Origin of the sequence: Rhodoluna sp. (assembly GCF_044232805.1) — a bacterium.
In the GTDB taxonomy this organism is placed as follows: domain Bacteria; phylum Actinomycetota; class Actinomycetes; order Actinomycetales; family Microbacteriaceae; genus Rhodoluna.
The window spans coordinates 1-57,671 of the sequence record NZ_JBIILG010000005.1; the positions used below are offsets into that span (position 1 = coordinate 1).

Here is a 57,671-nt window from a genome sequence, read left to right on the forward strand (position 1 = left end):
CAGCTAGAGCACTCGGAGAGGAAGCCTGAGAGCTCCGCTAGCTGATGCTGGCACCGCAGGATTGTTTGGCTTCACTGAGTCAACAACCCTAAAAGCTTCGCCAAGGTTTGGTCTGGTGTCTTGTTCAGACTTATTTGGCCAGTGCGCCATGGCCCATTCAGCCAAAGCGGTAATTGAAAGTGATGGGTTCACGCCAGGGTTTGCAGACAATGCAGAGCCATCGACGATGTGTAACCCGGGTTGACCAAAGACTCGAAGATAGCCATCCACCACACCAGCGCTAGCATCTTCACCAATCACTGCACCGCCAAGGAAGTGCGCGGTAAGTGGAATACCAAATGGTTCTCCAATAACAGCTCCTGGTGTGCCATTGACATCTTTTGCGATTTCTTTGGCAACGGTGTGACCCATTGGAACCCAGGCAGGATTTGGTTCACCGTGGCCTTGCTTAGAGGTAAGTCTTCTCTTCCAGTAAGTAGTCAGTGAGTTGTCTCTTGATTGCATAACTAGCAAGATGAGAGTTCGCTCGGGCCAAGTACGAAGGTTGTAAAAGTTTGGCAACTTAGGAAGATTCTTGAGGGTTACCCCAATCAGCCTAAAGATGTTTGGTGTTTGACCTTTAGGGCCGCTAGCAATAACAGACTGTAAAAGTCCCATAAAGCCTGAGCCACGTCCGTACCGAACTGGTTCAATGTGAGTATCGGCGTCAGGGAATACAGAAGACGTTATTGCCGATCCCTGGGAAAAATCAACATCTCTATTTTTTGCCACCACTCCAAGCAAAGACTCGCTGTTGGTTCTAGATAGCTCACCGAGTCTTGGACTAATTCCAGAAAGATTCCCCTTGGCTCTGACCTTATGCAACAGCTTCGCTGAACCAAGCGCACCAGCTGCAACCACAACTTCTGGAACCGTGATGGTGCGCTTAGTGGCAAATAACTTATCGCTTTGAATCAAGGTGAGTGTGTAACCGTTTGGTACCTGCTCAATGTTGACAACCTTAGTTAGCGGCATGATCTTGGTGCCAAGTTTCTCGGCCAGGTAAAGATAGTTTTTGACCAGTGTGTTCTTGGCCCCGTGTCTGCAACCGGTCATGCACTCGCCGCAATTGATGCAACCGGTGCGCGATGGACCCCTACCGCCAAAGTATGGGTCTTCTACTGTCTTTCCCTCTTCGCCAAAGTGAATACCAACCGGTGTCATTTGAAAAGTAGAACCGAAACCTAAGCGGTCGCTGACTTTTTTGAGTGCTTCGTCGGCGGGTGAAAAATACTTGTTGACTTCCACCCCGAGCATTCGCTCGGCCTGGTCGTAGTAAGGTTCGAGGAGGTTTTGCCAATCAGCCATGTTAGACCAGCTACCGGTTGAGAAGAATCTGGCCGGTGGGCGATATAAAGTGTTCGCATAAACCAAAGAGCCGCCGCCAACGCCAGCGCCACTCATCACAAGCACGTTTTTTAGTAGATCTATTCGCTGGATACCTTTTAGACCAAGTTTTGGAAAGAAAAGGAACTTCTTTAGATCAAAGGAGCTCTTAGCAAAATCGTTGTCTTCAAATCTGGCACCAGATTCAATCACTAGAACTTTGTAGCCTTTTTCGCTTAGGCGCAGTGCTGCAACAGATCCGCCGAAGCCAGATCCAATTACCGCAACATCAAAGTCCTCTGACAAACTCCACCCAATTCTTATTCTCGTACTGCTCCCAAGAGCTATTTGGCTTAAAGCCCAACTTCTCGTAAAGCCTAAGGGCACCAGACTCGTTTCCGCTATCGACATTAAGTTCGATGAACTCACGCCCCTGATCAACGCTGTGATTGATTCCGTGTTGCAAGAGAATCTGACCTAATCCCTTGCCCTGAAACTTGTGGGCCACACCTAGAACGTCAACATAGCCACCATTTAGGTGATAATTTGCATTAGCCATCTGAACAAAGCCGGCTGGTTCACCCTCGTAGTCCAGTATGAAACATGCCTCTGGGTCCAATGTGCTAGCTGCCTTGGTTTGTTCGATCCAAAGCTCCATCGGCCTCGGGGCAAATCCAAAGTGGTTACTAAATGAGTCCTGATGTAGCTTCCACGAGGTCTGCATGTCTTCATCTCCAGAGACCAATCGAATTGAAACTTCCGGCCTAGAATTGGGCACGCTATCTGTAGCCGCTAAATCTCTTTTCATGTGCCAGTAGGTACGAATAACATGCATACCGAGCGACTCCAGGGCTTCTCGCATCGTGACATCTTTGGTGTTCACGCCAAACCAATGTTCGTAATCTTGAAACTCTGCGGCAGCTGCTTTTAGCGACTCAACTAGCGCTTCCTTGATGAGATTTGAGCCTGGCCTGGCGTAAACGTCGGTGAATAGTCTTTTTCTGTTGGAGTCAGGGTTCACCGAATAAAAAGCACTTGGTTCTTCAACGCCCTCAGAATAAATGAAGGCAGCTATCGCAGGATCAAAGAATCCTGCAATTATTTCTTTGGACTCTTCAACACCTATCGACGTGGAAGTTGGGTCAATTTTGAGCTCATGCTGGTTGATAAGCTCTGCAAGCACGTCTGCTTGGCTAGGTTCGGCCTCAACTATGCGGTAGTTCATCGACGAGCCTTATGGAAGGGCTAGTGGATTTGCTGGCAGTCTTTCCTGCGCAAACCACTTCTGGTGGTATCCGGTTGATGAGGACATCAGTTCCAAAAATGGTGTTGGGGGGAACTGCTCAGGTGCCATAACACCCTTGCCAGACCAAGTACCTTCGGCAATTAGCTCAAGGGCAATTAGTGGGTTGAAGGCGGTTTGCAAAACAACGCACTGAGACTGGTACTCGGACATAGTTTCGGCGTTGTCGGCTACGTGGTAAATGTATGTGGCGCGATCTTTACCGTTCTTATCTTTTCCAGTTATAAGAACTCCGGCACAAGCCTTACCTGTCATTTGAGGACCGAGGGTTGCAGGATCGGGCAAAACCGAAACGACAACATCTCTTGGTGCAACGTCCACTGGGCCTGATGCTGAACGCACCCGAACCGGCTTAGTGGCATCTAGGCCTAGGTTGTGCAGGGTTTTTAGCACCGAGATGAATTCAGCTCCGAGTCCGTACTTGAAAGTTACTTTCTTGACATCCATGGTTCTTGGAAGCATCGGAATCTCTTCGTGCTCTACGTTTACGCACTCAACTGCTCCAATACCCTCTGGGAACTCAAAAATCTCAGGTTCGCTAAATGGCTCGGTTGTGTACCAACCTTTGTCTTTTTCGTAAATCAGAGGCGGGTTTAAGCACTCTTCGATAACCGTCCAGATCGAAAAAGATGGGGCGAAGATTTCTTCACCCTTGTCATTTCTTACAGTCAGGTTCGAGCCATCCTTGATGCTGACTTCGTCAATCTCGCTGAACAGTTCATCGGCAGCGTACTTGGCAAAGATGTTAGATAGCCCTGGCTCAACACCCATTCCAATTAGTGCCAGCTGGCCAGCTTTTTCCCACTGTGAGTTCAGTGCATACTGAGCATCACCAAGCTTGATTCCGGGCTTGTGATAAGGATCGGTTTCGTGTGGCTCTGATAGAGACATCGCCATGTCCATGTATCCAACACCAGCGGTAAACGCTGCTGAGAAAACAGTCGGTACGAACTTTGGCTCTACCGCGTTTAGTAGGAAGGTGATGTTGTGCTCTTTGCAGAGCTCAATAATACTTGACGCCTTCGAGGCATCGATTGTGGCTGGAATAAATTTGGCTGCGACCTCATCGCTGTGGCGCTTTCTAATCCATTCGATAACTTCTTCGGCTCTTTTGACATCAAAGTCGGCAACGACCATGACTTCAAAAAAAGATCTTTCACTTGCAATTTTGGCTATTGCGGCGCCTACGCCGCCCGCGCCGACGAGTAAAATCCTCATCGTGATTTCCACATCCTTTATGGAAGTTGCCACCCCATTAAAGGGCCAATGCGACAACTTGTATGTATTCCTAGGATACCTAACTAGTCCTTGATAAGTGCTGGAACGGACTTAGGTCTAACAACTAGGAAGAAGATAGCTATTGCGGCCAAGTGGCTAAGCGCAATCGCTATCCCCAGACCCTCCGTGGTAGCACTCCCAAGTATTGGGTATAGGGGTGCCGCAAACGCTGCGGTGAGCGAGTTCATAACACCAAGCACAGAAGCGGCTGTCCCAGCCTCCGAACCATGGCCCTGCAGTGCAATCGTCTGTATCGGTGTGATGGTCATTCCAAATGAAATCATGAAAACAGCCATCAGGGGAATCACAGATTCGATGCCTGGATTTTGATTGGCAATAGTAAAAAGCCCAAATCCGGCAGCAACTGCAAGAATCAACGAAGCCAAGATAACCCAGGTGGCTCTAAACATTCGACCCAGCTTCGCTCCGGCTTGAATTCCCAAGAACCAGCAAAAAGCAGTAATCGAGAAAGCAATAGAAAACTCAACTGGTGAAAGCCCGAGGCTGTCTTGATACAGGAACGGAATGATGTTCAGGTAACTAAAGAGCCCAATAGTTTGCACCATTCCAATAAGAACAAGACCTACCAGAATGCGGTCTTTAAATACCGCTAAGAATCTTTTGGTAACACCCTCGAAGCCCTTGGTCCTGCGGTTATCGATGTGATGGCTTTCTACCAGAGCCTTGGAGGCGATCAGCAACACCGCAACACCCAAGATTGTCAAAGCCAGCGGAATCACTCGCCAATCTGGAGCTACCAGCAATAGTTGCGCCGATAAAAATGGGCTCACCATTGGTGCGATTCCAGCAACCAACCAAACCCTGGCCAACATCTTCAACATGGCCTTACCCACAAACAAATCTCTAATAATTGCCTGAGTAACCACCGCAATTGCAGCTCCAGCTAGCCCTTGCAAAAAACGAAAAGCAACAAAGGCTTCGATGCCTGGTGCCACATACAAAGCAGCTGAAGCAAAGGTAAAAAGCGACAAGAAAAATAGAGCTGGTTTTTTCCTGCCTAGTGAGTCACTAAGTGGTCCAGCCGCAAAGAAGCCAATCGCAGCACCTAAAGTAACTGCGGAAAGTGAGTATTGAACGAAAGCGTCCGGGACTTCAAAAAATGCCGCAATTTTTGGGTAAGCCGGTAAAAACATGTCTGTGACCAGAGTTTGAACCATAAACAAAAAACCAAGCACAAAAATGTACACAACTCTTTGGTTTTTGGTGATCTCGGATTTAGATACCGAGCTAGTTTTTGCCATCACTTAGGAAGCTTCAATTCTTTGGGGTCTAGGGCTCTTGGCCCACCTAGAAAAGCTTAGCTGTCTCACCTATTGCAATAAGAAGTGACTCGGTTAAAGAAAAACCCCCAAGCCAATTGCCTGGGGGACTTTTCTTTGAGTGAACCTAATTACTTAAGGGTTACTTTTCCACCAGCTGCTTCTAGAGCTGCCTTTGCCTTCTCGGCGGTTTCCTTGTTTGCACCCTCAAGGATTGTTGATGGAGCACCATCAACTAGAGCCTTTGCTTCACCTAGACCTAGGTTTGTAAGGGCACGTACTTCCTTAATTACTTGGATCTTCTGGTCGCCTGCAGCGTCTAGAACTACGTCAAACGTGTCCTTCTCTTCTGCTGCTTCGCCGCCGCCGCCAGCTGGAGCTGCTGCTGCAACTGCCATCGGTGCTGCTGCTGTTACCTCGAATACTTCTTCAAACTTCTTTACGAAGTCTGAAAGCTCGATCAGAGATAGCTCCTTGAAGCCATCGATTAGCTGTTCGGTTGTCAGCTTTGCCATTTGATTTTCTCCTTATTTTCTTTGTTAAGCGTTTGTCTCTTGCTTGGCACGCAGGGCGTCGATAGTGCGGACGGCCTGAGCCAGCGGAGCTTGGAACATGTAAGCAGCCTTGAACATAGAAGCCTTGAACATTCCTGCGGCCTGCGCCAACATAACTTCACGGCTTTCAAGATCAGCAAGCTTCTTAACCTCATCTTGTGACAATGTGACGCCATCCATGACGCCGCCCTTGACCACTAGAAGAGGATTTGCCTTGGCAAAGTCGCGCATTTGCTTGGCCACGTTGACTGGGTCACCGTGAACAAAAGCCATTGCAGTAGGTCCTGCTAGCTGACCGTCAAATGCGGTCACTCCAGCGTTCTTTGCTGCAATCTTGATTAGCGTGTTCTTCGCCACGGCGTAGGTTGCGTCAGCACTTATGGAACGGCGAAGAGTCTTCATCGCTCCCACAGTGAGTCCGCGGTACTCGGTTAGCAATACGGCACTCGAGCTTTGGAATTTCTCCGTTAGCTCGGCGACGGTAGCTTCCTTGTTCGCCATGGCACTCCTTGATTATCTGTATTTGTCGGCAGCCCTAAGAAACAAAAAATGCTCCTCACGTAAGCGAGGAGCATAAGGACATAGAGCAAAACTCTAGAATCTTTACTTCTTCACCTACGTGGGCAAACACTTTGTGTTTCTTAGTCAAAACAAGCCAAATTCCAAGATTTCTTGGGATTTGTCCTGCCTCAAACCGACGGTCTTTGGCTTCCTACAGTCTAGAGCTTCAGGGGGTTAGCTGTAAAGCTCGCCTAAAAGACTGTTTAGTCAATGGGCTCCACACACCTAGAACTTTGACTTTGAAGGTAAGCGAGTTCGCCTTGGCAGCTTGCCAACCAGCGCTACGAAAATGGCACCAACCGCAATCATTCCCACAGAGGTCCAAGCGATCCACCACGAGGAATATGGTCCAGTTTTGGCAAGCGAGGGAGTCCCCGGAGAAGCCAAGCTAGGTGCTGGCGCTGACGTTCCAGTACTAGGTCGAATGATGAACGTCGGGGCAGAGTAATGAAAGTTACCAGCGTCCAAGTAAATCACTCCGTTTTCCTTTGTCACACTAAGCCTGGCGTCTCTTTGGATAGAGCCATCTTCGTTGACAATTAGGGCCTCTAGACTTTCAGCACCCACAAGAGTGTTGCCCGGCCACTGGCAGTCAGCAAACTCTTCATTCACCCAAAGTCGGAAGAAGCCAGAATTCAATGCACCGGAAGCATCGAAGTGAGGTGCAAAAATGTTGAACTCAAGATACCCCCCCACGTTATTCCATTCGGGTGATCCGGCAGAGTTGGAATTAAATGCTTGGGCTGTAAATCCATGGTCCGAGCAACGAGGGTCCCACCATGAGGTTTCCGGAGTAGCTCCCGCGTGATGTACTGTGAATCCAATTAGATAATAATCCTCATCGGCCTCGGTTGACAAGTGCATAGGGTCTTCCCAGCTTAGGTCTAGTTTCCACTGCTCCGTGTAGGAAGACACTTTCGAGTGAGTTCCACTAAAGGTCCAACGGTTACCACCAGTTATGGACTCTTTCGTGTAACTTGCTTCGTTTGCAATAAATTGTAAGTTTTGAGGCTTCAGCCAACTTGTGCGAACAGTGACTTTTATTGAATACCCAGCAGGAAGTTCATAGACCCACACCCCGAGTACTCCGACAGTAATGTCCTCGTCATTAACAAAAGACGGTGTGAACATTTGACCAGAAACAATAAATGGTGTCGCGCCCGTTGGTGTTGAGGTCCACGTTGGATCCCCTTGATACATAGTGTTTCCATTGCTGTCAGTCTCAATGGTCCAAGTCTGGGTAGCGGACTCAGCATTCACGTACCCTCCGGATAAGCCTTTGACTTTAACAGACTCAATGCAATCAAGTTGATTCGGCAAAGTACAAACACCTAAGCCAAAGTAAGCAGGAACAGAGGGGTCTACTGCCATACCGGCTGGGTTAGTTGTGGTGGAGACGGGGTCTGCAACCGCCACAAGGCTTCCACTTAAGAACAGGCTGGCGAGGATAACAAGTGCGCTGATTTTGAACTTCATTTAGCCCCCAGAATCAAACTGTCTCTTGATTACTGGCTCAATCCTACTTTGAACTAATTGCGATATCAATTGTTGGGTTGAGGTCAGAAATTCCTTCTGGGTAGCGGAGTGAATTACGGCAGTGGCAAGAAATAGGTAACTCACGAATAATTGAATGTGATGCGCAAGGGGCTATGGTCCTAGCTTAAGTAAGCTAAAACTCATGACGACACATGTCGCCAGCTCCAAAACTATGGCCACAAAAAGGACTGTAGGGATGATACAACCCTTCGAACTGCTCGAGCAAGCAGTCACGAGCTCTCCACATTCAATTGGCATGGTCAGTGAATCTCGTGCCCACACATTCTCAGAAATATTGAATTTGTCCCAGGCTCTAGCAGCTAAATTTCGTGCTCAAGGTGTCAGGCCGAATGAAGTTGTTTCAACTTTTCTCCCACCCGAGCTAGATTGGCTTAGCACTCTAGGCGTTTTTCACGAAGCGGCGGTGCCAGTATCCCTTTGGGGAGTGGGGTCTGTAAAGAATCTTAAGGTGTCATGGTTTGTGGGAAACAAGTTCCACGATAGCGTTCCAAGACAGCAGACGATCGTGCTCGATGGTAGTTCGTGGCAAAGCCATGCTGCTGATTTACCTGGGCATCCTCGCACTCTTTTTGCGAGGCCCGACAAGCCAATGCGCTATGTGATGACTAGTGGAACAACAGGCGCTCCTAAGGCCGTCACCTTCACCGGAGGCAATATTCAAGCGCGCCTAGCCCAGCTTGGAACATACTGGGCAGATAGCAGACCAGAGCTTAACTTTATGGGTCTTTCAACAACAGGAGGTTTTTTCACCGCCCTTGCCTCTCTAGAACATGGCTACCCATACATGGCTGAAGTTGCCGTCAACCGATCAGCAATCGAGAGAGCGAAAGAGTATGAAATCAAAGTTATTGCCGGTTCTCCTGCCCAAATTGGTCAAGTATTGAGGCTCATGCGCGAAGATAAGCTCCAGCTGCCGAGCCTTTTAGAAGTTCGGATCGCTGGGAGCTTGCCAACCGAGAGATTGATTTCTGCAATTCACAATTATCTTGGTGTACCAGTAAGAAGCGTTTATGGTTCGACCGAAGGTGGCGGAGTGGCAGTAACAATGCTCATGCCAGGTAGCGACACCTCTGACCTGGGCGAGCTGATTGCTGGTATAGATCTGCAGATTGAAACGGACGACGCTGGATCTGGCCAAATTAAGTATCGTGGCCCAGGAGTTTCTTCTGGATACTTGGATAACTCGGTTGACGATGAAAGTTTTGCTCATGGCTGGTTTTATCCAGGAGACAGAGGACACATCGCAGCTAATGGGCACCTGATTCTTGAAGGGCGAACCGACGAGATCATGAATTTTGGGGGAACCAAGATAATTCCTGAGAAGGTAGAGGAAATGGCCAGAAATTTCGAAGGAGTGACTGATGCGGCAGTTTGTCTTATAGAGCAGCATCCCGGGATCGAGCAAGTTGCTATATCAGTAGTTGGAAATTCTAGTGTGGACTTGCGAGCCTTAGATAAGTTTCTTCGTGCTAGGTTGCCAATTGGGCACCCAACTATCTTCACAACTTCGAAGCAAATACCTCGTAACCGCATGGGCAAGATCATTAGGAACGAACTAAAGATTCAGGTTCTAAATGATCTCAATTTGAGTTCATAACTCTCAGCACAGAGGCCATGAGTCGGTAAGGAGCTGTGCTCGGCTTTAGCTGGTTTGTAGTTCCAACTATCGTGAGCTTGTCAATCGGATCGTAAAACATAAAGTGCCCCGTCGCACCAGAATGCCCAAGATACCTACCTCGGTGTGATGCTCCAGTTGCAAACCGTGGCAGACCAAGTGACATTACTCCTGTGGCATAACGAATTCCAGGAAAAATTGCAAGCCAATTAGCCAACAAGCTTTCTCTGCCAGTTTCAGAGATCAGTTGCCCAGAAAAGAAGCTTTTTAGAAACTTGGTGGTGTCCTTAGTCGAGGAAACTATTGAGCCTTCGGCCCCCAAAGAAGCAATTCGCCTCGCACCAAGATACTTTTGTTTGCCGATAAGTACCTGGGAGGCGTCATGGAATGAACCTAGGTCTTCATGAGTTACAAGGTTAGTTTGACTAAGTTCTAGCGGTTCGAAAATTCGTGTTCTAAAGACTTCGCTCAAGGGTTGATTTGTAACTGCCTCAATGACCCTGCCAACTAACTGATAATTCGTGAAGCTGTAATTGGCTTTTCCCGAGCTGGGGGGGAACTTTGCCGGAAGTGTCCTAGCTAAAGCTATGGCCTCTTCGAAGCTCCAACCGGGGTCTTGGGCAGAGATGAGAGCCAAGTCACCCTTATTTGGCAATCGTTTCAGTTGATAGTAGTCCGGTATACCCGAGGTGTGGCTCAGTAGATCCATAACAGTAATTTGATTACTGCAATCCACCCCGTTTTGCACATTAAGGTTTGCGTAGTCACTAACAGGTAAGTGTTTTGCTAGGGAGTCAGATAGTGATAGTTTTCCTGCTTGGGCGAGTTGCTGAATAACCGTAGCTGCAAACATTTTTGTGCCGCTGGCAATCAAATGCGTTTGTTTTGAGCCAGAATCATGCCAACTGTAGTCGAAATCAGACGAAGCGCTAGAGACTTGAATCTTGAGCTCAGAAACCTGCCTGTTTCTGGCATAGCCCACCATCGCGGCATCAAGCTTCATTGACAGACCCTCTGGAAGTTTAAGTCTCAAAGATTACTTGTGCGTCTTCGAATTCTTGATATCACCACAGCTACCAAAGTTCCAAAAACAATTAAGGTTCCTGATGCCAAGGTAGACCAGAATAGATTTTCGTTTCCAGTCTTCGCCAGCACTGCCGGTGTTGTTGAGGTTGGGGTTGAGGTTGGGATAACAAATCCTTCAAAAGCACCTGCATCCGCAGGGAAAGATCTAGTTGCACCCCTCTGATCGAGGGTGACCAAGTTAAATGGTGCGAGATCAGGAACAGCGTTGAGTGCCGGGCTTCCAGGTCCAAGAGCAATAGTTTGGGTGCCATTCGTGTTTGGCGCATAGGTAGCCAAAGCAGGAGAGTTCGTTCCGAATAGTGATGTCAGGGTTGCTCCAAAAACTGAAGAATTATCCTGCACTATGTCAGTTTCAGTAATACTGGATGTTGAAAAAATATTTCCACCCGCATCTGTGAATTGTGTAGTGGAAGGAACGCCTACCCCCAGTTGCGGAAAAAAGCTATTGCCGGCAAAAATGTTACCCGCCAAAGTGAAAGTTCCCATACCTGATTTGTATATTGCATTTCCTGGGATGTCGCCTGGTTCAGCGGGAGGAGTTGCTGCGACGTTGTTGACAAAGGTGCTGAAATAAACTTCCCCCTCTGAAGCGGATATTGCGCCACCCTCTCCGACAGCAGAATTGCCTTGAAAGGTGCTGTTGGTTATGTGCACGGAATCTCCGGGATCAGATCCAGCAGTAATTGCTCCGCCGTTAACTCCGGACGTGTTGTTAATAAAAGTCGAATTTGAAACCGTAACTGATCCATAAGCATATACAGCTCCTTGGGTGATGCCCGAAAAGGTGCTGTCGATTATAAAAACGTCCTTTGCGAACACCCCATTTACTGAATCCTTGACTGTTAAGTTCTCAATAGTAATGTCCCAAAATGTTCCATTTGCATCCCCGTCGGAAAAAAACACGAAATCAACGGGGTTGGTCTTGACTGAAGTGTTTCCAATTCCATAAAAATGTACGTCTCGTTGAACTGAAATTAAGCTATCAAGTATGAAATCACCAGACAGACAAACTACTCCAGCAGAGGCTAGCATGACGTCGATTGCTAATACGTTGGCAGTAGGATCAACAGGATTAGTGGAAGCTGTGACTGTCCTAGCCGTGCAATCAACGGCACCATTTGCACCCGCAGAAGTAGCTCCCGTAAGGCCAAATCCAAACACGAGGCCAGACGACCCCACAATTGCCACACCTCTTTTGATGAAAGATGCAGAGCTAGTTTTTGAAGACTCTGGCTGGTTTGACTGACGTAGTTTATTCATGGCTTCCTAACCCCTCGTGGGTAGATTAGGTCTCCACCTAAAATAATTAATGTAAGTGAATCAAAGCCTAGCCCTCTTGGCGGAATTGTGGGCGTAAAAGTAAACCCCACCCCCTAGGGGGTGGGGTTTTTTAGCGCTGTCTCGATCGCTTTTACTCCTCGAACTTTTTCTAGTTCGAATACTTTTTAGCCCTTGGGCGCTTCTCGCTTGATGGCTTGTCTGCCCAACGGCCCTTACCAGAACCCTGGTAGTTGCCTTTTTTCTTTGGTCTTGAATCACGATCACGGTCTCTTCCGCGGTGGTTAGAACCGCCACCACGAGAGTCTCCGAAGTCCAGAATGTCTGGGGCTGCTGGAGGAGGTGCAATCGGACCAGCTAGTTCTTCCAGCAATTCAGAGCCTGGACGAACATCAGTGATCTTGGCATCGCGCTCGGCGCGGTGCAGTAGATCTTCAACCTTGCGACGCTTTGAACGTGGGATCAAGGTGATAACAACACCTTCCTTTCCGGCACGGCCGGTACGGCCGGAGCGGTGAAGGTAGGTCTTGTATTCCTCTGGTGGGTCTACCTGGATAACCAGTGCAACATCATCAACGTGAATACCTCTAGCTGCAACGTCGGTAGCAACAAGGACCCTCACGGCACCTTTAACAAATCGCTCCAAGTTGCGAGTTCTTTGGTTCTGGTTTAGATCTCCGTGCAGTCTTGCTGCTGGAACTCCGTTGTTGGTAAGTGACTCGCTTAGACGCTCAGCTGTCATCTTGGTACGGGTAAAGATAAGTGACTTACCTTCTCCTTGAACCAAACGAAGAAGTACCTGGCTGCGATCGTCTGGGTCAACAACAAGCACGCGGTGCTCGATTGTTGAGTTCTCCTGAGTTTCGTTAGGAACTTCGTATACGTAAGGGTTTGGCATGAACTCGCGAACAAGTGCATCAACCTCACGATCCAGTGTTGCCGAGAACAGTAGCTTCTGGCTTTCTCCGGTAGCGCGTAAAACACGCTTTACGCCTTCGATGAATCCAAGATCACACATGTGATCGGCTTCATCAACGACCATGGTCTCAACTTCGCTTAGGTCAATGATTCTTTGCGCCATTAGGTCTTCTAGGCGACCAGGGGTAGCAACAACGATGTCAACACCGCGGCTAAGAGAGATCTCTTGTCTGCGCTGAGGAACACCACCGTAAACACAAGCTGTGTAGAAACCAACCGAGCGAGCTAGAGCTGAAACAGTTCTGTCGATCTGATCGGCAAGTTCACGGGTTGGGGCCAAGATCAATGCGCGAGGCTTGTTTGGCTTTCTTGGCTGAGACCCTGCTGCAACCAGTTTCGAAATAATCGGAACGGCAAAAGCAATTGTCTTGCCAGAACCAGTTTTTCCGCGACCCAAGACATCTCTGCCTTCCAAACCTGCTGGAATGGTTGATTGCTGAATTGGAAATGGAGTTTCAGCTCCAAGGCCACGAAGTGCGGTAACAAGCTTTGGGTGCAGACCCATCTCTTCGAAACTTCCCTGGATGATAATTTCTGAAGCGTCAGCAACAACTAGCTTTTCTAGAACCTTGTCCTCAAAGAATGCTTTGCGGTTTGGGTTCTTGTCGCGAGCGCCAACAAAGCTGGAGTCACGAGACTTGTCTCTTGAGACTCTGTCTTCGCGGTACGGGTTACGGTCGCGGTCATACTCTCTCGAGTTTGAACGTGGCTCGTATGTTCTTCCAGATTCTCTTGAAGAGTCTCTTGACGAGTCTCTGGATGAGTCTCTTGAAGAGCCGCGGAAAGAATCGCTTGTGAAATCACGAGCTGGACGATCGGAGCGGAAGCCGCGATCATTGCGAGCTGGACGCTCAGATGAATCTGAACGGTATCCAGAACCTGATCTTGAACCAAAGCTACGATCAGAGGATCCTGCAGGCTTGCGAGGTCCTCTCGCTTCATAGCCTCTGGATTCAGATGGTCTTGAGTCTCTGGAGTCAGTAGTTTTTCTATCTGAGTAAGAAGGCTTGTCTGACCAGTTCTTTTTAGCTGGACGGTCGGACTGACCCTGGCCGGAGCGTGGCCTATCGGACCACTCACGTCTTGGAGCATCGCTTGATCTTGGAGCGCGATCGTCAAAAGATCTTGGTGCGCGAGTTGCGCGGTCCTCTGCTGTGTGACGAGGCTTACGAGCCGAGTCTGTCTTTGGACCTCTTGGTTCCCAGTTGGAACCGCGGTCTGGTTTGCGGCCGCTCATTTCGCGAGCGTCAGTTGCACCCTTGCGGTGTGATTTTTTCGGTGCAGCAGATGATCCTGCGAAACTTGAAGTTCCGGATCTACGTGGTGCGCCTTTAGCTGCTCCAGTTTTTGGACGTGGAGCTGATTTGCCGAAATTAGGCATAGTTTTAATTGCTTCCTCTTTATGTGGCACGCGCAGGCAAGAAAAAGCACAATTCATGCTTTATTTCGTTGCTGCGTGTGTCTTTGCGGTCTAGTCGAACTGCGCTAGACCCTTAGCATTCCCGGCTAAAGACCGACAGCTATAAGAGGTAAAGACTGATGCACCTAAAGTGCACTGCAAACGACTACTGCTGGGAAGTTCCCAACAACATAAGCCTAGTTGGAAGGTTGCAATAAAGCTAGGAAAAATTTCCTAGGAAATAATGCCTCGAACCTTCAGTTCTGCGCTTAGTTCGGCATCAGATGGCTCAACTAGGTGCTTGCCATCCGCAAAAACGATTACTGGGATGTTAGTTCTTCCAGAAATAGCCTTGGCTTCCTCGGTAAATTCTGGGCTTGATTCGACGTCTTTTTTGTCAAAATCAACACCCAGGGTGTTCAAAAGTGCTTCTGATCTGCGGCAATCGCCACACCACTGTGCTCCATAAAACGTTACTTCTGCCATTTGCTATCTCCTTAGAATTTTCTCTTCTGGTATTACTAACAGCTTTCCATCAAAGCTGATTCCCGCCAAATCTTCAACCACAATGTCAGCATCGGTCTCTAATGCCCTCTTCGACACCCCAACAACAAAGGCCGCTCCTGCTGCCAACCCTGCTTTTACCCCAGCATCCGCATCTTCAAAGACAATGCAATCGCTCGCGCTAAAGCCCAGCTTCTTAGCTCCCAGTAGATATGGATCTGGCGCAGGTTTGCCATGTTCGACATCGTCCCCGCTAACAAACTGCTCAGGTAGAGGTAGCCCGGCCGCTTTGATACGGGCCCTGCCTAGGTTTGAATTCGCCGAGGTACAGATTGTCCAAATACCAGCGGGCAGTGAATGCAAAAGATCTACTGCTCCAGGTAAGGCATGGGTTTGATCAGCGGTGGCTTGTTCTAACTCGTTGATCCGATTGTTAGCCGCTTCAAACCTGGCTTCGCCCACTAGTTCAAGAATCAAATCTTGAGCTCTGGTGCCGTAGTGATTAGAAATCGAGAAACCCTCGAGTCCAAATTCTTCGCCCAAGATTCCCCAAGCAACATTTACTGCGGCGTGCGAATCTACTAAAACCCCATCGTTATCAAAAAGGAGCGCACTGGCTCTAAGAATCATTTGCGCTTTCTTGGAGCAGCAGCCTTGGCTTTGGCCTTAGGTGCAGCTTTCTTGGAAGCTGCTGACTTCGAAGCAGGCTTACTTGCGGTTTTCTTGGTTTTTGAAACCAAAGCCATTTGATTGCGCTCGGTGATAAACAAATAGATTCCAACCGCTGCAATCAAAAGCAATATAAGTGCTGGCACCATCGATTCAAAGAACCAGCTCCACTCAAATGGCGCCATTTCCCAACCCGGATCAAAAACAAACTCTTCACCTTCAGCTGGTTCTATATACTCTGGCCAAATCCTTAGAGACTCAATTGCACTAGCTCCGAAAGTGAAAGACATAATCGAAACGGTGGCTCCAAAAACAATAGAGAGCACAAAGTTCAAATTCGCAGCTCCTGCTGCCAAGGTCTGTCTAACTCTAGGAGGAGCTGCCTTGGCAGCTTTGGCCTTTGAGGAAAATCTAGTTCCAAGCAGAATACCCAACGCGATGATGACCTGAATAACTACCCAAACCCAGACCTGGAGATCGGTTCTGGTGATGTCGTACACAACAAGTCCAAAGATGATTGCAACGGCCGTCAGCAAGATTGGAATCGCATAGCCCAATCCAAGAGCTTTCTCCGACTCGGACATAACCTGCTTCTTGGCTTGCTTGACGGTTTGCTTTCTGTAAACAAAAGCTCGAAGCAAGATGTAAATCACGAGAATTGTTGCCAAGACAATTGGCACATAAACATCAAATAAGCGAACCAGCAGATTTACGTTTTCTTGGCCAAAGCTATTGAAAGCATTTAGGAAATTACCGATGGCATAAATTGAGCCACCGACCAGAGAGATCACCACAGTCAAGTTGGTGAATCTGTGAGCGGCTCGAGGAAGTGGTGCGTCAAGTCCAGCAAGTTCTCTGGCGTGGAGAGACATTTGTTGACCCCGAAGAGCGAGAAGTCCAAACACGACGATTCCAACCAGGTATAGATAGGTGGAAATCTGAACGATCTGGGTTTCCCCAAGATACATTCCCTGGCTGTCGTAAATGGGGAAAACAAACAGATCTGAGTAGATGGCGAACATAAACAATGTCCAGCCCACTACAAGGCCAATAAGAGGGGTAATGATTGCTTGTTTAGCTAGTTTGATTGCCATATCTTAAGACTACGCCCGACCCATAAACTTGAGGGATGATTGTGGTGATTGGCGAAGCTCTTATTGACCTAATTGAGAGTAAAGCGGACTCTGGCAGCTACCAGGCGGTGGTTGGCGGAGCAAATGCCAACGTAGCGATCGCACTAGCCCGAGCAGGAACACCTCAGCAACTTCTTGCAAGAATATCTTCAGATTCTTTCGGTCAGAAAATTAGAACTCGTCTGGAATCAAACGGTGTTGGCCTTGACTACGCAATTGATGCTCCCGAGGCAACCTCTCTTGCAATTGCATCAATTGGTCCTGGCGGTGGAGCCAAGTACTCGTTTTACGTTGAAGGAACCGCTGACTGGAACTTCACCCGCGAAGAATTACCGACCGCAGCCAAGCTTTCTGAAATCGGAGCCAAGGCTTTGCAGTTTGGCTGTTTGACTATGGCGTTAGGTCCTGGAAACATCATTATCGAATCTTGGGCCAGCGAATTTTTCAAAGCGGGCTCAATGACCCTTTCTCACGACATCAATGTTCGCCCAGCCCTCGGTTTTGATGCAGCAGTTGAGCGCGAAAGAGTGGAGCGAATCAATTCCATTTCAAATATTGTTAAAGCCTCCGACGATGACATCAACTGGCTCTACCAGCTTGCGCCTAGATCTAGCGTGGACGAGATTGTTTGGGGCTGGATTGGCAACACCGACCAGGTTGTGTTTGTAACCCGCGGGCCAGACGGCGTAAGCATTTATCGCAAGAACAAGGTCCGAATTGATGTTGCCTCCCGCGCGGTTACGGTTCAAGACACCGTGGGCTCTGGCGATACCTTCTGCGCACACATGCTCAGCGGGCTGTTAGCTATTGATGCCTTGGGTGCGGGACCGGATCAAAAACTAGCTGCGGTATCAAGTGATCAATTGGTTCAGATAACTCGGGTCGCAGCTATAGCTGCCAGCATCACCTGCGAAAGAGTTGGGGCAGAGCCGCCAACTAAAGCGGAACTAGCAGCTGTTATTGCAGCTATCGCTTAAATGGGCAGTGCCTGCACTCCATAGCGCAGCAGCGCTCAAAGTTGGAGAGTTCCTTAGCCGTAAAGACAAAATTCCCATTTACTGGATCTTTATAGCCCGGTTGATCTAATGCCATTGCCAATTCGTGACGACGCAGCATTTCTTCGCGCGCAGGGTCATTCTCAGCCAGTCTCTTCGGGTGAGGAAGGCTGAGTGGTCTGCGGGTAGGAGTTGGTCTAGGCATAGAACCTAGACGCTATCTGGTGCCAGAACCATTTCTGCGTAAGAACGCGTTGTGTCGCCCGATCTTGTCCTCTCCCAGTTCAAGCTCAGCTCATTTAGGACTTTGGTTCCATAGCCCGGGGTAGCACCTTCGACTAGGGCCTTCCCGTTGTCTGTAACCTCCACGCTGAATCTAGTTGGGTCGATTTGATTTATATCGACTTTTACCCAGCGAGCATGACCGTGCTTGATTGAGTTTGTTACCAGTTCCCGAGTCAGCTCAATTGTTGCTTCACAGGTCAAAGGCTCTTTAGTGATTGTTGCCTCTAGTTCAGCTGGAATCTCAATTTCAACTTCAACACTGTCTGACCACAGTTCTTTCACTTGGTTGAGAACCGATAGCAAGGTCTCGGATTCAAGTCGGTTTGGATTGTTTAGCTGCTCAAGAGCGGTCTCGATATCCTTTTGAACCTTAGTTAGATACTCAGGCGTTGGGTTGGTGGTTTGGGCCATGCCCATCGCGGAAGCGTAAAGAGCTGCTTGCACGGGGCCGTGTAATAGCGCGGCCAGTCTTTTGCGGTTTAGCCAAAGTTCCTGAGAGAGTATGGAGGAAATAACTTCTAGCTGTTGGTTTACCTCCCCTAGTCGCTCGGTGGTCTCCCGGCGCTGTAGTTGAACAATTTGAGCAAAGAAAAGAAGCAGCCCTAGGACCCACTCGAAAACAATCACTGTCGAAATTTGAGTGTTGGTTGTCTGCATGTTTATCAATGGCTTCAAAACAAAAAAGGCGGTCAATGGAAAAGCGTAAATTAGCGGAACAATAAACCAGGCTAAGAAAGTGGGAATCTCCAGCGACTTAGTCAGAACCTGCATGATTCGACCAAAGCCCAATATGAGAGAGAAGATTAGAGACAAAACCAATAAGGCAGTGACCGGGGTCTCGAGTAGAACCGCGCTTGAAAAAAGAAGGCCAATTGACATAGTTGCTGCCCATATAGGAATCAAGAATTCCCCAAGAATGATTCTTTTTGGAAGAGCTGACTTAACTCTCACGGCGGCCGGTTCGCTTTCAAAGTTCAAATCGTCTTGCCCCTCGGCAACTTCCCTACTTAGAGGCCTGACAACTTCATCAGCCGCATTTCGTAGGGATATGATCACGGCTGATGAGGAATCTGAAGTGAAAGTTTCTTGAATCTTTCTGATGGCAGGCCTTATCAATGTTTCCACCTTGGACGCGAGTTCTTCTTGCTGCTGTTGGACCCGAGCTAACACTCCAGCAGATCTCACCTGCAATCTCAGGCGTTCGGCCGCTAATAAAACAAGTGCTTCTTTATGCCTTGCGTAGTTCGATGCAACAATCGCATTCAAGACCAAGGCAATCAAGGTAAACAGCGGGCCACCGACTAAGCGATACACCAACTCCCCTTCTTGAAATTGCCCAGACAAAATTGAGAACTCAAGTAGTGTTCCCCCGCGAATCAGTCCCGTCAGAGCGAAAACAACCATCATTAAGGCGGGCCGACTGGGCCTTGGTTTATTGGGCAGAAAAATTCGAGCGATCAACAAGGGAATGATGGTGGCGATGTAACCAATGGTTGCGCTGATGAGTCGATACTCAAAAGTTGAGTCAAATCTTGTTTGATCAAAGATTATCCCAACGCCAAAAGCGGGGATTAGGAAAAGTAAAAGTACCGGGTTAGAGAGTGCGTATCTAGAACCAACCTGTTGAAATAGCCTCTTGGCCGTCGGGCGATGAGGTTTGTACGCTTCGGTCACTGATCAGTCGCTACCGCACCAACAGCGCTGAGGTAGGCCTTTGATGCGGCAATGCGAGCATTGCCAGATCCATTGGCATCAATATCAAGCGCTTGAAAAATCCTTGAAATCATTCCCTCAACTGCACGAACGGTTGTTCCACGAGCTTCAGCAATCTGACTGTTGGACATCCCCTCCGACATCAGCTGAAGAACTAATAGCTGGCGCTTAGACAAGTCAGCAAGAGGTCTACCCTCGGCTTGGTCATGACGAAACTTGGAAACGCCTTCGTCTTTTAGAACTGCACTGACGGCATCAACTAGTTCTTTGGAATCAACCAGTTGTGACTTTCGAAGATAGGCCTGCGATTGCTTTACCGCCTTGGAATCCTTTTTGGCAAATCTTGGATCAGGAAGATTAGTTAGGAAGACAACACCAATGTCCGGTGACTCTCTAGCTAGATACTCAGCAAAATCAAAACCATCAGGTCCAGGGCCTAATTCGATATCCACGATGCAGGCATCTGGATCAACCGCCTTACAAGCACGCTTGGCATCTGATGCGTTGGCAGCTGTTGTTACATGGAAACCAACGGCTTCCAAAGATCTAGCAATTAGATCTCGAAGTAGGGACTCGTTTTCGACCACGACAAGGGTTCTTGATGTTGGCACTGGAACCTCTATTTCTTGATTTGTGGACTGAATCCAATTATGACCGCCCAAAGTTTTTCAAGCAAAAAAACATTGTGATGCCCGAAGATTGACTTCCTAGCAGTCACATAATCTGCAGTCTCAAGGGACTGAGAATCGCAGTGGCTCTCAAGGGTCCGCTAGCCACAAAACTAGCTAGTCAGGGCTATAGGCTCGCCTCCTAGAGGTGTGTGTTGCTAAACCTCTGGAAAGTTAGTCCAAACTCACGATTAACCCCGTACCGCTTACCTTTAGCGGAATCGGGTCACATATCTCACCCACGAACTTTCCATTAACCTCGTTGATAAATCCAAGCATGAACCACTTGCCTTCATGTTTCACCGCTCTAGCTGCGTAAATACTCGGGTGAGGAAACCGTGTTGCTTTGGTCATGTCAAATGGCCCAAGTAGGCTCTCACCAGTTACTGAGAACATTCCACCTTCGCCAAATTTTTGCTTAGATGCTGCGGAGAGCTCGTCGGTTCCACAACACCAAAGGAGCACCGCTTTGCCGTCAATCTCTTCTACCTGGAAAACCTCTAACTGGCCGAATCCAGAAGCCCCTGAAATCAGCGGGGGTTGAACTTTCCAAGATATGAGGTCTGTGCTCACAGCATGTCCAAGTGTTCCCCGATCGCGGGTATCGAGCGAGTCATTGTTTACTCGAGCAGTAATAAACATGTGCCACTTACCATCCTCGTGCTTAAACACCCATGGGTCTCGCCAGGCTTGATCGTGCCATTTTGAGTAGTCCAGCATTTCGTAGTGCTTGGGGTCTGCTTCGACTAATGCTTCTGAGGAAACCTTTACCCAAGAGATTAGATCCTTAGATTTTGCAGCTCCAACTTTCTGAACATCTCCGCCATCCTCACGAGAAGTCCCTGTGTAAAACATCCACCACAGGCCATCATCGCCTTTGATAACACTGCCGGTCCAAGTAGTCCAAGAGTCAAAAGCCGGCGGGTCGGAGATAGCAATAGCGTCTTGGAGCAGAGTCCAGTTCTTTAGGTCCTTAGAAATTGCATGGCCGATGTAAGGCTGGCGGTGCCGTCGATGTGGATCGCCAAGTGCCCGAGATGCTCTTAGGAAAAAGGCGTGATGATTCTCTCCGTCAAATACGTACCAACTATCCCAAACCCATGAATCATTTAGCTTTAGCAACTTTTAACCTTTCACTCCAGAAGAAGCCACCGAGGCAACGAAAGCCCGCTGGAACATGACAAAGACAATAATAATTGGGACGGTAATAAGAGTTGAGTACGCCATAATTTCTCCCCACTGAGTTCCTTCTTCACTCGTAGAAGCCCAGAAATAATCTAAACCGACTTGAACAGTACGAAGAGATTCGGTTTGCACTACCATCACCGGCCAAAGGTATGCATTCCAAATTGCAAGGAAACTCAATATGGCACTAGTTGCAAATGCAGGGCCAGCCAATGGCACAATAATCCTCCAGTAAATCGAGAAGAATCCTGCACCGTCAATTAGTGCGGCCTCATCTAACTCTTTAGGTATGGTCTTGAAATATTGAACGAACAAGAATATTGAGAATCCCCATGCGATAAAAGGCGCAATCTGAACCAGATAAGTGTTTAGCCAACCCGTTGTCAGCTCGACGGTTCCATTTTCAAAACTAATTCTTGGAAGTTCGTTAACAAGCACCAAAAGCGGCATTGCGATGGTTTCGAATGGAATAACCAGCGTTGCAATGAGTGCCACTAGTATCACGTTTTGCCCCTTGAATTTCAAACGGGCAATCGCATAACCGGCCAAACTATTAACGAATAGCCCAAGCAAAACCACGACGCCTGAAATAAAAATTGAGTTGAATAGAAATTGTCCAAGGGGGAGTCTGTCGAAGACTCCAAGATACTGATCAAAGTTGACATCGCCAACCGGGAAGAATGCTCTCCAAGACTTAACGTCTCCAAAGATTGCCTGTGGATCCTTAAAGCTGGAGGAGATCATGAAAAGTAGTGGAAGGCTAAATAGCAACATAAAGAAAATTGCCAAAGCGTATTGAACGGCTAAACCCAGGGAAAATTTAGTCTTCATGGCTAATCCTTATCCCTGGTTAGGCGTTTCTGAATAATCGAAATAGTCACAACGATAATGAAGAAGATAATCGCCAAAGCGGAGGAGTAACCGATATCATTTTTCCGGAAACCTTCTCGGAAGATGTGGAAAACAACCGTTGTAGTTGAATCCAGCGGACCACCCTGCGTCATGACGTTAATTTGGGTGAAAATTCCCATCGCCTGAATTGAAATAATTATCAAGACAAATACAAACGTGGTCTTTAGGCCCGGCCAGGTTACAGCCTTAAACTGCTGCCACTTATTCGCACCATCAACCGTGGCGGCTTCATAGAGTTCGGCGGGTATTGTTTGCAAACCAGCAAGCCAAATAATCATATGGAAACCTACCGCCTGCCAAGCAGACATAAAGATAATTGCTGGCAACGCAAGATCGGTATTGGCCAGGAACGCTACAGGTTCGAAGCCGGGTATCAGAGCGTCCAAGATAACGTTTGCTAGGCCGTCCTTTTGGTAAAAGAAAATGAACAATATCGAAACAACAACCATTGATGTCACAACAGGTATGAAGTAAACCGTTCGGAAAAAGACTTTGCCTTTGATTTTGGAGTTGATCAAAAGTGCAAGTCCCAGTGCAAGGCCTCCTTGTAAGGGAGCAATAACGCCGGCAAAAATTAGGGTGTTTACTAAAGACTTCCAGAACAAGGCATCACCAGCAATGGTGAAGTCCACTTCAGTGCCATCAGCGTTGTAGCTTTCGGTAAGCACTTGCATGCCTGCGTATGGAGTGTTGTTTCCTGGTTTGGTGAAATTGCGAAGGTTATCAAAGGCTACGTTCTCGTCAGTTGGGTCAGCTGGAACAGTTACCTGGCCCAGCGAGAGCATCTCTACGAAGTTATCTACTCCTGTGAACTCGGGCTCATTTGGGCTAGCAAACTTGGCGTTTGTGAAACCTAGCGAGAATGCCAGAATTACGGGCGCAACCAGAAACAGCAGCATCATCGATACAGCTGGGAAAACAAATAAAAAGCCAGCTCTCGCAGATCTGGCCTCGAGGCTGTTGCTAAAGAGCTTTCCTTTGGAAAGATTCAGGGTTGCCATCAACTTTTCCTTTGGTAAGGGTCTTGGGGGTGTGGTGAACCACACCCCCAAGACTTAACTTAGACGACTTACTTGTAGAAGTCGTTGTCCGCTAGATCAGCGTCAATCTCATCGGCTGCAGCGTCCAAGGCTTGCTTGGCGTTTGCTCCGTTGATGATATCAGCAACTGCTTTTTCATAGATCGTGGAGATCTTTAGGTAAGCAGGTGTTGGTGGGCGTAGTACACCGAATTCGTTTGATAGCTCAACGAAGATAGCGAATGGTCCACCTGGTGCATAGTTTGGAACCTCAGCTGCTGCGGTAGCAGTAGCAGGGATCAAACCAATGCGGTTTGCGAATGCAACGATGTACTTGTCCTGAAGGATGAACTCAATGAACTGAGTCGCACCCTCGGCCTGGTCACATGTTGCGGAAACACCGAACTGCCATGAAGCAGCACCGATCTTTGGTCCGTTACCGAAGTCTGGTGGCGGAAGGATCAGTAGGTCATCTCCAAGGGCCTCGGCGGCATCCTTTACAGCCCAGTTACCGTTGTACTGGATTGCAATGGTGCCAGCGATGAACTCAGTCCGGTCACCGGTCTGTGCTGGGTTTGCATAGCCATCTGCGAAGGTTGATCCAAACCAGTCACCAAAGGCAACAGCCTCTGCTGAGTTGATTACGCCATCAGCGCTTTCGAAGGTGTCTCGGTCGACTAGGTCTCCACCGAAGCTCTGCATAAGTGGGCTGTAAGCGTAAGGGAACCACTCACCAGTCCAGCCGTTACCCCAGTCCATTGCGTAGTCGTAGTCGCCGGTAGCGTCCACGTCTGCTAGAAGAGCATCAAACTCTTCCAATGTCCAAGGTTCTGAAACTGTTGGCACTCTCGCACCAACTGCCTCAAGAGTCGACTTGCGAACTAGCATTCCAAGAGCAGCGTCCCAGGCTCCAGCGGAGTAAAGCTCTCCGTTGTAGTAACCCTTGGCTCCAGCAAGCAGTGAATCCTCAAGAGCCGAGTCGATTGCTAGTGGCTGCATGTAACCCGCCCACGCCCAGTTAGGCATGATTGGACCATCGACGTCGATGATGCAAGGTAGAGAGTCCGACGCTGCAGCTGCAGCGATGGAGTCGTTGTAGGACTCCTGTGGGAACTCCTCTAGAACTACCTCATAGGCAGTTTGACTGGCGTTAAAGTCAGTAATAGCTTCCTTTACGGTCGCAATTTCCTGATCATTACCGGCCGCGTGTGACCACATCGAAACCTTGACTGGTTCGCCACTAGCTCCATCTGTTGCCGCACAACCAGTTAGTACAAGCGTGCCAGCCAATGAAGCAGCTAGCAGAACTCTAGTTGTTTTTATCATTTTTCCTCTTCTTGATTGGATTGAGCTGAAGCCCTGAATGATGAGTGGCTGGTTGCTGGGTTTCTTGGAACCGAAACAGAGTCACGCACCACTAGTTCCCCTTGGATTTCAACTACTTTTTTTGGGTTCTCATCTCTGTCTTCGCAGATATCGATGAGTCTTTCCACTGCCTCTCGCCCCATTTGGTAATGGGGTAAGCGGACTGTGGTTAATCCGGGGCGTAAACCTCCGGAAATCAATTCCAAGTCGTCGAAACCGACAACGGAAACTTGCTCAGGGATACTGATTTTCAGCTCTAGCAAGGCTTGGTATGCGCCCATAGCAATGGGATCGTTGTAACAAGCGATTGCCGTGATCTCTGGATCGCGCAACATCATTTCCAGAGTTGCGTGATAGCCATTTACAGATGTTGCGTCAGATACTTTATAGATTCGCTCGTTGGGTTTAACCCACCCAAAGTTTTGAGCTGCATCAAAGAAGGCTCTGGTTCTACCCTTAACAGCCGGCCACTCAAATTCATCAATAATCAATCCAACGTTCTTGTGTCCAGCGATGCCCAGCACCTTTAGCGATTGCATATAGGAGGAATACTCTGCTGGGACATAAGTTGGATAAGCACCTTTGTTAGGAAGGCAGTTTGCAAAAACTAAATTTCTAGGTAACACTGTCGGCAGCTTTATTGGTGAGTGAAAATATGCAGCAATTATGGTTCCAACTACTTGATGCTCTCCCAACAAACCAAAAGCTTCCTCGATTGACTTAGGATTATTTTCGACTTCAACAAACAAAAGCTCATAGTCGTGAGACCTGGCCGTCTTCTGAGCGGCTGATAGAAGCTGGCCCGCGTATGGAGTAGTGGCAACTTCGATGCTCAACATTCCAAGGGTCTTGGTCTGCTGTTCCTTAAGGGATCTAGCTAAACGGTTAGTGCGATAGCCAATATCCTTGGCTACCTTCCTAATCTTTGCCTCTGTGGCAGCTGAGCAGCGCTTTGCAGACTTACCGGAAAGCACTAGAGAAACAAGCGAAACGGACACCCCTGTTGCTTTTGCAACATCTGCGAGCGTTGCTTGGATCAATTACGCCTCCAATTTAGTCAAACGATTGACTAATTTCTCATGAAAGTAGCACAAATCAGTCCATGGCAAGTCGCGTTTTGGGCAGATGTTACTAAGTCGTGATAATCCCTTATAGAACAGCCGTTTCAAGGCGTTTTTGGTGGCCGTCAACCGGCTAGCCCACAGCATGGGGTGACTTGGATTGGTTTTAGCCTCCACACGATCGACCTCATAATTGAGAGATGAAAACGGACGTCGTGGTAGTGGGTGGGGGACATAACGGCCTAACCGCAGCCTGCTATCTGGCAAAAGCAGGGCTAAAAGTCACTGTGCTGGAAAGGCTCTCCACCTTCGGTGGAGCAGCGGTGTCTGAGCAAACCTTTGCTGGGGTAGAGGCCAAGCTTTCAAGATACTCATACCTCGTTTCACTTCTTCCAAAAAAGATCATTGAAGACCTAAAGCTAGATATCCAATTAGCCCCCAGGCGCTACTCCTCTTATACACCGCAACCTGGAACCAATGAAGGCCTCCTAGTGGATAACCAAGACAAGGTAGCTACCGCTTCTTCATTTGAATCAATCGGGACAACCAAAGACGCAGAAGCTTGGCATGAGTTCTATAGAAAGACCACCTTGCTAGCTAAAGCACTATTTCCAACAGTGCTTGACCCACTTCCAACCAGATCTGAAGCCAAGGCAAAGCTAAGAGAGCTTTCAGGTAGTGACCAGATCTGGGAAGAGTTCATAGAGCAACCGGTAGGCCAAGTTATTGAAGAGAGCTTTGAATCGGATCTAGTTAGAGGAGTAGTTCTAACAGATGGATTGATTGGAACCTTTGGTTCCAATCTTGATGCCAATCTAGATGTGAACAAGTGCTTTTTGTATCACGTGATCGGTAATGAAACCGGAGACTGGAACATACCTATCGGCGGCATGGGTCAGGTGACAGACTCGCTCTACAAAGTAGCCAAGCAGCTTGGAGTTACCTTGCTGGCTGATTGCGATGTTAGCTCCATAGGTAAAAACAACACAGTTGTCTACACCCAGCAAGGAAACCAGCAATCGATTCAAGGCAAGTATCTCCTGGCTAATGTTTCCCCGACGGAGTTAGAGAAACTAACCGGAGTAGAAAACATAGTTCCAGCGGCCACCAAGATGGATGGCGCACAGGTGAAAGTAAACCTGTTATTGGAGCGCTTACCAAAACTCAAGGACCAGTCCTTGGATCCGGTAGCCGCCTTTGGGGGAACTTTTCACATCAACGAAAACTACAGCCAGTTACAAAGTGCCTTTGAGCAAGCATCCAACGGTGAGATACCTAATCCTCTGCCCTGCGAGATCTACTGCCACTCACTGACTGACCCAAGCATTTTGTCCAGGCAGCTGCAGGAGCAAGGCGTTCAAACGCTCACAGTTTTTGCCCTGCACACCCCACACGCTCTGCTTGATGGCAAAGACCAAGACGACATGCGAGAAAAACTCAAGCAGGCAGTGCTTGCTTCTTTGAATTCAGTTCTTGCAGAAAACATCGAAGATCTACTGATGACTGACGCAAATGGTGAGCTCTGTATAGAGGTAAAGACAACACAGGATCTTGAAGATGTTCTCAGGCTCCCAGGAGGCAACATCTTCCACGGAGCACTTGCCTGGCCCTTTCTTGAAGACCACGAATCAAAAGCTACCGCTGCCCAAAAATGGGGAGTGGAAACCAAAAGAGAGAACCTCTTGGTTTGTGGTGCAGGCGCAAGACGAGGTGGCGCAGTTAGCGGAATTGCAGGTCACAACGCAGCGATGGCAGTTTTAGAAACTAATGGCTGATTAGCCCTTTTGGTTTGCTTTGTACCACTGATAGGTCGAAGAAATCCCGTCTTCCAAAGAAATCTTTGCCTTCCAGCCCAAAGCGGTAAGCCTAGAGACATCGAGAAGCTTTCTTGGAGTTCCATCTGGCTTCGATGAGTCCCATTCGATGGATCCTTCGAAGCCGATGATTCGTTTAATGGTTTCTGCTAGTTCCTTGATTGAAACGTCTTCGCCAACGCCAACGTTGATGGCGATGTCGTTGTCGTAGTTTTCCAAAAGGAAAATACAAGCGCTGCCTAAATCATCGGCGTGTAAGAACTCTCTTTTAGGGGAACCCGAGCCCCAAAGAGTAACCGAGCTGGCTCCACTGGTTTTAGCGTCGTCGAACTTTCTAATCAGCGCTGGCAGAACGTGCGAGTTCTCCAGATCAAAATTGTCACCTGGGCCATACATGTTGGTGGGCATCGCAGATATCCAACGGTGGCCGTATTGAGTTCTATAGGCCTGAACAAGCTTTAGCCCTGAGATCTTGGCAAGGGCATAGGCCTCGTTGGTCTTCTCAAGCTCTCCAGTTAGTAGGTACTCTTCCCGAATCGGCTGCTGGGCAAACTTTGGATAGACGCATGATGAGCCAAGGAAAAGAACTCTCTCTATTCCTGCAGCATGAGCCCCATCAAGAAGGTTAGTTTCAATCTGCAGGTTTTGAGACAAAAACTCCACAGGATAAGTGTTGTTGGCCTGAATGCCGCCGACTTTGGCAGCAGCAATGATGACCGCGTCTGGCTTTTCTTTGGCTAGGTAAGCAAATACTGCAGCTCTGTCCAACAAGTCGAGCTCAGCTCTGGTTTGACCTATAAAGACGTGCTTGGAGTCTTTTTCAATTTCCCGAACAGTTGCGGAGCCAACTAGGCCGCGGTGACCTGCCACGTAGATTTTCATGTTTTCTTCCGAGGCTTAGCTTTTTTGGCAACAAGCACCTTTTTAGGGGTAGTGGTCTTTCGCTTCTTAGGTGCTGTTGCTGAAGAGGCAACGGATGCGGTTTCTTTAGTCCATTCGTTATATCCCGGAAGACCGAGCTCTGCCCTGAGTTTCCAAAGGGAAACCAAAAACACTGCAAAGGCTACCGACCCAGTAATCCAGACCAAGTTCGGTGAGAACCAGAACAATTCATTACTGGCTGGTCTATCAACCCACCACCACGCAAAGCCATAGTCGAGATTTTCTGCAACTTCACTCATTCCAGTCAGGTAGCGCCCAAGGTTGGTTCTAAGAGCAATGAAGTGAGCAAACATTAACGCGAAACCAATTATCCAAACTTGGGCGCGAGACATTACTAGTCCAGCGCTCACTGAGCTCCTAAACATCGCAGCAGCAACCAACATTCCCAGTAACCCGGTCAAGTAACGAGGCTGGACGAATTGTCCAACAATCAAACCACTGGCAGTAAGAGCCAGCATTGGGACAAGCACCAAGGCTGCAAAAATCAAAGAGACCGAGAGTGCCTGTTGAAGGTTGAAATACATAATTGCGGCAAAAACCAAGCTGAGGAATACTCCCCAACCGACCACCCAGACAATTGGAGACATCGGGGTATCAAGCCAACCAAGACCCCAAACTCCAAAGCCACCAACCCATAGAGTGGGCAGGTTGGTTACGTTTGCGTAAAGCTGTCCACCTGTGAATGTAGTTAGCCCACCTCCAGGAGCACCGGTAAGCGTTGCCGACGTGTTTGCTGAACCAAAAAAGAAAATTGCGCCCAATAACATAAGTGCGGCCACGATCGAAATGTTTATGGGATTTATCATCTTACGCGTGAAGGTAATGACAATTACCGCTGCTACGGCTACCAAAATATAGAGAGCCGAATCGGGTCGACTTCCAGCTGCCATCAGAAGGGTCATCAATGCAATTGGTCCCAAAATCCATCGGGATCTTCGATTCTTAGTTAAGACAAAACCCAGAAAAGCTGAGAAGAAAAGAAAAACAGCGTAAACACCCCAAGCAGAAGGGTTGGTACTTGGAATGATAAACAACCCAAGCGGTACAGCCACGGAAACCGCACTCACCACCGGTACGCGCCGCAAATGTCTAGGGAGGGCAAAAATTACAGCGGCAAAGCCAAGGACGATAAGTATTGAATTGAAGAAACGGATTGAAATGATCGACGCCGTCAAATCATTGCTCGCAAACCAACTCATTACCCAATAGAAAACTCTCGGGTTTTCCCCACCGTTACTTCTTGTTGTTGGTGCAAACGCTTCTGTTTCTTTACACTCGCCGGTTTCATCAGGTTTACCTGCATAGCAGAACGAGTAAGTCATTAAAGTCTCACGGACTACAACTTCACGTGGTTCAGAACCTTCCTCGCAGATGCCGTCCCGGAATCCCTGCCCACACCAAATGCTCACCAGGTGGTAGTCATCATCTGGGGTGGAACCAATTGGAGACGCAAAAGCCCAAGCACCCAAAGTCATGATGGCTGAAACAATCGAGATGCTTGCCCAGCGGACAACTCTCTTTGATAATCCCTTTTTGGAGTCTGCAGCTATAACCGGGGAGCTCTTTGAGCTATCTGTCTCAGCCATTACTGATAACCGCCCCTACTGAATGTCTCGACATAATTCTTCAAATATAGTCTGATTTGACGAAAGTCTAGATCTCCCAGAACGTTGATCCAATCCTGTAGTCATCAACCAAGCTGTCGCTCAGAGTGGACGAGGAGATAACTAGAGCCTGAGAACCTGGCTCTAGCGAAAGAATTCCATTTGCGTAACCCCCGGGAACAAAGAAAGCATCAAGTGAATCTGAGTTAAGCTCTGCGACCTCAGGTACTTCCGATTTGTCTGGCGCGGACCAATCCTTGACTCTTACAGCGCCGAATCTAATTCGGCCTGAAAGAGTAATGAATATCTTCGACTCAAGCTCGTGGCCGTGCCAACCGCGAAAAGGTTGGCTATCTGAATTATTGATTATGTACATTCGTCTGAAGTTCGAAATATTCAACTCATTGTTGAAAAGTAAGGATCCTCTTTCATCCACATGCCTTGCACCAACGATTAGTTTGGGCACTTGATCCATGTTTTGTCCTTCTAGTTCTTCAAGCACTTGCAGTAAGACTCTGGTAGTACCCGGCCGCGATTAAGGATAGTTTGTCTGGGTTATACCTTGAATCAATAACAGCATAGTTCTCAGCCCTTGCGGCTTCAGAATCAAACGTGCCTTCGATTATGTCCAGAACTGCAGAGCGAAGAGCATCTAAATCGTTGGGGGTGAAGATAAAGCCTGTTTTCTTGTCAACTACCCACTCCTGGGCACAAGAAGTGTTTGTTTGGACCGGGATTGCCCCCATGGCCATTGCCTCGACCATAGAAGTTGAAATCCCATCGGAAAGCGAATGCCCCACGTAAATCAAAGAGGATTTGAAAAGATCCATGACCTGGTTGTGAGAAAGAGCGCCCTTTTTATAGGTAGTAATTTTCATTCCAGTGGACTTTGAGAGTTGCTTTGCAGCTCGAAGCACAGGTGCGTTGCAACTGTATAAAACTATCTCAAAGTTCCCTAGCCTGGATCCCAAACCTGAAACAGCCTCTAGGGCAACAATTGCCTTACCCCAATGGTTTTCATACCCCTTGATTGTTATCTTGTTTCGAACACCTTCTGGTCCAGTGAATTTGGCGAGCCCTCCAGCAACTGGCATCAATGGGAGTGCTTGGTAGCCAGATGAAATCTTTGCTGCGAGGTTGTAATCGCGGGTGCACTCTGCGCTGAACCCATCGGCTATGTCAAGTAAAGCCTTTATCTTTGCTCTATGTTTTGGAAATTTCGAGAACCAGACAATTTCGCTTCCATAGTTTGTAACTATAAGTCTTGGTTTTTTCTTTTTCAGAAGCTGAAAAGCTCTTCGGGTTGCGTATCCCGCATTTTGCAGCTCATGGATATGAACAATCTCTGGATTAAACCGCCTAATCCTCCATGCGATGTAGGCGCCACGAACCCAGTCGGATAGAAACCTGTCCATTATCCACATCGGTAGTGAGAAAACTCTAGAAAACCAAGTAATGGATACTCGGTTTGATTTCCGTGCGCGCTCAGATATCCCCTTTTGAACTCGCCTATGGGGCGACGCAGAGACAACCTCAAAAATCAAATCACTTGAATCAAATTGAGATATCCAGCGTGAAAGATGAATACTGTCTGCCATTCCAACAAGAAGTATTCTCATAAATTCTTTCTCAGTACTATCCGGCTCATGAGCTAATGCGCCTTTTGAACCCTATTGCTGAATTATTACGTTTAGTCTAATTTGAAACCGAGTTGAGATTCAGATGTATTGAGTTTTTCAGACTGATTGGTGTGCAATTTCTCTAGCTTTTTTCCTTGGTTCGATTTCGAAGCCAAGATTGGACCGCGCTTCGAAGAGTTAGGTGTCCAAATCTGCTAACTTTATCTGCATGAAGAAAAAAGCGCTTATCACTGGTATCACAGGTCAAGATGGTTCTTACTTAGCCGAGTTTCTACTGGCCAAGGGCTACGAGGTCCACGGTTTAGTGCGAAGGGCATCCAACCTCAACACCCAACGGATCGACCACCTTTTTGAGGATGTGCATGAAGAGAATCGCTCTTTGTTTCTTCACTTTGCCGACCTCTCAGATGCTTCCAGGCTTACAACCCTTCTTTTTTCGATTAGACCCGACGAGGTTTACCACCTAGCTGCTCAGTCACACGTTCGTGTTTCATTTGATCAACCAGAATTTACTGGGGACGTCACTGGATTGGCCACCACTCGACTACTCGAGGGTATAAGGCTCGCTTGCCCAGAAACCAAGTTTTATCAGGCTTCAAGCTCAGAAATGTTTGGAGCGACGCCACCCCCTCAGAGCGAAACTACAGAGTTCTACCCAAGGAGCCCATACGGTGCGGCCAAGCTCTACGCATATTGGATGACCCGAAACTACAGAGAGGCTTATGGATTGTTCGCAGTTAACGGGATTCTCTTTAACCACGAGTCTCCTCGAAGAGGTGAGACCTTCGTAACAAGAAAAATCTCCCGTGCGGTTGCCAAAATCAAGCTTGGTATCCAAAAGGATCTTTACCTTGGAAACCTGGACGCAGTGAGGGACTGGGGCTATGCACCCGAGTACGTAAGAGCAATGTGGCTCATGCTCCAATCTGATACCCCTGAGGATTTTGTTATTGCTACAGGAGAATCAGCAACAGTTAGAGATTTTCTGGATTTCGCCTTCCAGGAGGCAGGTTTGGATTGGCAAAACTACGTCAAGTTTGACGATCGCTATGTTCGCCCGACAGAAGTTGACTCACTAATCGGTGATGCCTCGAAGGCTCAAAAGAAACTTGATTGGAAGCACACTCTAGACGTTGCCGGCTTAGCTAGCCTGATGGTAAAACACGACATCGAAAGTGTGACAAAGAACTCACACGTTGTAGACTTGCCTAAGTTCGTGTAATAGGCTAATCCCCTTCACCGATTCTCATAAGAGCGACTACCTTTTCAACAGAAGGATTGCGGGCAATCAATTCCTTTAAGGTCCCCGAATCACTGACTTTTCCGTCCTCAAGCAAAATGACTTTGTCTGCGTGCTGAATGGTATTGAGCCTGTGAGCGATTACAACCACTGTGACCCGTCCGCGCATTTCTTCAAGAGTTTTTTGAATTTCAGATTCTGACTCTGCGTCCAACGCAGAAGTAGCTTCATCCATGACGAGCAGGTTCGGCTTCGAGAAGATGGCACGAGCAAGTCCTAGTCGCTGCATTTGGCCCCCAGATAAGCTGTCTTTCAATTTACCAAGCGAGGTATCAATTCCTTCAGGCAACTCCTTGATTAAAGTTCCCAGATGAGCTGCTTGCAGTGCGGAAATTACCTCTTCACGGTCAACACTTTCTGCCTCAATTCCTAGCGCCACATTTTCCAAAATCGTTCCTGAGATCATCCCAGGTTTTTGAGGAACATAACTCACGCGTCCGCCAATCGAAAGTTCGAGTTCGGATGAATTGGTGATTTGGAAGACACGACCTGATGTAGGACTCAGGAGCAAGCAGAGCATGTCTGCAATTGTGGACTTACCAGCACCAGACGGACCCATAAGTGCGGTCTGCGATCCTGGTTCGATAGTGAAATTCAGATTCACTAACGCAGGTGAAGTTGAATCCGGGTATGAGAATGTCACATCCTCAAATACAGCTCCGATGGGCTGCTCAATTTGAGCAATTTGTTCACCGGCGTTTGGACTTTTGGTTTCTCGTTCGAATGGTTCCGGCAACTCCTTCAGGATGTCATGAGCGATTTTCGCACTCGGAAGAGCTGATTTGATCGTAAGAAATGACGCTTGAAGAGGTAACAGAGCGGTCGTAAGCCTGAAGGCTCCTGCAAGAAATACACCGATCTTCCCAGCCGAACTGGCAATGTCTCCTGATGACACTTGGGCGAGAAAGAATAGGGCTATACCAATTATTAGTGCCACTTCAATAATGTGTCTAGGTAGCGTTAACAAGAAACCGCTCTTTGCGCCACTGTTTGTTGCCATGATTTTGGCTGAATGGATTTCATCGAGGTACTTACCCTTCTTGCCAGACACGGTTACTTCACGAAACACTGCAAGTAGGTTGCTTATTGAGGTGGTCAGCTTGATTGAGCTATGGTAATTTTCGACTTGAGCTTTGAGAGTAACTGGCCCAATAACAAATTGAATGGTAATGGCAACTATTCCAAAGTACAAAAGTCCCACTAGTGTCGCACTTGCGTCCACAAATAAGAAACCCATTACGATTAGCGACAAAAACAATACACCTTCAGAAAAAACAGAATTTACGCCATTCAGTAAGGAATTAAAAGCGCTAGAAGTTCCCTGTGTAGCGGCGTACATCATCTCCTCTAATGAATATTTTCTCGCATCTGCAAGATTGCCGTTGAACCTAATCTCTGATATCCGCTTTGCGGCATTTGATTCGATTTTGGCAACGAAGAAAACTGCCCAACCTGTAAGGGCAATGTTGAGTATGGATTTAAAGATAAATAAGCCAATAATTATGGCTGCTAATACTGGGACCGTTTGGTTTGTAACGCTAGGTAGTGTTATGCCTGCAAATTCTATACTTGGGCTTACGCCTCCTGACGCAATTGCCCCTAAGGATGTTGCCAAGTATCCAATGGCAGCAATTGCTGCTATGTCGAGAAATGCGAGCATCGATCTGACTACCACTAGTGCAAACCAAACTAGCTTCTCAAGTGAAGTTAAAAAAGAAAGACTTAATTTTATTGATTTGAGCACAAACAAAGTCTAATTGCGACTCGGGTATTTGATTACTGATTGACAGCGGAGACGAGAGGATTTGAACCTCCGAGGGGCTTTAACACCCCTACCTCATTAGCAGTGAGGCGCACTCGACCGGGCTATGCGACGTCTCCGAGAACGTTATGAGTTTAGCCCACTTAAGATTGGAGCCAATGGGAAAATATCTAAGGCTATTGTCTTAGGGGCTTGTGGCTGGTTTGATCACAACTGGAATGTCATTCCGAATTTGATCAAAAAGCTCAGTCGCCTCATCTGGAAGTAGGGCGAGGCGGCCGTTATCGGCTCCGCCCAATGCATAGGTTGGTACTGCAGTAAAAATCATTCGTGAGGTGTCAACCTGCCTAAGCGCACCAGCCAACGTAACCATTGTGTCGAGTTCAGTAACTGATTCGGATAGCTTCATGTTTCGTGCGGCAGAACTGGCAAGACTGTATAGGGCAACCGGATTGTTCAGAACTCCATCTTGCTTGATCTTGTCGAACAGGGACATGAGGAACATTTGTTGATTTGAGATTCGACCTAGGTCAGAACCATCCCCGAACCCATGCCTAGTTCTTAAGAAGCCAAGGGCTTCTTTGCCCTTCAGGGTGTGTGTCCCTGCATCAATGTAAAACTTGGAATAGTCGTCAGAAATATCCTGGTCAATTGTGACTTCTACACCACCGACAGCGTTTGACATTTCAATTACACCGTTGAAGTCAATCATGGCCAGAAACGGAATTTCGAGACCGGTCAGTTTTTGAACAGCAAGGTGCGTGCAGGCTACTCCGCCTCGAGAGATAGTTGCGTTTATTTGCTGACGGTCAACTGCTGGGAAAACCCCTCCCTCTGGATTCGGGCATTCGGGCACCGAAACCAACAGGTCTCTAGGGAAGGAAACTACTGTTGCATCCTGTCTGTCTTTTGTTATGTGTAACAAGATGATCACATCTGCTAGCTCGGAGGATACTTCTCCCTCGCCATATTCTTTACCTTGGCCGTCTCGAGTATCAGATCCGATAAGCAGAAAATTAATTGAGCCCTCGAGGTCCACTTCGCCGCTGGTAGCCAAAACAATGTTGTCTTGGTTTAGTTTGTTGTAAATATCAAAAGCCGAAATTCCAGCAGCTGCTACTGCAGCTCCTGCGACAACCGCCAAACCCTTGAATGCCCATCGGACATACTTTCTGCCTGGAGCGGGTGGCTTCTGATCTCCATGTCGTGGTGGGAATTTCTTGGGATCTGCAGGAGGTCTGATTACTCTGCGGGAAGAGAAGTTTGGTAAATTGTCTGACAACAAACTTCCAATCCCTAGCTAAACCTAAGTTTCCAGTCTATTGAAAACGGATAGTTTCTCGGTCAAGCTCTGGAAACTCTCAGCTTCTATGGCGGAGGCCGTGGGATTCGAACCCACGAAACATTGCTGTTCACTGGTTTTCAAGACCAGCTCCATCGGCCGCTCGGACAGACCTCCGTAAAGGAGTTTATAGCAATTGCGCACTACTAGCGCCGTCTAGAAAACAAAAAGCCCTCGAGGCCTGCAAGGACCTGCGCAACCCCGTCGTCAGTAACTGATGCGGTGACATCGGTTGCAGCCAATTGGACTTCTTTTGGGGCTTGGCCCATGGCAAATGCTAATCCACCAGAATTTTTGGCCCACTCGAACATCTCGATGTCATTTCTTCCATCGCCCATTACTAGAACCTGGCTCTTTTCGATTCCCAAGCGGGATCGCTGAACTTCTAAAGCGCTTGCCTTAGTGACACCTTGTGGGGAAATGTCTAACCAAGCGGTGTAGCCAATCGCATAACTAACAGAAGACAATCCGATCTTTGAAATCAAACCCAAGAATTCATCAACGTCGTGTTCTGGAGACAATACAACAACTCTGCTAACGGGGTGGTGCATAAGTTCATCAAGCGGAGTCTCAAAGTTTTGGTCACCAAGTGCATATGAGGGGAAAGGTCGATGAAAGCGGTAGCTTCCATCGACATCTTCTACGGCGAAGTGCGCCTGAGGTAAATGTTCAATCAGCTGTGTCAGTACCTCGGCGGGTTCAAAGGTAATCACGTCGGCTATCTTGAACCCTCTTGGGTGCTGGTTATCTAGCTCAACAGTCACGGCTCCATTTGAACTGACGACAAAGCCTTGCTCGATTCCAAGATCTCTAACTACGGGGACAGCGTTTGGGGCAGACCGGCCAGTTGCAACAATTACTTCATGCCCTAGGCCCTTGACCCGACTTACTTCTTTGGCAACCTCAGGAGAAAGATATCCGTCATCATGAACTAGGGTACCGTCGATGTCCAGGCCGATTAGCCATCGGTCACTTGGGGAAAGATTTGGCATGTTGGATTCGTTGTTGGTTTCTGTTATGCGTTCTTGGGAAGGATAAGTTCTTCTCCACCAAGGTATGGCCTCAAAGCAGCAGGGATCTTCACTGAACCATCAGCGAGCTGGTGGTTTTCTAGGATTGCGACGAGCCACCTGGTTGTGGCCAGGGTTCCATTGAGCGTGGCAGCTATCGCCGTCTTGCCCTCTTCAGTTCTATAGCGAACGTTTAAACGACGGGCTTGATAAGTGGTGCAGTTTGAGGTGGAGGTTAACTCACGGAAATTGTTTTGAGTTGGAACCCAAGCCTCCGCATCGTATTTTCTTGCTGCCGATGAACCAAGGTCACCAGCTGCGGTATCAATGATTCGATACGGCAACTCGCAAGCCTGAAGCATCTGCTCTTGAAAAGCCAAAAGATTTTGATGCTCTTGCTCAGCCTGTTCTGGCTTGATGTAGCTAAACATTTCAAGCTTGTTGAATTGGTGAACCCTGAGAATTCCTCTGGTGTCTTTTCCGTGACTACCGGCTTCTCTTCTGTAGCAAGTTGACCACCCTGCATACCTAAGGGGTCCATCGTTGAGATCGATGATCTCATCTCGGTGATATCCAGCAAGAGCCACTTCACTTGTTCCGGTGAGGTACAGATCATCTGCTGGAAGATAATAGATCTCGTCTGCGTGCTCGCCAAGAAAACCGGTTCCTGCCATGATTTCAGGCCTAACAAGAGTTGGCGTAATCAGCGCAGTAAAGCCAGCCTTGGTTGCAAGATCTAAGGCCAAGTTCATTAGAGCGAGCTCTAGCCTCGCACCCATGCCTTTTAGGAAATAAAACCTGGAGCCCGAGATCTTTGCGCCTCGTTCAATGTCGATTACATCCAATAGTTCACCAAGGGCAACATGATCTCTAGGTTCAAAATCAAACGAGGGCTTTGTTCCCACTTCCCTGAGGACAACAAAGTCTTTCTCGCCCCCGGAAGGAACACCTTTATTTACTACGTTTTCGATTTTCCATAAGATCGCATCAAGTTCTTCAGAGGCCGTATTGGCTAAATCATTAGCAGCCTTCACTTTGCTAGCTAAGTCTTGAGCGGCTGCTACTAGTTCAGCTTTTTGATCTTTAGAAGCGCTGGAAACTAGCTTGGAGTGAGCGTTTTGTTCAGCCCTTAGGGTTTCAAACTCTGCGAGCGCCTTCCGGCGCTTGGCGTCGGCATCGACTGCTTGGTCAACTAGTGATTCTTCTCTACCCCTGGCACGCTGAGATGCCTTGATGGCATCAGGGGATTCTCTAAGGAGATTTAGGTCGATCACCCTTCAAGAATACAAGGCAAGGGGCAAAGCAAGTTTAGGTTGCGTGACTAACGAGCTTTGCGAATGGCTTCCAGCCACTTTTTAGCTTCACCGTATTGTCCATTTGAGTTATTTCCAGATGGAGCAGTCTGTTGTTTGTCTGCTCTTGGGTAAGAGCCTAAGAAACTAACTTTGGGGCTGAATCTGTGAAGACCAGCCAAAGCCTCACCAACTGACTCATCCAACACGTGTCCTTCCGCGTCGATGTTGAATCGGTAACGACCTAGCCTGTCCCCAATTGGGCGTGATTCAATTCGCGTTAGGTTTACACCCCTGGTGGCAAATTGCTCAAGCATCTCAAGAAGCGATCCTGGTCTATCGGTAGGTAGCTCAACAATTACAGAGGTCTTATCGGCTCCCGTTGGTTTAGATAAATCCCCCGCAAGGCCAATTTGAATAAACCTGGTCTGTGCTTGCTTGTTTTCACCGATGTTCTTGGCAAGAGTAATCAGTTTGAAATGATTTGTTATTGACGGTGCTGCAATTGCCGCATCAGCGTAGGAGCTCTCCAAAAGATCCTTTGCTGCAGAAGCAGTAGATGTGGTTGGAAGGTGAACGTGACTTGGAAGTTTCTCGAGTAGCCATTTTCTGCTTTGCGCATAGGCAACCGGGTGGGTGGCTACGGTTTTTACGTTCGAAAGTTTTGTTCCTGGCTTAGCAACCAAGTTGAAGGTAACTGGAACTAGATATTCTCCGTAGATTCGAATCAGCTCTGTTCCGGCAAGAGCATCAAGGGTTGCCGATACTCCCCCTTCAATCGAGTTCTCCACTGGAACAACGGCCCTAGAAACTTTGCCAGAGATAACCAAGTCGATTGCCTCAGACACGTGATTGACTGAAATTAGTGAGGCGCCCTTGGCCTGATTGATTTGTTTCACAGCAAGCTCTGTGAATGTGCCGGCTGGTCCTAAAAATGCATAAGAAAGCTTTCTTGCGGAATAACTGTTTTTGTTGGGCATGAATAAAGGTTAATCCCCAAAAGGGCCAAGCGGTTGATTTTTTTACCCTAAGTAGCCAGGGCTGGCTGGTAGCTGCCAAAACTCCTCTAGCGTCTGAACACCTTTCTCTTTCATCTCGATAGCAAGCGCACCCCCTACATACCTCAGGTGCCAAGGCTCATATTGGAATCCCGTGATGGCCTCTTTGCCTTCTGGATATCGAATGATAAATCCAAAAAAATGCGCATTTCCACTTAGCCAAACACCGGCTTCGGTTTTTCCAAAACAGGTCAGAATCACACAACCTTGACCTGCAGCTGAGAAATCAGCTGCCAATCCAGTCTGGTGTTCGCTGTATCCAGGCCTCGCGATAAGTTGCTCAGCAACGGCTAAACCTCGCTGGTTTTTCAGCCTTACATAAATTGTTTGTTGCATGTCAAAGGGTCGGTAGCCGCTATTGAGAACCAGGGTCCCAGCCCCCGCGTTACTCATCGCGGTAGCCATTCGTTCGGTAGCCCACGCAACTTCATCTCTAAGCTCTTGTTCTGACGGGTTCTGTAATTGGGGGTCAGCTAGATTCGGGGTACGAAGTCTTTTTGGTTCGTAGCTAATTGGTGAAAGTGGTCGGTGCTTGTTTGAGACCAACCAGGTTGAATCGGGATCGTCAATTGATCGGATTGGGGGATTGAAAATTGAAACGGGTTCGGAGCCAGCCTGATCCGGGGGCGTGGGAGGGGGTGATTGCTCACTAGGGGAAGATGAACGTTTGGACTCCGCTAAAGAGACAAACACTCCGTGTGCTCCTGCTGCTAGTAGCAAAACAACAGTCAAGACGCCAAACACACTTAGCCCGATAGGGGGTCTTTGACGAATCCTCTTTTTGGTTGGCACGGAGGTAAGCCTAACTTTTGGTTGCGAAGAATCAACTTGAGCCTAGACTTATTACCAACACGGGAGTTTGGTGAAACCAGACTGAGAGGGAGACTTTATAGTCTTCGACCGTCGAACCTGATCTTGGGTAATGCCAGCGCAGGGAGGACACTCACAAATCCCGTGCCCAACTAGATACAAGTAATTAAGGGGCACGAAATGAAAAGAATCGCACTACTTGCACTAACCGCAGCCTTGTTCTTCACTGGCTGTGCGCCAACCACTCAGGCTCAGGTTGTGACCCTAGTGGCCCACGATTCATTTGCGATCTCAGATGAGTCAATCGCAGAGTTTGAACAGCAGTCAGGCGTCAAGCTCGAGATCGTTAGAGCAGGGGATGCAGGAAGCGTCACTAACCGACTCGTTTTGACCAAAGACTCTCCTATTGGAGATGTGGTGTTCGGAATCGACAACACCTTCCGGGGTGTAGCCGATGAAAACAACCTCATTGACGGTTCTCTATCCGAAGTTACCTATTCAGACGTTTGCTTCAATTACGACAGGGTGTGGTTTGAAGAAAACAATCTAACTCCACCGAGTAGCTGGAGAGATCTCACCATGCCGGCCTATGAGGGGCTGACGGTAGTTAGTAATCCCTTGACCTCTTCCCCAGGTCTTGCTTTTCTGGCAACCACAGTTGCTGCTTTTGGAGAAGACGGTTTCGAAGCTTTCTGGCAACAGCTAAGAGATAACAAAGTCAAAGTTGCAACTGGTTGGGAAGAGGCTTACTTTACTGAGTTCTCTGGTTCCGCAGGTAAAGGAAACTACCCTGTAGTTCTTAGCTACAGTTCATCGCCAGCTGCAGAGGTGAGAGAAGATGGGGTCTCTCAAACTGTGCCGCTTCTAGATGAGTGCTTCCGACAAATTGAGTATGTTGGCATCTTGCAGGGTGCAAGCAATTCAGCTGGAGCAAAAGAACTAGCTGAGTTTTTACTATCTGCTTCTTTTCAATCAACTATGCCGGGGCTCATGTATGTGTATCCGGTGAATCCCGAAGCAGTTGTACCTGCCGAATGGGCGCAGTTTGGGCCACCAGCTAAATCCACGATTGGTGAGGGTCTGGATATTGCAAACAGCAGAGTTAGCTGGCAGGACAAGTGGTCTGCAATTTTTGACTAGAAAAAAACTGTGGCTGGTACCCCTTCTATTTGTCGGGGTAGTTTTTTACTGGCCGGTCACTGAAGTCTCCTTGCTTGGAGCATCTGGTAACTGGTTAGCGAGACTGACTGAGCCAAAAACACTAGAAGTTGTGTGGTTCACGATCTGGCAGGCGGCTTTGTCCACGGTCATTACCGTGGTAATCGCGATTCCTGGCGCATACCTTTTATATAGAAGATCTTTTCCTGGTCAACAACTTGTTAGAGCCCTCATAACCGTGCCCTTTGTGCTGCCAAGTATTGTTGTAGCCGTTGGGTTCACGGTCTTTCGAAGTGTCCATGAGTTTTACCTAGGGCTTGGGCTTACTTTCTTGGCAGATCCGGTCTATTGGATTATTGCGGCCCACGTGTTTGTGAACTACTCGATAGCAGTAAAGACCATTGGTGGGGTCTGGGCAACTCTGGATTCTGACATCGAGTCAGCCGCTGAGCTAGATGGAGCCGGAAGGCTCAGAACACTCCTTTTGATTTCTCTGCCTCAGCTCAAGCCAGCAATCTACTCAGCATCGGCTTTGATTTTTCTTTTCTCAGCAACATCTTTTGGGATTGTTCTGGTTCTAGGAGGTGGGCAAGTTCAAACCATTGAAACTGCGATCTTCTTTGCGGCAACTCAAAGACTAGATCTTGAGCTAGCTGCTGCACTGGTCTTGATTCAGACCCTGATAACCGCTCTGGCTTTCTTGGTTAGCACCAAACTTGCCAAAGGCAGCTTTGGTCTCGAGCAAGTGTTTGAGGGATCAACTAAGCCAAGAGTTGACCGCAGAGATTTGTTGGCACTTGCAATAAGTGTTGTCATCTGGGTGGGTTTATTAGCAATGCCTCTGCTGCTTGTGCTAGTTAGAGCCTTTGAAGTTAGTGGCGACTTTGGTTTTGATAATTACTTGAATCTTGGCACTCGGGGAGCAAGGGAGCTTCTAAACATTACTTTTCTTGAAGCGGCTGTGAACTCATTGCGAAACATGGCGGTTGCAGCCGTAATCGCTTTTGTGTTGGGAACACTTATTTCCTGGTTACTTACTAGAACCAGATTCCGCTTACTGGATCTAGTGTTTCTACTTCCGCTTGGTGTTTCAAGTGTTGTATTGGGATTTGGTTTTTTGGTCTCTTTTGATGCTTCGTGGTTTCCTTTACGTTCGAGCTGGCTAATTGTTCCCTTGGCTCAAGCGCTGATTGCTCTTCCTATGGTCATTCGTTTAGTTCACCCGGCACTTGTTTCTCTTGGAAGAGAACCGATTGAGCAGGCGCAATTAGACGGAGCAACAAGCTGGCAGAGTTGGAGATTTATCGAATCCAGGATGATTCGAAGTGTTCTTCTGACATCTCTTGGCTTCGCGGCAATTATTTCAATTGGGGAGTTTGGTGCAAGCAGTTTTCTAGCCAACGGCTCGCAAGCAACAATTCCCACCTTGCTTTTTAGGTTAATTTCTAGGCCCGGAGAACAAAACTACGGAATGGCGATGGCGGTCTCCGCGATCTTGATTGTTCTAAGCGCTGTTGTTGTGTTTTTAGTCTCTAGAGTACCGAAAGAGAAGGTGCAGGCTTAAGGATTCTGTCTTACAGCAACGGCTGGTAGATTCGTGTGGTGCCGATAATCAAAGAACTTGCCGCCAAAGTACTTCTGGCACTTGGCTATTCCATAAGCTCCAAAACCAAGAGGACTCTGATCCAAAGAATCTGGAAGTCAGGGCAAGAAATCTCGAGAGCACAGGCAAACAATCTTCTTCGCCACTCTAAGAGTCAACTTGGGCAAGACATTCTGGCTCTGTCGGTCACGGGCTTCAATAACCCCGGCTTTTTTGTTGAATTTGGAGCCGCAGATGGCGTTGCGCTAAGCAATAGTCACATTCTGGAAAAACACTTTGGATGGTCGGGGATTCTTTGTGAACCTAGTAAGAGCTGGCATCAGGCCCTGGGCAAAAACAGAAGCTGCACAATCGACACTCGTTGTGTTTACTCGGCATCCGGACAGAAGATCGGTTTCTCAGAGAACTATCTAGGCGAGTTGTCGGCCATTACTGAATACGCTGAACCAAACAGTCACGGGCTACTGAAAAGAACTACTTCTTCTTACGAAGTAGAGACAATTTCACTGCAAGATCTTTTGGTGGCACACGGTGCCCCTAATTACATCGAGTTTCTCTCAATTGACACTGAAGGTAGCGAATTTGAGATCCTAAAGAACTTTGATTTCCGGAGCTACCGGTTTGGTGCGATTTGTGTGGAACACAATTTTGCAGACACCCGCGAGAAGATCAACGGTCTATTGTTGGCTAACGGATACCAGCAGGTTCATGCAGATTTGTCAGATTTCGATGATTGGTATGTTCAGTCAACAAACTGAAAACTGCCTTTAGGTAGGCGATCTTTAATAACCTGAATTGATTCAGGATTTTGATCTACCAAAATGAATACCCTGCCTAGTTCATTAGACACAAACCCTGTAGTTCCAGAGCCTGCAAAGAAGTCCAAAACTACATCGCCTGGTTTACTGCTTGCCTGAATGATTCTTCTTAGAATTCCAACGGGCTTTTGGGTTGGATAACCAGTTTTCTCCTTACCTGTAGGCGAGACGATGGTGTGCCACCAAACGTCTGTTGGAAGTTTTCCTCTTTCAATCTTTTCTGGCGTAACTAGTCCAGGTGCCATGTACGGTTCACGGTCTACTTCCTCGGAATTGAAGAAGTAGTTCTTTGGGTCTTTTACGTAAACCAAAATAGTGTCGTGCTTGGCGGGCCATCGACTCTTGGACTTGCCTCCGTAGTCGTAGGCCCAGATAATTTCGTTCAAAAAGCACTCTGGGCCAAACAGGGCATCCAGTAACACTTTGGCGTAATGGGCTTCTCGATAATCTAGGTGCAGATAGAGAGTTCCTGAATTGACTAGAACCCGAAACGCTTCTTCGATTCTTGGTTCTAGAAACTCCCAGTAGTTGGCAAATTGATCGTCGTAGGACAAGACCGTGGACTTGACCGTCTCGTAGCGCTCTCCCTTGAAACCAATACGGTTACCTTCGTTATTTCTCTTGGTCGTTACTTTAGATCGTTGTTGTTCTCGGCCAGTATTGAAAGGCGGGTCAATGTAAACAAGTTGAACTGAAGAGTCAGGGATTAGCTTCAAAACAGTTAGATTGTCGCCAAAGTAAAGGGTGTTTTCCAAAGTCGCCATAGGAAGTAGATTAACAGCCATGGAACCAAAAGCTGTACACAACCATCAGGCCAACCGCTATGAGCTTTGGCTAGGAGATGATCGGGTTGGGCTAGCTGATTACAGCCGCATGCCCGGTGAGAGACATTTTGTCCACACCGAAGTAAACCCCGAGCATCAAGGGAAAAACTACGCAGCTATTTTGATGCGTGAGGCATTTTTGGACATGCGTCAAAACTCACAGGACAAGGTTGTCCCAGTCTGCTCGTATGTGGTCACGTACATGCAGCGTCATCCTGAAACTCATGATCTACTCAAGGGTTCAATCGAGGAAGCTGTTGCCGCGTGCAAACTTCCTAGGAGCGAAGCAAACTAACCAATTCGGATGTTTATCCACTTGATTAAGTCTTGGAGAATATCGTCCTTGTTTAGCTCGTTGTAGATCTCGTGCCTAGCATCGTGATAAACAAATAGCTCAATGTCTTGAATTCCGGACTTCTTTCGATACGCCTCTACAAGTGCTTTATTGGAATACTCACCACCGATTGGATCGGCTTCGCCCACCTGGACAAGAATTGGAAGATCACTTCTCACGTTTTTTGATGGAGTCCCAAATAATTTCAAAGAGTTGGAAACGCCGAAAACTTGCATAGCTGCAGCCAGGAAAGTTAGCGGGTCAGCAACAAATTTCTTCTGAACTTCAAGATCTCTTGATAGCCACTCATAACCGGTTGACCCAGGAAGCTTTTTCCAAACTTTATTGAAATCACCTGTCGCTAAATACCCAGGCATTGTTAAGGCGCTTCCCGACAGCACAACCGCGTCATACAAATCTGACGAATTGTTTATGACTTTTTGTGCAATGAATGAGCCCCAGCTGTGCCCAACAAAAATCAGTGGTTTGCCTGGATTTTCGGACTTGATGAGCTTTGAAAAATCGAGGACCTGCTTGAAAGTAGCATCCATGCCACCTTGCCCTAGGTTTCCCAGCTTCTTGATTTGTTTTCTATCTATTTGGCCAAGGCCAGTTTGACCATGGCCTCTGTGATCGTCAGCGTAAACACTAAAGCCTGCCCTGTTTAGAACCGCAGCCATCTGGTCGTAGCGTCTGGCGTGCTCGCCGAGTCCGTGAGCAATTTGAACAACTGCTTTAGGGTCGGCAACTGGCCATTCGTAAAACTTGATCTCGATGCCTTGTTCGTCTTGAAAAGATCGAATAATGGGTAGCTCGGTCATTTAATTAACCTCTCTTTAGATAATTCTCTCTTGTAATGAACCAAACCGGTGTTGAGTAATCGATACCGCTTGTTCAGAAAGAGCCCTACGATTCATCTTTGCAGTCATTCCCATTCGCTAGGCGCTGGGTCTCTACCCTTAGGCAAAGACGAGGCAGCTGACCAGTTGGCAACCCACTGCGGGAGAATCGGAAGCGGGCCGTTCCAAGGCGTGTATTCCAAGATTTCCTTGGGGGTAACGATGCCACGAGATCTTTTCAGGAACCTGATTCGAACTACTGCTCTGGCGTATATCTCCTTGCCAACCACAAATCTTTGTTCAAAATAGAATGCCTCGTCGGTCCAACCAATAACTTTTGATTCCAGATCAAAGGTTTGCCAAAGCTGTAGGGACTTTCTGAAAGTTATGTTCTCTGCTACCACCACCGGATACCAACCGATTTTGTTCCATTTATTCCAAATACCGGTTCTCTTGCCGTGGTCATAGCGACCTAAATCCATAATGGTGAGAAAAACACCGTTGTTCATGTGAGCGTAAATATCTAGATCTGTTGGCCAAACCCTGAAGCGGCGTTTAGCTACTTCATTGATGTTTATCTTTGATCTAAATCTCCAGCTCATTAGCTGATAGATAACTCTGAGCCATAGTTTCATTTACCAAATACTCACTCGCTTGGACTCTTCTAACCAAAGTTTGTCAGAAGGTCTCAGCTCAAATGCTTCGTAGAAAGCGTCAATGTTTCGAACAATCTGGTTACACCGAAACTCGGGAGGTGAGTGTGGGTCGGTTGCTAGTCGTTGCAAGACCATTTCATCTCGTCCCTTCGTTCGCCAGGCTTGTGCCCAAGATAAAAATAGTCTTTGCTTGCCGGTTAGACCATCAATTAGCTCAGGCTCTTTATCCCCTAGTGACATCAGATAAGCCTTATAAGCAATTCCAAGTCCACCAAGATCTCCGATGTTCTCTCCGATGGTTAGCTCGCCGTTGACTTTATGGTCGTCGGAGAGTTGCTCTGGAGAAAGTCCATTGAACTGCGAAATCAAACTAGAAGTCAGTTTCTCAAAAGCTGACCGGTCCTCATCGCTCCACCAGCTAATGAGTGCACCATCGCCGTCATACTTTGATCCTTGGTCGTCAAATCCATGACCAATCTCGTGACCGATTACCGCTCCGATTGCCCCGAAGTTAACGGCGTCATCCGCTTCTAAAGAGAAAAACGGTGGCTGCAAAATAGCTGCCGGAAAAACAATCTCATTGAAGCCAGGGTTGTAATAGGCGTTTACTGTTTGTGGGGTCATGAACCACTCGTCACGATCCAGCTGTGAACCGATTTTCTTCATCTCACGATCAAGATTCCAAGAGGTGACGTTTTTGACGTTTGAGATCAAGTCATTGCGATCGATTTTGATGCTCGAGTAGTCTTTCCACTTCACTGGGTAACCAATCTTTGGTGTGAACTTGGTTAGCTTTACAAGAGCCTTCTTCTTGGTCTCATCGCTCATCCAAGAAAGATTCTCGATGCTGTCCTTATAGGCATCGATTAGATACTGAACCAACTCGTCCATGCGTTTTTTGGCCTTAACTGGAAAGTACTTCTCAACGTATATCTTTCCAACAGCCTCACCAAGCGAGCCCTCAACCAAGCTCACGGCTCGCTTCCAGCGAGCGCGGTTTACAGGTGCCCCTGTCAATGTTGTTCCGTAGAAACTAAATCTTTCGTCCACAAAATCTTGAGACAAATAGGCCGCTGCTTGGCTGATAAGTTTCCAGCTCATCCAAAGCTTGATGGCCTCTAGGTTTGCTTCCGAGAAAGTTTCTTTCAGGGATTCGAAGAATGACGGCATCATCACTATCGACTCGTTTAGAACCTTCGGGCTGATTTTTCCGCCCTCAAACCATAAGTTCCAATCAAAGGTAGTAGTTAGCTTTTTTAGCGAATCAAAATTTGTGAGGTTGTTCGTTTTCTCGGCATCTCTGGTTTCAACATTGTTCCAGTGATTTGAAGCTAACTTAGTTTCGAATTCGAAGATTGTTGCTGCTGCATCCTTAGCTGCCGCTTGTTCCCAGCCAGCTAGCTGCAACATTTTTTGAATGTGGACTGCATAAGCCTCGCGAATACTCTCGTGCTTTTCTTCGCGGTAATACGCTTCGTCGGGAAGACCAAGGCCGCCTTGGTATAGGTTCACTAGGTATCTGGTTGGATCATTTGGATCGTTATCGACATACATTCCAAACAGCCCGCTGACTCCAGTTCTTTCAAACTCACCAAGCATGGTGGTGACCTCTGAAAGATTGGCCAGTGCCTTGATGCGTGCAAGATCAGCTTCAATGGGTTTGGCGCCAAGAGCATTGGCTTTTCCTTCGTCCAAGAAAGAGGCGTAGAGGTCGCCGATTTGCTGGCTGACTCCCGGTGTTGGGTTTGCGGAAGCCTCCTCCAAAATCAACTTGACTGCTTCCTCGGATGCGTCAGCAAGCATGTGAAATGAACCATAGATGGCCTTGTCCTCTGGAATCTCAGTGGTGTCTAGCCACTTGCCATTGACATGCCTGAACAGGTCATCTTGGGGTCTGGTCGCTGGGTTCAGTGCTTTGGCGTCAATGCCTGGAGACAAATTCATTACTTCATCCTAGAAGGTTCTAGAGGCTAGGCTTTTTCATGTGGAACTCCAGAAAATTATCCTTTACTACGGCTTTGCGCCGGTGCCCGACCCTGAGGCCATGAAGCTTTGGCAGCGCACCCTGTGTGAATCTTTAGGCCTCAAGGGGCGAATTCTTATCTCCAAGCACGGCATCAACGGAACCTTAGGTGGCGACATGACTGCTCTAAAGAAGTACGCCAGAGCAACCAAGGAATATCCAGGATTTAACCGCATCGATTTCAAGTGGTCTGATGGCACCGGAAATGACTTTCCGAGACTTCGCGTTCGCTCCAGAAAAGAGCTGGTCGCCTTCGGGGCTCCAGAAGAGCTTCAGGTAGGACCTAGAGGAGTAATCGGCGGCGGTAAACACCTAAAGCCAGAAGAGGTAAATCAGCTAGTTGCTGAAAGAGGCGATGAAGTCGTCTTCTTTGATGGTCGGAATGCATTTGAATCAAAGATTGGCAAGTTCAAGAATGCTGTAGTGCCCGATGTTGAAACGACTCATGACTTTGTGAAGGAAATCGAATCAGGAAAGTTTGATCACCTGAAAGACAAGCCTGTTGTCACATACTGCACCGGCGGTATCCGCTGCGAAATTCTTTCGGTTGCAATGAAAAACCGAGGCTTTCAGGAGGTCTATCAAATCAAGGGTGGGATCGTTCGCTACGGAGAAGCATTCGGCGATAAAGGCCTCTGGGAAGGTTCGCTCTATGTTTTTGATGACCGAATGGATATCGACTTCTCACCAGATACCAAGGTGATAGGTGAGTGTGAAGCGTGTGATGGTCCAACCAAGAAATTCCGTGACTGTTCATCTATGGCCTGTAGAGATTTGATTTTGCTTTGCGACGAATGCGCGCAGGTTACAGAGAATCTAGCCTGCAGCCCCTCACACACCAGGGGTAAGCGCATCGGCGCAACAGTTGGATAGTAAAGCTCCCGTAAACAGAGTTGTTCGCTCTTAAAGCTCATGGTTCCTAACCTGCTTAAGATCATCGGTACTTCCCCTAAACAGCACTTCCCAAAGTGCTCCGTTTCCGGTGTGAGTGACTACCTTTTTGCATTTAGATACCAAAGATAGGATTGCGAGAAAAGTCTGCCCTTGAACTTCGGGTTCTTTAGAATCAAGTATGTGTGCTCCAAGTGAACCACCGGGCGTTGCAAGTTCACTTATAGTTATCACAGCTTTCGGGAAAGCCCCTTCGAAACCGTTTACGACAGCAGGCTCATCGGTTAGCAGCAAAATCTTTGGGTTAGCCATTTCCTGCATGAACTGCCTAGTGTGCGATATGAATTCCGTGAGGCTTGGGGTTTCTATCTCAGTTTGCTTGTCAGTACCTCGGTAGTGCACACCGATGGTTTCTTCTAAATTAATCCCGTATTTTTCAACAAAGCCATCAGATAACTTCACAACCTTGGGCGAAAGACGAAAAAATAAACCGACAGTGGCTAGCACATCTTTGAATGGAATTGCAGAGTAGTCCTTTCCCCACCAGTCATGAATGTCTTTGGGGTAGGTTTTGCCATCGGTAAATTCCAACTCAGACGAGTTCGTATGTAGAGGGGTTTGAAAATAGCTTTTCCAATTGTTTCTTAGGATCCACTTCTTGTAAAGACTCATGCCAAAGTTTGATTTGATTATTCTTACTGTGCGGCCAGTTGCTGTGATGTCAGACAAAGTGAGTGTGCTGCAAGACAAAAGTCCTGCGTTGTGAGTGAGGAAGTAAGTGTCTCTGACAAAAAAACCAAACTTTCCAGTTTGGAATTTAAGTAGCCCGGAAATTCCAGGTAACTTGGAAATCAAAGCAAGAATGCTTACAGTAAGTTTTGCGATTCTGGAGAGAAAATAAATCTTCATGTTCTGCCGGTACGTTCCCTCACGAATTGCGGAGCGTACTTCCTCTAGAAAAATCAGTATTTTCTTCATGTAGAGAATCCTAAATCAATCAAGTAAGCGCGTTTCGGGCAGTTATTAGGTGTTGGAGCTTTTTTTATCAGTTGATTACTGGTGATGTTGGTAAACTGGACACTTACCGCCGAACAAGGGAATGTCTTGGGATTCTTCGATAAGTTCGAGAAAGGTCTTGAAAAGAAAGTTACTGGACTGTTTTCCAAAACTTTCAAATCAAGCCTAGAGCCAGTGGAGATAGCATCGGCCATCAAGCAAGAAATGGGTGCCAAGGCATCCATTCTTAGCCGCGAGCGCATCCTGGTACCCAATAGCTACTTGGTTCGGCTAAGCCTCCAAGACCATGAAAGGCTTAATGACTTAGGTGAGCCTCTTGTAGAAGAGCTCACCAAGCTTTGTTCGGAGCACGCTAAGAGCCAGAGATTCCAGTTCGGGGAAGTGCTGGAGATTTCCCTTGCCGAAGATGCCTCCTTGGCCTTGGGTCAGCTATCTGTAGTTTCCAGCAGCAAGAAGTTAGACATAGCCTGGATGCCGGTTCTTGAGGTGGGTGGAGTAATCCATTCCTTGGTTTCTTCAAAAACCACGGTTGGAAGAGATTCCACGGCAGACATCCAAATCGGGGACAATGGTCTAAGTAGAAAGCACTTTGAGATCCTTTGGGATGGCTCCAGCGCGGTTTTGCGCGATTTAGGGTCTACTAACGGAGTCAAAGTGAACGGTAGAAAGATTGACCAAGTGGTGCTCCAAAACGGAACCGCTTTTTCAGCAGGAAGAACTAGTTTTCTGTTCAACGTGATAGCGAGGGCCAAGTGAGTGAATTAGCTTTGTTTCTGGTTCGCACTGGTTTTCTGGTTTTGCTATGGATATTCATTTTCAGCATCATCTCAGTGATTAGAGCAGACCTCTTCGGCCAGAAAGTAGTTTCCAAGGTTGCTTCCGCAAACCTTCCAAACGCATTTGTTCCCGCCTCTGGTTCAAACCCCGCTGGCGCCAAGCCTTCTGAACAAAAAGCCACCAAGATTGTGGTTACTGCCGGAGAAAAAATCGGCACCGAGATAGCGCTTTCTGGAAGACAACTTACTATTGGCCGGGCTGGAGACAGCGATTTAATCGTTGACGATGAATACACTTCCACCCATCACGCCAAGTTGGTATTCATAAATAGCGAATGGTTAGTTCAAGATCTTGATTCAACAAACGGGACTTTGCTGGATGGGAAGAAAATCACTACAACTACCGTCGTTCCCTTGAACACTCAGGTCCGAGTGGGCCAGACTTCCTTCGAGCTAAGGGCCTAACTCTTGCCGATAAAGACAGTTTCATTTGCGGCCAGCGATATTGGTCGAGTTAGGTCCTCGAATCAAGACTCCGGGTATGCCGGAGTAAATCTGTTTTTTGTCGCCGACGGTATGGGTGGTCACGCTGGAGGAGATATCGCTTCGGCAATCGCATCGCAACACATTTCACTTGCTGACGAGCCTCTAGCAACCAGCGCTGAAGCTGAGCAGAAACTAATTGACTACATTTACCAAGCCAAGCAAAAAATTGATGCCAGCGTGAAACAGCATCCAGCAATCACCGGAATGGGTACAACTCTTTCGGCAATGATGGTAACTGGTACCAAGGTGACCATCGCTCACATCGGCGACTCACGAATTTATCTCGCCCGTGATGGTGTAGTGAAGCAGATCACCACCGACCACACCTTCGTCCAAAGACTGGTTGACACCGGTCGAATCAGCGAGGAAGAAGCCTTGGTGCATCCGCGCCGCAGTGTGTTGATGCGAGTACTTGGAGATATCGAACAGTTCCCAGAAGTTGACATTGACACATACGAAACCAAACCCGGTGATCGCTGGATGGCCTGCAGTGATGGGCTCTCGGGTGTGGTTCCAGATCAGCTCATGAAAAACATCCTTCTAAGTAATGTCGACATCCAAGAAGCCGGTGAATTGCTTGTCGGTGAAGCTCTTGAGTTTGGTGCTCCAGACAATGTCACCGTTATTTTAGTAGACGTTGTTGACGCCCAAGATGAAATTGAGTTTTCACCCGGCAGAATTTTGGTTGGCTCTGCAGCCAACGAAGTAGTAATCGAACAGCGCAAGGGTCTTCAAGTACTACGACTGCTAAACCCAATGACGCTTCTTGAGCTTCTTCAAAAACCAGAAGACCCCGTTAGCTTTGAGCCGGAGTCAGAAGAGCTGCTAGAAAAAATCTTGAAAGAAACCAAGGGACGCGTTCGAGCACGAAGATTTAGACAGATTGCTACCTACTTGCTACTGATTTCAGTAGCTAGCTACGGATTGTTCTTGGCAATTGAATACACACAAACCCGTTATTTCGTTGCAATCAATGATGGCTACGTAGTTATTTTCAAGGGCATCAAAGAGGAACTAGGTCCCTTTAAGTTCTCAAGTGTCTATGAAGTAACCGATGTTTCGGTTGATTCACTTACCGACTTCCAGCGCGAAGCCCTCGAGCGCTCCATAACTGCAGAGTCTCCCGAAGAGGCCCAAAGAATCGTTTCTCAACTTGGTGGTGAGTAGTTGAGTACTTTTACTGGCGCACTTCATATTTCAAAGTTAGTCAAGATTGTTCCAAGAAGTAGGAACCTCGAAGCGCTGCTGTTGTTTTTTGCAGCTGGCCTAAATGCTTTTGAACTAGCCCAGGTGCAGCTGTCAATTCTCGAGAAGATGACAGTTGACTTATTCACCTATTGGCTACCGCCTGTGATTTTTGTGTTAGTTGTGCACTTTATTTTGCGCAAAAAAGCCTCCGAAGCAGATCCGCTTATTCTGCCTATTGCTTTTGTTTTAAACGGATTAGGTATTTCAATGATCTACCGGCTAGATCTTGCAACCATCGCATCTGGCGGAACTGAGCTGTTTGCTTTTAGGCAAGTGCTCTGGACTGCGCTTGCTATGGGTGTAGCTGCAGCGGTTGTTTACTTGATTCCATCGCAGCTTTTTTTGCGACGCTACGTATACACAGCAATGTTTGCTGGAATATTTTTGTTGTTGCTTCCCATGCTTCCAGTGATTGGAACCACAATCAACGGTGCGACGCTTTGGATTTCACTTTTTGGCATTACCTTCCAACCAGGTGAACTTGCAAAGGTTGCACTAATTATCTTCTTTGCCGGTTACCTTGTGAACCACAAGGATTCACTAGCGGTAGTTGGTAGAAAGATTGCGGGAATTAGAATTCCGCGCGGCCGTGACCTTGGCCCAATTCTTTTGATTTGGCTAGCCAGCATTCTTGTCCTGGTTTTGCAGCGCGATCTTGGAACCAGCATTTTATACTTCGGGTTGTTCTTGGTGATGATCTATGTCGCTACTGGAAGAGCCTTCTATGCCGGTATTGGCGTAGCTATGTTGGTCACCGGCGGCTTGGTGGCTTCTCGGGTTTTGGACTACGTCTCCAGGCGATTCGACACTTGGTTGAACCCGTTCGCAGCAGAAAACTATGACGCCGCGGGTGGTAGTTACCAAATCGTTCAGGGAATTTTTGGCATGTCTAATGGAAGCGTTTTTGGTTCAGGATTAGGTGGTGGGGTACCGCAGCTGGTTCCACTTGCCGAAAGTGATTTCATTATTGCTAGCCTCGCCGAAGAGTTGGGGCTAATTGGATTCTTTGCAATTCTCGCGCTCTACTTCTTGTTGGTTGCAAGGGGCCTGAAAATTGGCTTCAGCCACAGCGATGAATTTGCGAAGCTTCTAGCCGTTGGGTTCGCCTTTGTTATTGCCCTCCAGGTGTTTGTGGTGATTGGAGGGGTAACAAGACTTCTGCCTCTAACCGGACTAACTACCCCGTTGCTGGCCGCTGGTGGTTCGTCTCTGTTTGCCAACTGGGTAATAATCGCGATGCTGCTTCGGCTCTCAGACTCGACAACCGATCACGCTTCTAAGTTGGTGATACGATGACTAGAGAGCTCAAGAGAGTATCGCTAGTTGTGGCGACAATGTTTATTGCGCTGTTTATCTCGGCTTCTTTGATTCAAGCGGTGGACAGTGAAGCCTTAGCCGAAGACCCAAGGAACGTAAGAAGTTTGTATGAGGGTTACAAAACCCTTCGTGGACCGATCTTGGTTGATGGAAAGCCAATAGCAAGCTCGGTTGAGGCAGACGACGCTTACAAGTATTTGCGCGTTTACAAAGATCCGATGTACTCATCGGTTACTGGATACTTCTCGGTTTATAGAGGAGCAACAGGCGTGGAGGCAGCGCTTAACTCTTATCTTTCCGGACAAAGCTCCTCTCAGTTTTTTGAGAAGTTCAACGCGGTGCTTTCGGGAAACCCAGTGTCCGGTGCAGCAGTTGAGCTAACTATTGATCCTGTAATGCAGCAGGCCGCTTGGGATGCTCTTGGGGATCTGCAAGGTTCAGTAGTGGTTCTTGACCCAGCGACCGGAAATATCCTTGCTATGGTTTCTAAATCCAGTTTTGATGCCAACGAGCTAGCTGGCCACGACAACCAAGTCGTTGCTGATAACTACGCGAGATTAGAAGCTGACCCAACTAATCCACTTATCAATAAAGCAATTAGCGGAGACCTGTATCACCCGGGCTCAGTTTTCAAGCTGGTGGTGGCAGCTGCGGCACTGGAATCTGGTTTGTATACCAATGACTCGACACTACAGAACCCGGTTTCGATTCAGCTTCCTGGATCAACTTCTGAAGTTTTTAACTCAACCCAACGAGCTTGCGGTAGTGGTGGGCCGACCGTTTCCCTAATTAAAGCATTGTCTCTTAGTTGCAATATCCCATTTGTTGAAATTGGGTTGGGCCTGGGTCAAGATCGATTGCGCGCCCAGGCAGAACTTTTTGGGTTTGGCAAGGAACTTAGAATTCCGATGATGGTCACCCCGAGTTACTTTCCTCCAGAACTAGACGATGCACAGCTCGCTTTGAGTTCTTTTGGGCAGTATGACGTTCGAGTAACACCGCTTCAAATGGCCATGATCTCGTCAGCAATTGCTAACGGTGGAGTTCTAATGAAGCCAAACCTCATCGAAAGCGTCATTAGCCCAAATCTCTCTGTTATTGATGCGCCTCAACCCCAGGTGTTCTCACAACCGATTACTGCTGCAACTGCAGAGAGTATCAAGTTGATGATGATCGATTCCGTATCAAACGGTGTTGCATCTAACGCGGAGATAGCCGACATGGAAGTTGCGGGCAAGACCGGAACTGCCGAAAACGGCGAGGGTGTTAGACCAACTCTTTGGTTCACCGGTTTTGCTCCAGCGACTAACCCAAGATTTGTAATTGCCGTCGTCATTGAAGACGGTGGTGGAAGAGACAGCGGCTACGGCGGAAATGCAACCGCTGCACCCGTTGCTAGAGAGTTTTTCCGGGTGGTGCTTGGTAAATGAAACCAGAAGCCGGGCAGATTTATGGAAATAGATACAGACTAGTTGATCGCATTGCCATTGGAGGTATGGGTGAGGTTTGGCGAGCGCACGACGAGGTTATTCTCCGCGATGTCGCAATAAAGATTCTCAAGCCTGAGTTCATGGGTGATCCAGGCTTCTTAGAAAGATTCCGCGTTGAAGCTCGTCATGCTGCTCGAGTGGACCACGTTGGAATCGCCGATGTTTACGACTACGGAGAGGGCTCCGGTTCGGCTTATCTGGTTATGGAGATTGTTGCCGGAGACTCACTTGCTCGCATAATTGAAAAGCGAATTCGTCTTACTGAAATTGAAGTTCTAAGCATTGTTGAGCAAACCGCTAAAGCGCTGCACGCAGCTCACGAAGACGGACTTGTTCACAGAGACATCAAGCCAGGAAACCTGCTTATTACCCCTTCTGGAAAAGTGAAAATCACCGACTTTGGTATTGCCAGAGTTGCCGATCAAGTTGCTCTAACCGCAACTGGTCAAGTCATGGGCACAGTTCAATACCTATCTCCTGAGCAGGCCACAGGAAAGCCTGCGACACCATCGACTGACATTTACTCACTTGGAATTGTTGCCTACGAAGCGCTAACTGGAAGAAGACCTTTTACTGGGGAATCTCAAATGGTTATCGCGATGGCCCAGATAAATGACAAGCCACCGGCTATAGGTGATGACATAGACAAACGGGTGCAAGAGCTTATTTTGTCTTGTTTAGCAAAGAAACCAAATCAGCGTCCTGGCAGTGCTCTTGATTTATCAAATAGGGCAAGAGCACTTAGGTTGCAGCTTGAAGGCGTCTCGGCCACGGAAGTGTTCGATCCGCAAAGTGCTCCTGTGACAAGAGTGAATGACACAGCTACGACGCCAGACACTGAGCCCGTAGCAAAGTTGCCAGTTGTTTGGCCTTGGCTGGCGCTCATTGGAGTTTTGGTGGTAGCCGCTGGTGGCGTGATGATTGCAATTGTTATGAGCTTGGTTTCTGAACAAAACCCTTCTCCAAGCCCTTCTTCTATTTCTGTTTCCAAGCGGCCCGCCGCGCCTGATCCCGACAGGCCGATTTCCACCGTGAGTGTTTTTCTGGCTGATGTTGTTGGTAAGAAGGTCATCGATGCAACGACCTTTTTGACCCAACAGGGCCTTTTAGTGGATGCTGTCGCAGGTGAGGCATTAGACCCAACTGATCCAAGAATTTTGGACGTTTACCAAGCCGAGGGGCTTGGACAGGTAGCTGTTGGTTCGACCGTGAGAATTTTTTATTACATCCAAGGAGAAGCCGCACCTAGTCCTAGCCCGTCACCCACAGTACCTCCAAGTCCTAGCCCCACAGTTACTCCAAGTCCTAGCCCAAGTTCCAGCGGAGGCGGCTAGTGAGAATGCGCTTGGTATTATTGGACAAGAAGAGTTGGGGAGAAACAATTGTCTGAGCAAGAACGCGTCTTAGCTGGCCGCTATAGAGTTGGCGAGCTAATTGGGCGCGGAGGTATGGCTGATGTTTTTGAAGGTGTCGACCTTCGCCTCGGACGCAAGGTGGCTATCAAGCTCCTAAAGTCAGATCTAGCTAACGACGAATCTCTTGAGTCTCGTTTTGCCAAAGAAGCCCAGGCTTCGGCCAAGATGGCACACCCAACTATCGTTCGCATTTACGATGCCGGCGAAGAGTCTTCAACCGATTCAAACGGAAGCCAAATCAAGACTCCTTTCATAATCATGGAATACGTCAACGGACGTCTTCTTCGAGACATCATGCACGACAAGAAGCTAAGCCTGAAAGAAGCAGTTGACTTCGCCAAGGGCGTTCTTAGTGCTCTCGAGGTTTCTCACAAAGCCGG

Annotated in this window: 52 protein-coding genes and 2 tRNA genes (1 of these 54 running past the window's edge); 16 read left to right on the top strand and 38 right to left on the bottom strand. The window is 47.9% G+C overall.

All coding sequences use genetic code 11. The features are described from left to right. Positions 1-3 precede the first annotated feature (3 nt). The 7 genes from AC9UES_RS01535 to AC9UES_RS01565 all read right to left on the bottom strand — a co-directional run bounded on the left by AC9UES_RS01535 (position 4) and on the right by AC9UES_RS01565 (position 7,817). Positions 4-1,671, bottom strand: coding sequence for a GMC family oxidoreductase N-terminal domain-containing protein (locus tag AC9UES_RS01535; RefSeq protein ID WP_509526042.1), 1,668 nt, complete (start codon positions 1,669-1,671; stop codon positions 4-6). Beyond that, complete coding sequence (locus AC9UES_RS01540) at positions 1,655-2,590, bottom strand: GNAT family N-acetyltransferase (RefSeq protein WP_509526045.1); 936 nt, start codon at positions 2,588-2,590, stop codon at positions 1,655-1,657. The genes AC9UES_RS01535 and AC9UES_RS01540 overlap by 17 nt, the downstream gene beginning before the upstream one ends. 9 nt (positions 2,591-2,599) lie before the next feature. Continuing rightward, positions 2,600-3,886, bottom strand: a complete 1,287-nt coding sequence (locus tag AC9UES_RS01545) for a saccharopine dehydrogenase family protein (RefSeq protein ID WP_509526047.1) — start codon at positions 3,884-3,886, stop codon at positions 2,600-2,602. A gap of 83 nt (positions 3,887-3,969) precedes the next feature. Next, positions 3,970-5,208 (bottom strand): MFS transporter, encoded by a 1,239-nt coding sequence (locus tag AC9UES_RS01550; protein WP_509526050.1) that lies wholly within the window; start codon positions 5,206-5,208, stop codon positions 3,970-3,972. A gap of 149 nt (positions 5,209-5,357) precedes the next feature. Next, positions 5,358-5,741 (bottom strand): 50S ribosomal protein L7/L12, encoded by a 384-nt coding sequence (gene rplL / locus AC9UES_RS01555; protein WP_509526052.1) that lies wholly within the window; start codon positions 5,739-5,741, stop codon positions 5,358-5,360. A 24-nt stretch (positions 5,742-5,765) separates the two neighbouring features. Next, positions 5,766-6,281, bottom strand: coding sequence for a 50S ribosomal protein L10 (rplJ, locus tag AC9UES_RS01560; RefSeq protein ID WP_509526054.1), 516 nt, complete (start codon positions 6,279-6,281; stop codon positions 5,766-5,768). Positions 6,282-6,566: 285 nt separating this feature from the next. Then, on the bottom strand, positions 6,567-7,817 hold the full coding sequence (locus AC9UES_RS01565; protein WP_509526056.1) for a hypothetical protein: 1,251 nt from the start codon (positions 7,815-7,817) through the stop codon (positions 6,567-6,569). A gap of 529 nt (positions 7,818-8,346) precedes the next feature. Between AC9UES_RS01565 and AC9UES_RS01570 the strand changes: the two genes are divergently transcribed. Further along, entirely contained in the window at positions 8,347-9,495 is a 1,149-nt protein-coding gene (locus tag AC9UES_RS01570) for a class I adenylate-forming enzyme family protein (protein WP_509526058.1), read from the top strand. On the opposite strand, the gene AC9UES_RS01575 is transcribed toward AC9UES_RS01570, so the two are convergent. The 6 genes from AC9UES_RS01575 to AC9UES_RS01600 form a co-directional block, all read right to left on the bottom strand. Next, complete coding sequence (locus AC9UES_RS01575; protein WP_509526060.1) at positions 9,479-10,516, bottom strand: serine hydrolase domain-containing protein; 1,038 nt, start codon at positions 10,514-10,516, stop codon at positions 9,479-9,481. The genes AC9UES_RS01570 and AC9UES_RS01575 overlap by 17 nt on opposite strands. A 26-nt stretch (positions 10,517-10,542) precedes the next feature. Further along, complete coding sequence (locus AC9UES_RS01580; protein WP_509526062.1) at positions 10,543-11,859, bottom strand: choice-of-anchor Q domain-containing protein; 1,317 nt, start codon at positions 11,857-11,859, stop codon at positions 10,543-10,545. A gap of 169 nt (positions 11,860-12,028) precedes the next feature. Beyond that, a complete protein-coding gene (locus tag AC9UES_RS01585) occupies positions 12,029-14,236 on the bottom strand; it encodes a DEAD/DEAH box helicase (protein WP_509526065.1) in 2,208 nt (735 codons plus the stop codon). A 252-nt stretch (positions 14,237-14,488) separates the two neighbouring features. Further along, the gene (locus AC9UES_RS01590; protein WP_509526068.1) at positions 14,489-14,740 is read right to left on the bottom strand and encodes a glutaredoxin family protein; all 252 of its coding nucleotides are present in this window, start codon (positions 14,738-14,740) and stop codon (positions 14,489-14,491) included. A 3-nt stretch (positions 14,741-14,743) separates the two neighbouring features. Next, positions 14,744-15,388 carry an HAD-IA family hydrolase gene (locus tag AC9UES_RS01595; protein ID WP_509526070.1) on the bottom strand — a complete coding sequence of 215 codons (645 nt, stop codon included), beginning with the start codon at positions 15,386-15,388 and terminating at the stop codon, positions 14,744-14,746. Beyond that, a complete protein-coding gene (locus AC9UES_RS01600) occupies positions 15,385-16,521 on the bottom strand; it encodes a hypothetical protein (RefSeq protein WP_509526072.1) in 1,137 nt (378 codons plus the stop codon). Before AC9UES_RS01600 ends, AC9UES_RS01595 begins: the two co-directional genes overlap by 4 nt. Positions 16,522-16,556: 35 nt before the next feature. Here AC9UES_RS01600 and AC9UES_RS01605 point away from each other — a divergent pair, with 35 nt between their 5' ends. After that, on the top strand, positions 16,557-17,537 hold the full coding sequence (locus AC9UES_RS01605) for a carbohydrate kinase family protein (protein WP_509526075.1): 981 nt from the start codon (positions 16,557-16,559) through the stop codon (positions 17,535-17,537). Here AC9UES_RS01605 and AC9UES_RS01610 read toward each other — a convergent pair. The 8 genes from AC9UES_RS01610 to AC9UES_RS01645 all read right to left on the bottom strand — a co-directional run bounded on the left by AC9UES_RS01610 (position 17,527) and on the right by AC9UES_RS01645 (position 25,741). After that, positions 17,527-17,760 carry a DUF5522 domain-containing protein gene (locus AC9UES_RS01610; RefSeq protein WP_509526077.1) on the bottom strand — a complete coding sequence of 78 codons (234 nt, stop codon included), beginning with the start codon at positions 17,758-17,760 and terminating at the stop codon, positions 17,527-17,529. The genes AC9UES_RS01605 and AC9UES_RS01610 overlap by 11 nt on opposite strands. 5 nt (positions 17,761-17,765) lie before the next feature. Next, positions 17,766-19,514 carry a sensor histidine kinase gene (locus tag AC9UES_RS01615; protein ID WP_509526079.1) on the bottom strand — a complete coding sequence of 583 codons (1,749 nt, stop codon included), beginning with the start codon at positions 19,512-19,514 and terminating at the stop codon, positions 17,766-17,768. Then, positions 19,511-20,164, bottom strand: coding sequence for a response regulator transcription factor (locus AC9UES_RS01620; protein WP_509526082.1), 654 nt, complete (start codon positions 20,162-20,164; stop codon positions 19,511-19,513). Before AC9UES_RS01620 ends, AC9UES_RS01615 begins: the two co-directional genes overlap by 4 nt. 231 nt (positions 20,165-20,395) lie before the next feature. After that, a complete protein-coding gene (locus AC9UES_RS01625) occupies positions 20,396-21,343 on the bottom strand; it encodes a glycosyl hydrolase family 32 (protein ID WP_509526084.1) in 948 nt (315 codons plus the stop codon). Positions 21,344-21,346: 3 nt separating this feature from the next. Then, positions 21,347-22,237, bottom strand: coding sequence for a carbohydrate ABC transporter permease (locus tag AC9UES_RS01630; protein ID WP_509526086.1), 891 nt, complete (start codon positions 22,235-22,237; stop codon positions 21,347-21,349). Positions 22,238-22,239: 2 nt separating this feature from the next. Then, entirely contained in the window at positions 22,240-23,319 is a 1,080-nt protein-coding gene (locus AC9UES_RS01635; RefSeq protein ID WP_509526089.1) for a carbohydrate ABC transporter permease, read from the bottom strand. A gap of 68 nt (positions 23,320-23,387) precedes the next feature. Continuing rightward, positions 23,388-24,662 (bottom strand): sugar ABC transporter substrate-binding protein, encoded by a 1,275-nt coding sequence (locus tag AC9UES_RS01640; RefSeq protein WP_509526092.1) that lies wholly within the window; start codon positions 24,660-24,662, stop codon positions 23,388-23,390. Then, positions 24,659-25,741, bottom strand: coding sequence for a LacI family DNA-binding transcriptional regulator (locus AC9UES_RS01645; RefSeq protein ID WP_509526095.1), 1,083 nt, complete (start codon positions 25,739-25,741; stop codon positions 24,659-24,661). Before AC9UES_RS01645 ends, AC9UES_RS01640 begins: the two co-directional genes overlap by 4 nt. A gap of 221 nt (positions 25,742-25,962) precedes the next feature. Here AC9UES_RS01645 and AC9UES_RS01650 point away from each other — a divergent pair, with 221 nt between their 5' ends. Beyond that, entirely contained in the window at positions 25,963-27,537 is a 1,575-nt protein-coding gene (locus AC9UES_RS01650; protein ID WP_509526098.1) for a phytoene desaturase family protein, read from the top strand. On the opposite strand, the gene AC9UES_RS01655 is transcribed toward AC9UES_RS01650, so the two are convergent. From AC9UES_RS01655 to AC9UES_RS01670, 4 genes are all read right to left on the bottom strand, one after another. Next, on the bottom strand, positions 27,538-28,458 hold the full coding sequence (locus AC9UES_RS01655) for a GDP-L-fucose synthase family protein (protein WP_509526101.1): 921 nt from the start codon (positions 28,456-28,458) through the stop codon (positions 27,538-27,540). Continuing rightward, the gene (locus tag AC9UES_RS01660; protein ID WP_509526103.1) at positions 28,455-30,104 is read right to left on the bottom strand and encodes a DUF2142 domain-containing protein; all 1,650 of its coding nucleotides are present in this window, start codon (positions 30,102-30,104) and stop codon (positions 28,455-28,457) included. Before AC9UES_RS01660 ends, AC9UES_RS01655 begins: the two co-directional genes overlap by 4 nt. Before the next feature lie 67 nt (positions 30,105-30,171). Continuing rightward, positions 30,172-30,624: a WxcM-like domain-containing protein gene (locus tag AC9UES_RS01665; RefSeq protein ID WP_509526105.1), complete on the bottom strand. Its 453-nt coding sequence runs from the start codon at positions 30,622-30,624 to the stop codon at positions 30,172-30,174. Next, positions 30,617-31,741: a glycosyltransferase gene (locus tag AC9UES_RS01670; RefSeq protein WP_509526108.1), complete on the bottom strand. Its 1,125-nt coding sequence runs from the start codon at positions 31,739-31,741 to the stop codon at positions 30,617-30,619. Before AC9UES_RS01670 ends, AC9UES_RS01665 begins: the two co-directional genes overlap by 8 nt. Before the next feature lie 229 nt (positions 31,742-31,970). Between AC9UES_RS01670 and gmd the strand changes: the two genes are divergently transcribed. Then, entirely contained in the window at positions 31,971-32,984 is a 1,014-nt protein-coding gene (gene gmd, locus AC9UES_RS01675; protein WP_509526111.1) for a GDP-mannose 4,6-dehydratase, read from the top strand. A 4-nt stretch (positions 32,985-32,988) separates the two neighbouring features. On the opposite strand, the gene AC9UES_RS01680 is transcribed toward gmd, so the two are convergent. The 8 genes from AC9UES_RS01680 to AC9UES_RS01715 all read right to left on the bottom strand — a co-directional run bounded on the left by AC9UES_RS01680 (position 32,989) and on the right by AC9UES_RS01715 (position 40,318). After that, positions 32,989-34,806, bottom strand: coding sequence for an ABC transporter ATP-binding protein (locus tag AC9UES_RS01680; protein ID WP_509526113.1), 1,818 nt, complete (start codon positions 34,804-34,806; stop codon positions 32,989-32,991). Between the two features lie 46 nt (positions 34,807-34,852). Further along, positions 34,853-34,943, bottom strand: a tRNA-Ser gene (locus AC9UES_RS01685). Positions 34,944-35,008: 65 nt separating this feature from the next. Further along, entirely contained in the window at positions 35,009-36,106 is a 1,098-nt protein-coding gene (locus AC9UES_RS01690; RefSeq protein ID WP_509526115.1) for an LCP family protein, read from the bottom strand. Positions 36,107-36,195: 89 nt separating this feature from the next. Continuing rightward, positions 36,196-36,283 (bottom strand) — tRNA-Ser (locus AC9UES_RS01695). A gap of 29 nt (positions 36,284-36,312) precedes the next feature. Then, positions 36,313-37,158: an HAD family hydrolase gene (locus AC9UES_RS01700; RefSeq protein WP_509526118.1), complete on the bottom strand. Its 846-nt coding sequence runs from the start codon at positions 37,156-37,158 to the stop codon at positions 36,313-36,315. Positions 37,159-37,181: 23 nt separating this feature from the next. Then, on the bottom strand, positions 37,182-38,450 hold the full coding sequence (gene serS, locus AC9UES_RS01705; protein WP_509526120.1) for a serine--tRNA ligase: 1,269 nt from the start codon (positions 38,448-38,450) through the stop codon (positions 37,182-37,184). A gap of 47 nt (positions 38,451-38,497) precedes the next feature. Next, complete coding sequence (gene pheA / locus AC9UES_RS01710) at positions 38,498-39,448, bottom strand: prephenate dehydratase (RefSeq protein WP_509526123.1); 951 nt, start codon at positions 39,446-39,448, stop codon at positions 38,498-38,500. A gap of 42 nt (positions 39,449-39,490) precedes the next feature. Continuing rightward, positions 39,491-40,318, bottom strand: coding sequence for a M15 family metallopeptidase (locus AC9UES_RS01715; RefSeq protein ID WP_509526125.1), 828 nt, complete (start codon positions 40,316-40,318; stop codon positions 39,491-39,493). Positions 40,319-40,516: 198 nt separating this feature from the next. On the opposite strand from AC9UES_RS01715, the gene AC9UES_RS01720 reads away from it, so the two are divergent. The 3 genes from AC9UES_RS01720 to AC9UES_RS01730 are packed head-to-tail and all read left to right on the top strand — an operon-like array spanning position 40,517 to position 43,855. After that, on the top strand, positions 40,517-41,476 hold the full coding sequence (locus AC9UES_RS01720; RefSeq protein ID WP_509526128.1) for a thiamine ABC transporter substrate-binding protein: 960 nt from the start codon (positions 40,517-40,519) through the stop codon (positions 41,474-41,476). Further along, positions 41,469-43,058, top strand: a complete 1,590-nt coding sequence (locus tag AC9UES_RS01725) for an ABC transporter permease (RefSeq protein ID WP_509526131.1) — start codon at positions 41,469-41,471, stop codon at positions 43,056-43,058. Before AC9UES_RS01720 ends, AC9UES_RS01725 begins: the two co-directional genes overlap by 8 nt. Positions 43,059-43,096: 38 nt before the next feature. Then, on the top strand, positions 43,097-43,855 hold the full coding sequence (locus tag AC9UES_RS01730; protein WP_509526134.1) for an FkbM family methyltransferase: 759 nt from the start codon (positions 43,097-43,099) through the stop codon (positions 43,853-43,855). On the opposite strand, the gene AC9UES_RS01735 is transcribed toward AC9UES_RS01730, so the two are convergent. Continuing rightward, on the bottom strand, positions 43,840-44,700 hold the full coding sequence (locus tag AC9UES_RS01735) for a DNA-methyltransferase (protein ID WP_509526137.1): 861 nt from the start codon (positions 44,698-44,700) through the stop codon (positions 43,840-43,842). The genes AC9UES_RS01730 and AC9UES_RS01735 overlap by 16 nt on opposite strands. Between AC9UES_RS01735 and AC9UES_RS01740 the strand changes: the two genes are divergently transcribed. Continuing rightward, the gene (locus AC9UES_RS01740; protein ID WP_509526139.1) at positions 44,699-45,034 is read left to right on the top strand and encodes a GNAT family N-acetyltransferase; all 336 of its coding nucleotides are present in this window, start codon (positions 44,699-44,701) and stop codon (positions 45,032-45,034) included. The genes AC9UES_RS01735 and AC9UES_RS01740 overlap by 2 nt on opposite strands. Here the strand turns inward: AC9UES_RS01740 and AC9UES_RS01745 are convergent. The 3 genes from AC9UES_RS01745 to AC9UES_RS01755 form a co-directional block, all read right to left on the bottom strand. Further along, on the bottom strand, positions 45,031-45,894 hold the full coding sequence (locus AC9UES_RS01745) for an alpha/beta fold hydrolase (protein WP_509526141.1): 864 nt from the start codon (positions 45,892-45,894) through the stop codon (positions 45,031-45,033). The two genes, AC9UES_RS01740 and AC9UES_RS01745, sit on opposite strands and share 4 nt — an antisense overlap. Positions 45,895-45,998: 104 nt before the next feature. Beyond that, entirely contained in the window at positions 45,999-46,547 is a 549-nt protein-coding gene (locus AC9UES_RS01750; RefSeq protein ID WP_509526144.1) for an acyl-CoA thioesterase, read from the bottom strand. Continuing rightward, entirely contained in the window at positions 46,548-48,512 is a 1,965-nt protein-coding gene (locus AC9UES_RS01755; RefSeq protein ID WP_509526146.1) for a M13 family metallopeptidase, read from the bottom strand. 40 nt (positions 48,513-48,552) lie between these two features. Between AC9UES_RS01755 and trhO the strand changes: the two genes are divergently transcribed. Continuing rightward, positions 48,553-49,464, top strand: coding sequence for an oxygen-dependent tRNA uridine(34) hydroxylase TrhO (gene trhO, locus AC9UES_RS01760; protein WP_509526149.1), 912 nt, complete (start codon positions 48,553-48,555; stop codon positions 49,462-49,464). Between the two features lie 30 nt (positions 49,465-49,494). On the opposite strand, the gene AC9UES_RS01765 is transcribed toward trhO, so the two are convergent. Further along, positions 49,495-50,460, bottom strand: a complete 966-nt coding sequence (locus tag AC9UES_RS01765; RefSeq protein ID WP_509526151.1) for a hypothetical protein — start codon at positions 50,458-50,460, stop codon at positions 49,495-49,497. 84 nt (positions 50,461-50,544) lie between these two features. Between AC9UES_RS01765 and AC9UES_RS01770 the strand changes: the two genes are divergently transcribed. The 7 genes in view from AC9UES_RS01770 to pknB are tightly spaced (at most 48 nt apart) and all read left to right on the top strand, a layout consistent with a single transcriptional unit that may run on beyond the window. Next, positions 50,545-51,255, top strand: a complete 711-nt coding sequence (locus AC9UES_RS01770; RefSeq protein ID WP_509526154.1) for a DUF3662 and FHA domain-containing protein — start codon at positions 50,545-50,547, stop codon at positions 51,253-51,255. Further along, positions 51,252-51,740, top strand: coding sequence for an FHA domain-containing protein FhaB/FipA (locus AC9UES_RS01775; protein WP_509526157.1), 489 nt, complete (start codon positions 51,252-51,254; stop codon positions 51,738-51,740). Before AC9UES_RS01770 ends, AC9UES_RS01775 begins: the two co-directional genes overlap by 4 nt. Positions 51,741-51,743: 3 nt before the next feature. Next, positions 51,744-52,988, top strand: a complete 1,245-nt coding sequence (locus tag AC9UES_RS01780) for a PP2C family protein-serine/threonine phosphatase (RefSeq protein WP_509526159.1) — start codon at positions 51,744-51,746, stop codon at positions 52,986-52,988. Continuing rightward, the gene (locus AC9UES_RS01785; RefSeq protein WP_509526162.1) at positions 52,989-54,365 is read left to right on the top strand and encodes an FtsW/RodA/SpoVE family cell cycle protein; all 1,377 of its coding nucleotides are present in this window, start codon (positions 52,989-52,991) and stop codon (positions 54,363-54,365) included. Next, entirely contained in the window at positions 54,362-55,816 is a 1,455-nt protein-coding gene (locus AC9UES_RS01790; protein ID WP_509526165.1) for a peptidoglycan D,D-transpeptidase FtsI family protein, read from the top strand. The genes AC9UES_RS01785 and AC9UES_RS01790 overlap by 4 nt, the downstream gene beginning before the upstream one ends. Next, positions 55,813-57,210, top strand: a complete 1,398-nt coding sequence (locus tag AC9UES_RS01795) for a protein kinase domain-containing protein (RefSeq protein WP_509526167.1) — start codon at positions 55,813-55,815, stop codon at positions 57,208-57,210. The genes AC9UES_RS01790 and AC9UES_RS01795 overlap by 4 nt, the downstream gene beginning before the upstream one ends. A 48-nt stretch (positions 57,211-57,258) precedes the next feature. Continuing rightward, a protein-coding gene (gene pknB, locus AC9UES_RS01800; protein ID WP_509526168.1) for a Stk1 family PASTA domain-containing Ser/Thr kinase crosses the window boundary here: on the top strand, positions 57,259-57,671 show its 5' end (the start). It continues 1,450 nt past the right edge of the window; the window shows 413 of its 1,863 coding nt (coding positions 1-413); it begins with the start codon at positions 57,259-57,261; its stop codon lies beyond the right edge, outside the window.

Bases quoted from the DNA above. Each gene is read 5' to 3' on its own strand.
- AC9UES_RS01565 (WP_509526056.1), bottom strand. From the start codon at position 7,817: ATGAAGTTCAAAATCAGCGCACTTGTTATCCTCGCCAGCCTGTTCTTA.
- AC9UES_RS01630 (WP_509526086.1), bottom strand. From the start codon at position 22,237: ATGAAGACTAAATTTTCCCTGGGTTTAGCCGTTCAATACGCTTTGGCA.
- AC9UES_RS01740 (WP_509526139.1), top strand. From the start codon at position 44,699: ATGGAACCAAAAGCTGTACACAACCATCAGGCCAACCGCTATGAGCTT.
- AC9UES_RS01700 (WP_509526118.1), bottom strand. From the start codon at position 37,158: ATGCCAAATCTTTCCCCAAGTGACCGATGGCTAATCGGCCTGGACATC.
- AC9UES_RS01750 (WP_509526144.1), bottom strand. From the start codon at position 46,547: ATGAAACTATGGCTCAGAGTTATCTATCAGCTAATGAGCTGGAGATTT.
- AC9UES_RS01655 (WP_509526101.1), bottom strand. From the start codon at position 28,458: ATGAAAATCTACGTGGCAGGTCACCGCGGCCTAGTTGGCTCCGCAACT.
- rplJ (WP_509526054.1), bottom strand. From the start codon at position 6,281: ATGGCGAACAAGGAAGCTACCGTCGCCGAGCTAACGGAGAAATTCCAA.
- AC9UES_RS01770 (WP_509526154.1), top strand. From the start codon at position 50,545: ATGTTGGTAAACTGGACACTTACCGCCGAACAAGGGAATGTCTTGGGA.
- AC9UES_RS01610 (WP_509526077.1), bottom strand. From the start codon at position 17,760: ATGCCTAGACCAACTCCTACCCGCAGACCACTCAGCCTTCCTCACCCG.
- AC9UES_RS01545 (WP_509526047.1), bottom strand. From the start codon at position 3,886: ATGAGGATTTTACTCGTCGGCGCGGGCGGCGTAGGCGCCGCAATAGCC.
- AC9UES_RS01640 (WP_509526092.1), bottom strand. From the start codon at position 24,662: ATGATAAAAACAACTAGAGTTCTGCTAGCTGCTTCATTGGCTGGCACG.
- AC9UES_RS01585 (WP_509526065.1), bottom strand. From the start codon at position 14,236: ATGCCTAATTTCGGCAAATCAGCTCCACGTCCAAAAACTGGAGCAGCT.
- AC9UES_RS01795 (WP_509526167.1), top strand. From the start codon at position 55,813: ATGAAACCAGAAGCCGGGCAGATTTATGGAAATAGATACAGACTAGTT.
- AC9UES_RS01600 (WP_509526072.1), bottom strand. From the start codon at position 16,521: ATGGCAATCAAACTAGCTAAACAAGCAATCATTACCCCTCTTATTGGC.
- AC9UES_RS01540 (WP_509526045.1), bottom strand. From the start codon at position 2,590: ATGAACTACCGCATAGTTGAGGCCGAACCTAGCCAAGCAGACGTGCTT.
- AC9UES_RS01595 (WP_509526070.1), bottom strand. From the start codon at position 15,388: ATGATTCTTAGAGCCAGTGCGCTCCTTTTTGATAACGATGGGGTTTTA.
- AC9UES_RS01720 (WP_509526128.1), top strand. From the start codon at position 40,517: ATGAAAAGAATCGCACTACTTGCACTAACCGCAGCCTTGTTCTTCACT.
- rplL (WP_509526052.1), bottom strand. From the start codon at position 5,741: ATGGCAAAGCTGACAACCGAACAGCTAATCGATGGCTTCAAGGAGCTA.
- AC9UES_RS01605 (WP_509526075.1), top strand. From the start codon at position 16,557: ATGATTGTGGTGATTGGCGAAGCTCTTATTGACCTAATTGAGAGTAAA.
- AC9UES_RS01575 (WP_509526060.1), bottom strand. From the start codon at position 10,516: ATGAAGCTTGATGCCGCGATGGTGGGCTATGCCAGAAACAGGCAGGTT.
- AC9UES_RS01590 (WP_509526068.1), bottom strand. From the start codon at position 14,740: ATGGCAGAAGTAACGTTTTATGGAGCACAGTGGTGTGGCGATTGCCGC.
- AC9UES_RS01735 (WP_509526137.1), bottom strand. From the start codon at position 44,700: ATGGCTGTTAATCTACTTCCTATGGCGACTTTGGAAAACACCCTTTAC.
- pheA (WP_509526123.1), bottom strand. From the start codon at position 39,448: ATGCCCAACAAAAACAGTTATTCCGCAAGAAAGCTTTCTTATGCATTT.
- gmd (WP_509526111.1), top strand. From the start codon at position 31,971: ATGAAGAAAAAAGCGCTTATCACTGGTATCACAGGTCAAGATGGTTCT.
- AC9UES_RS01580 (WP_509526062.1), bottom strand. From the start codon at position 11,859: ATGAATAAACTACGTCAGTCAAACCAGCCAGAGTCTTCAAAAACTAGC.
- AC9UES_RS01660 (WP_509526103.1), bottom strand. From the start codon at position 30,104: ATGGCTGAGACAGATAGCTCAAAGAGCTCCCCGGTTATAGCTGCAGAC.
- AC9UES_RS01790 (WP_509526165.1), top strand. From the start codon at position 54,362: ATGACTAGAGAGCTCAAGAGAGTATCGCTAGTTGTGGCGACAATGTTT.
- AC9UES_RS01745 (WP_509526141.1), bottom strand. From the start codon at position 45,894: ATGACCGAGCTACCCATTATTCGATCTTTTCAAGACGAACAAGGCATC.
- AC9UES_RS01635 (WP_509526089.1), bottom strand. From the start codon at position 23,319: ATGGCAACCCTGAATCTTTCCAAAGGAAAGCTCTTTAGCAACAGCCTC.
- AC9UES_RS01765 (WP_509526151.1), bottom strand. From the start codon at position 50,460: ATGAAGAAAATACTGATTTTTCTAGAGGAAGTACGCTCCGCAATTCGT.
- AC9UES_RS01650 (WP_509526098.1), top strand. From the start codon at position 25,963: ATGAAAACGGACGTCGTGGTAGTGGGTGGGGGACATAACGGCCTAACC.
- AC9UES_RS01670 (WP_509526108.1), bottom strand. From the start codon at position 31,741: ATGAGAATACTTCTTGTTGGAATGGCAGACAGTATTCATCTTTCACGC.
- AC9UES_RS01550 (WP_509526050.1), bottom strand. From the start codon at position 5,208: ATGGCAAAAACTAGCTCGGTATCTAAATCCGAGATCACCAAAAACCAA.
- AC9UES_RS01755 (WP_509526146.1), bottom strand. From the start codon at position 48,512: ATGAATTTGTCTCCAGGCATTGACGCCAAAGCACTGAACCCAGCGACC.